At 38.8% G+C, this 57,671-nt stretch carries 59 protein-coding genes, 2 pseudogenes, 1 riboswitch and 1 other annotated feature (2 of these 63 only partly in view); of the genes and pseudogenes, 21 read left to right on the top strand and 40 right to left on the bottom strand.

What is annotated here, in order from left to right; genetic code table 11:
* From thpR to pepV, 3 genes are all read right to left on the bottom strand, one after another.
* Nucleotides 1-62: the 5' portion of an RNA 2',3'-cyclic phosphodiesterase gene (thpR, locus tag HOO54_RS16445; RefSeq protein WP_172297142.1), read on the bottom strand. The gene continues 544 nt to the left of window position 1, outside the view; 62 of the gene's 606 nt are visible here — the first part of the coding sequence; its start codon is at nucleotides 60-62; its stop codon lies off the left edge, out of view.
* A 344-nt stretch (nucleotides 63-406) separates the two neighbouring features.
* The gene (locus tag HOO54_RS16450; protein WP_253907699.1) at nucleotides 407-1,579 is read right to left on the bottom strand and encodes an MFS transporter; all 1,173 of its coding nucleotides are present in this window, start codon (nucleotides 1,577-1,579) and stop codon (nucleotides 407-409) included.
* Between the two features lie 114 nt (nucleotides 1,580-1,693).
* The gene (gene pepV, locus HOO54_RS16455) at nucleotides 1,694-3,085 is read right to left on the bottom strand and encodes a dipeptidase PepV (protein WP_172297144.1); all 1,392 of its coding nucleotides are present in this window, start codon (nucleotides 3,083-3,085) and stop codon (nucleotides 1,694-1,696) included.
* 108 nt (nucleotides 3,086-3,193) lie between these two features.
* On the opposite strand from pepV, the gene HOO54_RS16460 reads away from it, so the two are divergent.
* A complete protein-coding gene (locus tag HOO54_RS16460; RefSeq protein WP_172297146.1) occupies nucleotides 3,194-4,501 on the top strand; it encodes an NCS2 family permease in 1,308 nt (435 codons plus the stop codon).
* 328 nt (nucleotides 4,502-4,829) lie between these two features.
* Here the strand turns inward: HOO54_RS16460 and HOO54_RS16465 are convergent, their stop codons facing one another.
* The 3 genes from HOO54_RS16465 to HOO54_RS16475 form a co-directional block, all read right to left on the bottom strand.
* Nucleotides 4,830-6,164 carry a hemolysin family protein gene (locus HOO54_RS16465; protein ID WP_172297148.1) on the bottom strand — a complete coding sequence of 445 codons (1,335 nt, stop codon included), beginning with the start codon at nucleotides 6,162-6,164 and terminating at the stop codon, nucleotides 4,830-4,832.
* A gap of 467 nt (nucleotides 6,165-6,631) precedes the next feature.
* Nucleotides 6,632-7,771, bottom strand: a complete 1,140-nt coding sequence (locus HOO54_RS16470) for an ABC transporter permease (protein WP_172297150.1) — start codon at nucleotides 7,769-7,771, stop codon at nucleotides 6,632-6,634.
* 11 nt (nucleotides 7,772-7,782) lie between these two features.
* Nucleotides 7,783-8,490 carry an ABC transporter ATP-binding protein gene (locus HOO54_RS16475; protein WP_172297152.1) on the bottom strand — a complete coding sequence of 236 codons (708 nt, stop codon included), beginning with the start codon at nucleotides 8,488-8,490 and terminating at the stop codon, nucleotides 7,783-7,785.
* Between the two features lie 250 nt (nucleotides 8,491-8,740).
* On the opposite strand from HOO54_RS16475, the gene HOO54_RS16480 reads away from it, so the two are divergent.
* Nucleotides 8,741-8,962: a DeoR family transcriptional regulator gene (locus tag HOO54_RS16480; RefSeq protein ID WP_172297154.1), complete on the top strand. Its 222-nt coding sequence runs from the start codon at nucleotides 8,741-8,743 to the stop codon at nucleotides 8,960-8,962.
* 346 nt (nucleotides 8,963-9,308) lie between these two features.
* Here HOO54_RS16480 and HOO54_RS16485 read toward each other — a convergent pair whose 3' ends face one another.
* Nucleotides 9,309-10,937, bottom strand: coding sequence for a putative polysaccharide biosynthesis protein (locus HOO54_RS16485; RefSeq protein WP_172297156.1), 1,629 nt, complete (start codon nucleotides 10,935-10,937; stop codon nucleotides 9,309-9,311).
* A gap of 206 nt (nucleotides 10,938-11,143) precedes the next feature.
* Here HOO54_RS16485 and HOO54_RS16490 point away from each other — a divergent pair, with 206 nt between their 5' ends.
* Both HOO54_RS16490 and HOO54_RS16495 read left to right on the top strand, forming a co-directional pair.
* The gene (locus HOO54_RS16490) at nucleotides 11,144-12,427 is read left to right on the top strand and encodes a BaiN/RdsA family NAD(P)/FAD-dependent oxidoreductase (RefSeq protein WP_172297158.1); all 1,284 of its coding nucleotides are present in this window, start codon (nucleotides 11,144-11,146) and stop codon (nucleotides 12,425-12,427) included.
* A gap of 369 nt (nucleotides 12,428-12,796) precedes the next feature.
* The gene (locus tag HOO54_RS16495) at nucleotides 12,797-13,636 is read left to right on the top strand and encodes a hypothetical protein (RefSeq protein WP_172297160.1); all 840 of its coding nucleotides are present in this window, start codon (nucleotides 12,797-12,799) and stop codon (nucleotides 13,634-13,636) included.
* Nucleotides 13,637-13,727: 91 nt separating this feature from the next.
* Here the strand turns inward: HOO54_RS16495 and HOO54_RS16500 are convergent, their stop codons facing one another.
* The 14 genes and pseudogenes from HOO54_RS16500 to HOO54_RS16565 form a co-directional block, all read right to left on the bottom strand.
* A complete protein-coding gene (locus tag HOO54_RS16500; protein ID WP_172297162.1) occupies nucleotides 13,728-13,910 on the bottom strand; it encodes a sporulation protein Cse60 in 183 nt (60 codons plus the stop codon).
* Nucleotides 13,911-14,003: 93 nt separating this feature from the next.
* Nucleotides 14,004-14,318 carry a rhodanese-like domain-containing protein gene (locus HOO54_RS16505; RefSeq protein WP_172297164.1) on the bottom strand — a complete coding sequence of 105 codons (315 nt, stop codon included), beginning with the start codon at nucleotides 14,316-14,318 and terminating at the stop codon, nucleotides 14,004-14,006.
* A 541-nt stretch (nucleotides 14,319-14,859) separates the two neighbouring features.
* Nucleotides 14,860-17,274 carry a leucine--tRNA ligase gene (gene leuS, locus HOO54_RS16510; RefSeq protein WP_172297166.1) on the bottom strand — a complete coding sequence of 805 codons (2,415 nt, stop codon included), beginning with the start codon at nucleotides 17,272-17,274 and terminating at the stop codon, nucleotides 14,860-14,862.
* Nucleotides 17,275-17,384: 110 nt separating this feature from the next.
* Nucleotides 17,385-17,595: a binding site (T-box leader), on the bottom strand.
* 103 nt (nucleotides 17,596-17,698) lie between these two features.
* The gene (locus HOO54_RS16515; RefSeq protein ID WP_172297168.1) at nucleotides 17,699-18,028 is read right to left on the bottom strand and encodes a DUF4257 domain-containing protein; all 330 of its coding nucleotides are present in this window, start codon (nucleotides 18,026-18,028) and stop codon (nucleotides 17,699-17,701) included.
* Nucleotides 18,029-18,236: 208 nt separating this feature from the next.
* Nucleotides 18,237-19,429 (bottom strand): annotated as a pseudogene (locus HOO54_RS16520) (MDR family MFS transporter).
* A gap of 141 nt (nucleotides 19,430-19,570) precedes the next feature.
* The gene (locus tag HOO54_RS16525; RefSeq protein ID WP_172297170.1) at nucleotides 19,571-20,869 is read right to left on the bottom strand and encodes an ABC transporter permease; all 1,299 of its coding nucleotides are present in this window, start codon (nucleotides 20,867-20,869) and stop codon (nucleotides 19,571-19,573) included.
* An 88-nt stretch (nucleotides 20,870-20,957) separates the two neighbouring features.
* Complete coding sequence (locus tag HOO54_RS16530) at nucleotides 20,958-22,292, bottom strand: ABC transporter permease (RefSeq protein WP_172297172.1); 1,335 nt, start codon at nucleotides 22,290-22,292, stop codon at nucleotides 20,958-20,960.
* Entirely contained in the window at nucleotides 22,282-22,980 is a 699-nt protein-coding gene (locus tag HOO54_RS16535) for an ABC transporter ATP-binding protein (RefSeq protein ID WP_172297174.1), read from the bottom strand. Before HOO54_RS16535 ends, HOO54_RS16530 begins: the two co-directional genes overlap by 11 nt.
* 15 nt (nucleotides 22,981-22,995) lie before the next feature.
* Nucleotides 22,996-23,976: an ABC transporter permease subunit gene (locus HOO54_RS16540; protein ID WP_172297176.1), complete on the bottom strand. Its 981-nt coding sequence runs from the start codon at nucleotides 23,974-23,976 to the stop codon at nucleotides 22,996-22,998.
* Nucleotides 23,977-24,031: 55 nt separating this feature from the next.
* Nucleotides 24,032-25,003, bottom strand: coding sequence for an ABC transporter permease subunit (locus HOO54_RS16545; protein WP_172297179.1), 972 nt, complete (start codon nucleotides 25,001-25,003; stop codon nucleotides 24,032-24,034).
* The gene (locus tag HOO54_RS16550; protein WP_172297181.1) at nucleotides 24,997-25,875 is read right to left on the bottom strand and encodes an ATP-binding cassette domain-containing protein; all 879 of its coding nucleotides are present in this window, start codon (nucleotides 25,873-25,875) and stop codon (nucleotides 24,997-24,999) included. The genes HOO54_RS16545 and HOO54_RS16550 overlap by 7 nt, the downstream gene beginning before the upstream one ends.
* Entirely contained in the window at nucleotides 25,872-26,261 is a 390-nt protein-coding gene (locus tag HOO54_RS16555; RefSeq protein ID WP_172297184.1) for a GntR family transcriptional regulator, read from the bottom strand. The genes HOO54_RS16550 and HOO54_RS16555 overlap by 4 nt, the downstream gene beginning before the upstream one ends.
* A gap of 64 nt (nucleotides 26,262-26,325) precedes the next feature.
* Nucleotides 26,326-26,505: a hypothetical protein gene (locus HOO54_RS16560; protein ID WP_172297186.1), complete on the bottom strand. Its 180-nt coding sequence runs from the start codon at nucleotides 26,503-26,505 to the stop codon at nucleotides 26,326-26,328.
* 166 nt (nucleotides 26,506-26,671) lie between these two features.
* Nucleotides 26,672-26,950, bottom strand: a complete 279-nt coding sequence (locus HOO54_RS16565; RefSeq protein ID WP_172297188.1) for a YtzC family protein — start codon at nucleotides 26,948-26,950, stop codon at nucleotides 26,672-26,674.
* A 161-nt stretch (nucleotides 26,951-27,111) separates the two neighbouring features.
* On the opposite strand from HOO54_RS16565, the gene mnmL reads away from it, so the two are divergent.
* The gene (gene mnmL, locus HOO54_RS16570) at nucleotides 27,112-28,086 is read left to right on the top strand and encodes a tRNA modification radical SAM protein MnmL/YtqA (protein ID WP_172299645.1); all 975 of its coding nucleotides are present in this window, start codon (nucleotides 27,112-27,114) and stop codon (nucleotides 28,084-28,086) included.
* Nucleotides 28,076-28,663, top strand: a complete 588-nt coding sequence (gene mnmM, locus HOO54_RS16575; protein ID WP_172297190.1) for a tRNA 5-(aminomethyl)-2-thiouridylate-methyltransferase MnmM — start codon at nucleotides 28,076-28,078, stop codon at nucleotides 28,661-28,663. Before mnmL ends, mnmM begins: the two co-directional genes overlap by 11 nt.
* A gap of 143 nt (nucleotides 28,664-28,806) precedes the next feature.
* Here the strand turns inward: mnmM and HOO54_RS16580 are convergent, their stop codons facing one another.
* Both HOO54_RS16580 and HOO54_RS16585 read right to left on the bottom strand, forming a co-directional pair.
* On the bottom strand, nucleotides 28,807-29,886 hold the full coding sequence (locus tag HOO54_RS16580) for a tetraprenyl-beta-curcumene synthase family protein (protein ID WP_172297193.1): 1,080 nt from the start codon (nucleotides 29,884-29,886) through the stop codon (nucleotides 28,807-28,809).
* 14 nt (nucleotides 29,887-29,900) lie between these two features.
* Nucleotides 29,901-30,680, bottom strand: coding sequence for an alpha/beta hydrolase (locus tag HOO54_RS16585; RefSeq protein ID WP_172297196.1), 780 nt, complete (start codon nucleotides 30,678-30,680; stop codon nucleotides 29,901-29,903).
* 56 nt (nucleotides 30,681-30,736) lie between these two features.
* On the opposite strand from HOO54_RS16585, the gene HOO54_RS16590 reads away from it, so the two are divergent.
* Nucleotides 30,737-31,264 carry a gamma carbonic anhydrase gene (locus HOO54_RS16590; protein WP_172297198.1) on the top strand — a complete coding sequence of 176 codons (528 nt, stop codon included), beginning with the start codon at nucleotides 30,737-30,739 and terminating at the stop codon, nucleotides 31,262-31,264.
* 329 nt (nucleotides 31,265-31,593) lie between these two features.
* Nucleotides 31,594-32,124, top strand: a complete 531-nt coding sequence (locus HOO54_RS16595; protein WP_216664794.1) for a phosphatase PAP2 family protein — start codon at nucleotides 31,594-31,596, stop codon at nucleotides 32,122-32,124.
* A gap of 189 nt (nucleotides 32,125-32,313) precedes the next feature.
* Here HOO54_RS16595 and asnB read toward each other — a convergent pair whose 3' ends face one another.
* Both asnB and metK read right to left on the bottom strand, forming a co-directional pair.
* Nucleotides 32,314-34,212: an asparagine synthase (glutamine-hydrolyzing) gene (asnB, locus tag HOO54_RS16600; RefSeq protein ID WP_172297201.1), complete on the bottom strand. Its 1,899-nt coding sequence runs from the start codon at nucleotides 34,210-34,212 to the stop codon at nucleotides 32,314-32,316.
* Between the two features lie 211 nt (nucleotides 34,213-34,423).
* Complete coding sequence (gene metK / locus HOO54_RS16605) at nucleotides 34,424-35,626, bottom strand: methionine adenosyltransferase (protein WP_172297204.1); 1,203 nt, start codon at nucleotides 35,624-35,626, stop codon at nucleotides 34,424-34,426.
* A 383-nt stretch (nucleotides 35,627-36,009) separates the two neighbouring features.
* A riboswitch (SAM riboswitch) is annotated at nucleotides 36,010-36,139 on the bottom strand.
* Nucleotides 36,140-36,333: 194 nt separating this feature from the next.
* Here metK and pckA point away from each other — a divergent pair.
* Both pckA and HOO54_RS16615 read left to right on the top strand, forming a co-directional pair.
* Nucleotides 36,334-37,917, top strand: a complete 1,584-nt coding sequence (gene pckA / locus HOO54_RS16610; protein ID WP_172297207.1) for a phosphoenolpyruvate carboxykinase (ATP) — start codon at nucleotides 36,334-36,336, stop codon at nucleotides 37,915-37,917.
* A 358-nt stretch (nucleotides 37,918-38,275) separates the two neighbouring features.
* On the top strand, nucleotides 38,276-39,448 hold the full coding sequence (locus HOO54_RS16615) for a dicarboxylate/amino acid:cation symporter (protein ID WP_172297210.1): 1,173 nt from the start codon (nucleotides 38,276-38,278) through the stop codon (nucleotides 39,446-39,448).
* Nucleotides 39,449-39,493: 45 nt separating this feature from the next.
* Here HOO54_RS16615 and HOO54_RS16620 read toward each other — a convergent pair whose 3' ends face one another.
* Nucleotides 39,494-39,736, bottom strand: coding sequence for a DUF2584 domain-containing protein (locus HOO54_RS16620; RefSeq protein WP_172297212.1), 243 nt, complete (start codon nucleotides 39,734-39,736; stop codon nucleotides 39,494-39,496).
* Between the two features lie 53 nt (nucleotides 39,737-39,789).
* The gene (locus tag HOO54_RS16625; RefSeq protein ID WP_172297214.1) at nucleotides 39,790-40,563 is read right to left on the bottom strand and encodes an alpha/beta hydrolase family protein; all 774 of its coding nucleotides are present in this window, start codon (nucleotides 40,561-40,563) and stop codon (nucleotides 39,790-39,792) included.
* A 147-nt stretch (nucleotides 40,564-40,710) separates the two neighbouring features.
* Here HOO54_RS16625 and HOO54_RS16630 point away from each other — a divergent pair, with 147 nt between their 5' ends.
* The 3 genes from HOO54_RS16630 to HOO54_RS16640 are packed head-to-tail and all read left to right on the top strand — an operon-like array spanning nucleotide 40,711 to nucleotide 43,237.
* Entirely contained in the window at nucleotides 40,711-41,664 is a 954-nt protein-coding gene (locus HOO54_RS16630) for an ABC transporter substrate-binding protein (RefSeq protein WP_172299649.1), read from the top strand.
* A gap of 12 nt (nucleotides 41,665-41,676) precedes the next feature.
* Nucleotides 41,677-42,447, top strand: a complete 771-nt coding sequence (locus HOO54_RS16635; protein WP_172297216.1) for an ABC transporter ATP-binding protein — start codon at nucleotides 41,677-41,679, stop codon at nucleotides 42,445-42,447.
* The gene (locus HOO54_RS16640; RefSeq protein WP_172297218.1) at nucleotides 42,425-43,237 is read left to right on the top strand and encodes an ABC transporter permease; all 813 of its coding nucleotides are present in this window, start codon (nucleotides 42,425-42,427) and stop codon (nucleotides 43,235-43,237) included. Before HOO54_RS16635 ends, HOO54_RS16640 begins: the two co-directional genes overlap by 23 nt.
* Before the next feature lie 30 nt (nucleotides 43,238-43,267).
* On the opposite strand, the gene ytkD is transcribed toward HOO54_RS16640, so the two are convergent.
* Both ytkD and HOO54_RS16650 read right to left on the bottom strand, forming a co-directional pair.
* Nucleotides 43,268-43,744, bottom strand: a complete 477-nt coding sequence (ytkD, locus tag HOO54_RS16645; protein WP_172297220.1) for an RNA deprotection pyrophosphohydrolase — start codon at nucleotides 43,742-43,744, stop codon at nucleotides 43,268-43,270.
* Between the two features lie 275 nt (nucleotides 43,745-44,019).
* Nucleotides 44,020-44,376, bottom strand: coding sequence for a hypothetical protein (locus HOO54_RS16650; RefSeq protein WP_172297222.1), 357 nt, complete (start codon nucleotides 44,374-44,376; stop codon nucleotides 44,020-44,022).
* On the opposite strand from HOO54_RS16650, the gene HOO54_RS16655 reads away from it, so the two are divergent.
* Nucleotides 44,352-44,954 (top strand): TerD family protein, encoded by a 603-nt coding sequence (locus tag HOO54_RS16655; RefSeq protein WP_172297224.1) that lies wholly within the window; start codon nucleotides 44,352-44,354, stop codon nucleotides 44,952-44,954. The genes HOO54_RS16650 and HOO54_RS16655 overlap by 25 nt on opposite strands.
* A gap of 27 nt (nucleotides 44,955-44,981) precedes the next feature.
* A complete protein-coding gene (locus tag HOO54_RS16660; RefSeq protein WP_172297226.1) occupies nucleotides 44,982-45,821 on the top strand; it encodes an AIM24 family protein in 840 nt (279 codons plus the stop codon).
* A gap of 283 nt (nucleotides 45,822-46,104) precedes the next feature.
* Here the strand turns inward: HOO54_RS16660 and HOO54_RS16665 are convergent, their stop codons facing one another.
* The gene (locus HOO54_RS16665) at nucleotides 46,105-46,428 is read right to left on the bottom strand and encodes a hydrolase (RefSeq protein ID WP_172297228.1); all 324 of its coding nucleotides are present in this window, start codon (nucleotides 46,426-46,428) and stop codon (nucleotides 46,105-46,107) included.
* 195 nt (nucleotides 46,429-46,623) lie between these two features.
* Here HOO54_RS16665 and HOO54_RS24425 point away from each other — a divergent pair.
* Nucleotides 46,624-46,845, top strand: a pseudogene (locus tag HOO54_RS24425) (hypothetical protein); the annotation flags it as partial.
* A 213-nt stretch (nucleotides 46,846-47,058) separates the two neighbouring features.
* Here the strand turns inward: HOO54_RS24425 and HOO54_RS16670 are convergent.
* Complete coding sequence (locus HOO54_RS16670) at nucleotides 47,059-47,496, bottom strand: Dps family protein (RefSeq protein ID WP_172297230.1); 438 nt, start codon at nucleotides 47,494-47,496, stop codon at nucleotides 47,059-47,061.
* Nucleotides 47,497-47,606: 110 nt separating this feature from the next.
* Between HOO54_RS16670 and ytzI the strand changes: the two genes are divergently transcribed.
* Entirely contained in the window at nucleotides 47,607-47,756 is a 150-nt protein-coding gene (gene ytzI, locus HOO54_RS16675) for a YtzI protein (RefSeq protein ID WP_172297232.1), read from the top strand.
* Here the strand turns inward: ytzI and HOO54_RS16680 are convergent.
* Both HOO54_RS16680 and HOO54_RS16685 read right to left on the bottom strand, forming a co-directional pair.
* Nucleotides 47,750-48,196 (bottom strand): FixH family protein, encoded by a 447-nt coding sequence (locus HOO54_RS16680; protein ID WP_172297234.1) that lies wholly within the window; start codon nucleotides 48,194-48,196, stop codon nucleotides 47,750-47,752. The two genes, ytzI and HOO54_RS16680, sit on opposite strands and share 7 nt — an antisense overlap.
* Nucleotides 48,197-48,323: 127 nt before the next feature.
* Nucleotides 48,324-48,797, bottom strand: a complete 474-nt coding sequence (locus HOO54_RS16685; protein ID WP_172297236.1) for an S-ribosylhomocysteine lyase — start codon at nucleotides 48,795-48,797, stop codon at nucleotides 48,324-48,326.
* 313 nt (nucleotides 48,798-49,110) lie between these two features.
* Here HOO54_RS16685 and yidD point away from each other — a divergent pair, with 313 nt between their 5' ends.
* Nucleotides 49,111-49,338 (top strand): membrane protein insertion efficiency factor YidD, encoded by a 228-nt coding sequence (yidD, locus tag HOO54_RS16690; RefSeq protein ID WP_172297238.1) that lies wholly within the window; start codon nucleotides 49,111-49,113, stop codon nucleotides 49,336-49,338.
* Here the strand turns inward: yidD and HOO54_RS16695 are convergent.
* Nucleotides 49,335-49,892, bottom strand: coding sequence for a beta-class carbonic anhydrase (locus HOO54_RS16695; RefSeq protein ID WP_172297240.1), 558 nt, complete (start codon nucleotides 49,890-49,892; stop codon nucleotides 49,335-49,337). The two genes, yidD and HOO54_RS16695, sit on opposite strands and share 4 nt — an antisense overlap.
* Nucleotides 49,893-50,068: 176 nt before the next feature.
* Here HOO54_RS16695 and HOO54_RS16700 point away from each other — a divergent pair, with 176 nt between their 5' ends.
* Complete coding sequence (locus HOO54_RS16700; RefSeq protein WP_172297242.1) at nucleotides 50,069-51,043, top strand: metal ABC transporter solute-binding protein, Zn/Mn family; 975 nt, start codon at nucleotides 50,069-50,071, stop codon at nucleotides 51,041-51,043.
* A 159-nt stretch (nucleotides 51,044-51,202) separates the two neighbouring features.
* Here HOO54_RS16700 and HOO54_RS16705 read toward each other — a convergent pair whose 3' ends face one another.
* The gene (locus HOO54_RS16705) at nucleotides 51,203-51,448 is read right to left on the bottom strand and encodes a type B 50S ribosomal protein L31 (RefSeq protein WP_172297244.1); all 246 of its coding nucleotides are present in this window, start codon (nucleotides 51,446-51,448) and stop codon (nucleotides 51,203-51,205) included.
* Between the two features lie 136 nt (nucleotides 51,449-51,584).
* On the opposite strand from HOO54_RS16705, the gene HOO54_RS16710 reads away from it, so the two are divergent.
* A complete protein-coding gene (locus HOO54_RS16710; RefSeq protein ID WP_172297246.1) occupies nucleotides 51,585-51,755 on the top strand; it encodes a DUF1540 domain-containing protein in 171 nt (56 codons plus the stop codon).
* 28 nt (nucleotides 51,756-51,783) lie between these two features.
* Entirely contained in the window at nucleotides 51,784-51,975 is a 192-nt protein-coding gene (locus tag HOO54_RS16715) for a hypothetical protein (protein ID WP_172297248.1), read from the top strand.
* A gap of 160 nt (nucleotides 51,976-52,135) precedes the next feature.
* Here HOO54_RS16715 and menC read toward each other — a convergent pair whose 3' ends face one another.
* From menC to menD, 5 genes are all read right to left on the bottom strand, one after another.
* Nucleotides 52,136-53,245, bottom strand: a complete 1,110-nt coding sequence (gene menC / locus HOO54_RS16720) for an o-succinylbenzoate synthase (protein WP_172297250.1) — start codon at nucleotides 53,243-53,245, stop codon at nucleotides 52,136-52,138.
* A gap of 12 nt (nucleotides 53,246-53,257) precedes the next feature.
* Nucleotides 53,258-54,679 (bottom strand): o-succinylbenzoate--CoA ligase, encoded by a 1,422-nt coding sequence (locus HOO54_RS16725; protein WP_172297252.1) that lies wholly within the window; start codon nucleotides 54,677-54,679, stop codon nucleotides 53,258-53,260.
* A gap of 66 nt (nucleotides 54,680-54,745) precedes the next feature.
* Nucleotides 54,746-55,564, bottom strand: a complete 819-nt coding sequence (gene menB, locus HOO54_RS16730) for a 1,4-dihydroxy-2-naphthoyl-CoA synthase (protein WP_172297254.1) — start codon at nucleotides 55,562-55,564, stop codon at nucleotides 54,746-54,748.
* Nucleotides 55,565-55,576: 12 nt separating this feature from the next.
* Nucleotides 55,577-56,398 carry a 2-succinyl-6-hydroxy-2,4-cyclohexadiene-1-carboxylate synthase gene (menH, locus tag HOO54_RS16735; RefSeq protein WP_172297256.1) on the bottom strand — a complete coding sequence of 274 codons (822 nt, stop codon included), beginning with the start codon at nucleotides 56,396-56,398 and terminating at the stop codon, nucleotides 55,577-55,579.
* Nucleotides 56,386-57,671, bottom strand: the 3' portion of a protein-coding gene (gene menD / locus HOO54_RS16740; protein ID WP_172297258.1) for a 2-succinyl-5-enolpyruvyl-6-hydroxy-3-cyclohexene-1-carboxylic-acid synthase. It continues 454 nt past the right edge of the window; only the last 1,286 of its 1,740 coding nucleotides appear in the window; its start codon lies beyond the right edge, outside the window; its stop codon occupies nucleotides 56,386-56,388. Before menD ends, menH begins: the two co-directional genes overlap by 13 nt.

Consider the following 57,671-nt stretch of genomic DNA (forward strand, 5'->3'; position numbering starts at 1 on the left):
AGATGCTCTGAAAGCTCTGCCGGAAATGGAATTCCAATAAAATAATGCGGTTGTACAGACATATGTATAACTTCCTTCCATTCATCTTCTTTACATTTTAACAAATATTTATGGTACTTATAACCTTTCTTTTTTACTTTTCCATGCTTTATGGTGATATTAGGTAAACCATTTTGTAAAATTGAACCAATTCCTAGTGTAGAGCAAAACAAGAATGAAAATGAAAAAGGAGCTGTCTAAAAAGTCCTTTTTCAACATAAATCAGGGGGAATTACGAGACTCCTGCGGAGCCAGGCGAGACCCAAGAGGAGCAAGGAACGAGCTCCGAGGAGGCTCGCGGATCGCCCGCGGAAAGCAAGCAAATTCCCCAATTTTTATTCATCCACACGACTTTCAGGACAGCCCATTATGAAATTGAAGATTCCATTGCACACGCTTTTTTCGCAAAGATATTTATTCCCAAAATGATCAGAAAAGAGAGCGTAGATAAAATACCAAAGAAAAGGTAAACATAGAGTGCTGAATACCTTTCAAAAATTAAGCCCCCCATATATGTACTAAACCAATTTCCCAAACCGTTACCAACTGCTGAATATAAACTAATCGCTGTTGCACCTAAATGTGCTGGTGCCAACTTTCTAACATATTGAAGAGCGGCAGGAATGAACAGTCCGACTGAAAAGCCTTGAACAACACATGTTGCATAAACAAATGGGAGTGATGGCATAAAAAAATAAAAAATCCAGCGCACTGAAGAAATAAAAACAGCAAATAACAACACTCTCTCAATTCCAAACCGCTGAATGAAACCGTTCGCTGCCTTCATAAATGGAGCCTCACTACCGGCTGCAAACAAAAACGCGATGCCTACCCCGGCAAGTGTACCGCCAATTTCATTAATATAAATTCCGAAATAAATATTGTGAGCTAAAGTCGGGCCCATCATAAAAAAAGCCGCTACTAAAAAAAGAAAGTATTTTTTAATTTTAAGAAGTTCTTTAATCCCTGATTTTAAATTAACCTTCATTGTTTTATTTTCTTTCGGAAGCCTTGAAGCAAATACCGCTGCCAAAATTAAAAAAATCATAAACGTATAAAAAATCACGGAAAGATGAAATGTTTCTGCAAGCCTGCCTATTATAAACACAGCTGCTGCAAACCCAAGGGCTCCCCAGAGCCTGATCGAGCCATAAGGGATCTTAGATTTCTCAGCAAAGTCAATCGCAATACTATCTGAAAGCGGAACAACTGCACTTTGAAACATCGAAAGTAAGACCATCATCACCATCAGGATTACAAACGAATGTGCAAACGAGAATAAAAATGCAAATATAGCGGTAAATAGTAAAGCCAGCGTTAGCAATACCGTTGGTTTTCGTGTTAAGTCACTTGCCATCCCCCAAATAGGCTGAATGAATATCATAACAACTGGACTGATCGACATGATCAACCCAATCTGTCCTCCAGATAAGTGGACAGCGTCCTTTAAGTAGACAGACAAGAGCGGAAAAAACGCGCCATAGCCAAAAAAGAATAAAAAATAGAATGAATAAAACCGCTTACTCATATGTAAGTTCAAAATAGCTCCCTCTCCCCTCAACGGTTCCTACACCTATAACTATATGATTTAATTTTGGGTCCGGCAATAGCTCACACTAAATAAGCCGGCTTTTTCAGCCGGCTTTCCATATCATCACTTTGCCAATTCATACATTGCTTGAGCATACAATGATACTGAACGCAAAAGATCATCAATTTCCATATATTCATCTTTTTGGTGAGCCACATCAGGACGACCAGGGAACAGTGGTCCAAAGGCAACGCCTGCTTTTAATGATCGAGCATATGTCGCTCCGCCGATGGAAATTAAGTCTGCTTTTTCACCGGTTTGCTCATGATATACTTTCTGGAGCGTTTTAATCAGCTGATGATCTTTAGATACATAATGAGGGTGGCTGTCTTGAAAACTGCTAAGCTCCATTCCTGTTAGTCCTTGCAGTGAGTCTTGAATCGGACCGCTCTTCTTTGTGACCGGATAGCGGATATTAATCCCGATCTCGCCACCTTGTTCAGCCTGATAATTCATACGACCAACATTCAAGGTTAGTTCTCCGCTCATTTCATCATCACAGGCAATTCCGATTTTTCTGCCTCGGGTATCATCGTAAAAAGCTTCATACACTGTTTTCACAAAATGATGACCTGCTGTATCAAGTGTTTGAGTATGTAAAAATGCAGCCAAAATAAGTCCTGCATTAACACCGTTATTTGGCTCCATAGCGTGAGCAGATTTTCCGAACACTTTTACGATCACAGTATTGTCTTTTTTCGTCATCTGTCCTTCTCCATGTTTTTCCTTGACAAATGTGGCAAAAGCCTGTTTAAAGTCATCTGTAACCGTTCCCGAAAGTGTAGCCTCAGCCTCATCTGGAACCATGTTCAGGCGCTTACCAGCTTGAAATTCTTCCAAAACAAGATTGGCTTTTTTTTCATGTGGGGGACATTTAATTTGTAAAGTTGCATCAATCAGGCCTTTTTCTGCGTAAATAATCGGAAAATCAGCATCTGGAGCAAAACCAGCCGAAGGCATCTCTTCATGTTGAAAATAATGTTCGACACAGCGCCAATCACTTTCTTCATCAGTTCCAATGATCAATCTAATTCGTTTTGACAAAGGCAGGTTCAGTTCTTTTAAAATGTTAAGCGCATGAAATGCTGCCATTGTTGGTCCTTTATCATCAAGGGCACCTCTGGCATAAATGCGTCCATCCCTGATTTCTGCAGCAAACGGAGCGCTTGTCCACCCATCTCCAGGTGGAACGACATCAATATGACAGAGGACACCAATCAGTTCTTCTCCTTTTCCCCATTCAATATGTCCTGCATACCCATCGAGATTTTTCACACTAAACCCGTGAACTGCTCCCTTGTCCAAAAGAGTTGTCAAACATTTGTTAATCCCTTCTCCAAAAGGCTTACCAGGTCCTGCAGTTTCTTCATCAAGAACACTGTTCATTTTTAAAAAGTCTTGAATATCGCGAATAATTTCAGCTTTCCTATTCAATACCTCATTTTCCCAATTCATTTTTTCACCCTTCCTTTCATGTAAAAAGCAAAAAAACACTTGCAAAATCCAATTATAACGAATATTATAGATCTTGTTTTGATATAACGTTCGATATTGGAGGAAATAATGTTTAATATAAAAGAAAACCAAACCACAGTTAAAAAAGAAATTTTAGCGGGTATCACAACCTTCTTTACAATGGTTTATATCGTTGTTGTGAATCCTAGCATTCTATCTGGGACTGGTATACCTTTTGATCAAGTATTCACCGCAACGATTATTGCCGCTGTCGTAGGTACGCTTTGGATGGCGCTGTCAGCCAATTTTCCGATTGCAATTGCACCAGGGATGGGACTTAATGCATATTTTGCCGTTTCTGTTGTTGGCGCTTCACATGGTGAAATTACGTACCACACAGCATTTAGTGCTGTATTTACAGCAGGTATTCTCTTTATTATCTTATCGTTAACACCTCTAAGAAAACAACTGATCGAATCAATTCCTGCTAATTTAAAACATGGGATCACAGCCGGAATTGGATTGTTTATTGCATTTGTTGGTTTGAAAGGGGCGGGCATCATCACAGCAAATAAAGCCAATTTAATTGGTCTTGGTGATCTCCATTCACCTGCAGTCATTTTAACATTGGTCGGTCTAGCTTTTTCCGTCGTTCTGATGGTGATGAATGTCAATGGTGCTCTTTTTTATGGAATGATCTTGACTGGGCTGATTGCCTTTTTCACTGGTCAACTTCACTTTGACCAAGGAATTCTCTCAATGCCTCATTTACCTGAAAAACTCATTGTCACAAATCCTTTTGCTGCTTTTGGCGATGTGATTCATTATGGGCTTTACTCAGTTGTTTTTTCATTCTTACTCGTTACGATCTTTGATACAACAGGAACAATGATCGGAGTTGCTGAACAAGCAGGACTGATGAAAAACAATAAGCTCCCAAATGCAAAAAAAGCCCTACTGGCTGACTCTACAGCAACGACAATCGGTGCTATGTTCGGGACAAGTCCGACAACTGCCTATATCGAGTCATCAGCAGGGGTTGCTGCGGGCGGAAGAACGGGACTGACTTCATTAACAGTAGCAGTTCTCTTTGGAGCCGCATTATTTTTCAGCCCGCTTGTCAGCGCTGTTTCTGGAATTGCTGCCATTACTTCACCTGCTTTAATTATTGTAGGCAGCATGATGATCGGTGCTGTTACAAATATCCGTTGGAAAGAGCTTGATGAAGCATTCCCAGCCTTTCTTGTCATCCTGACAATGCCACTCACATCCAGCATTGCTACAGGTATTTCACTAGGCTTTATTTCATATCCTTTAGTAAAAGTGGCAAAAGGCAAATGGCGTGAGATTCATCCGCTTATTCTTGTGTTTGCCGTCCTATTTTTCATTCACCTGTTCTTTTTGGAAGGTCATTAAATCACAAAACTCTAAGTGAACAATCCATTGTTTCATGAAAAAAAGGTGTTTGCCTACTATTTGTAGTGCATCACCTTTTTTAAATATCGATATCTTATTGAAGGTGGTCCTGAAAGTAGTGTGAATTGCTCGCTTTCCGCAGGAGTCTCACCATTCCCCTGATTTATGTTGAAAAAGGCAACTCCATTTTGCGGATATTTTCACCGAAAGTCTGATTTATTTTATGGTAAAAATGCCCCATCCCTTGAAAGGTTGTCAGCCAAATTTATACTGTAAGTATCGATCATTTCTCGTTTAGGTCGTTAAAAATAAAAAATGCACCTTGCACTTAGCTAGATGCACCATTGTTGTCTTCATCTTCAGGCTTTTTCGTCATTTCAATTTTCACTTTACTAATTTTTCGTTCGTCAACTTCTTCTACTCTAAATACTGCGCCTCCATATTCAATTACCGGATTCTCGCCTTTCAATGGTATTCTGCCAAGCTGTCCAATCAAAAAACCACTGAGCGTATCATATTCCTCGTATGGAAATTTGAAATTGACTTGTTCGCGAAGATCTCTTAGATTGACAATACCATTCACAATATAAGTGCTTGGATCAATTTTTTCGATTTCCTTATCTTCCTCATCATGTTCGTCAAAAATGTTACCTACAATTTCTTCAAGTAAATCCTCGATGGTTACAATACCAGCGGTTCCGCCATACTCGTCAATTGCGATAGCAATATGAACCTTGTACTTTTGCAATTCTTTAAATAATAAATCAATTTTTTTAGAAGTCGGAACAAAATAAGGTGTACGTGAAATTTTGCTTACCTCTAATTCTGATTCCCCACCATGTTCAATGAAGTCTAATAAGTCTTTAACGTGAAGAATTCCCACAATGTTATCAATATTTCCTTCAAATACGGGAATCCTCGTATATTTTTCAATGTTGATTAGTTTTATGACTTCATTTAAAGGCATATCGAGAGAAACACCCACAACATGGCTTCGGTGGGTCATGATATCGCTAACTGTTTTGTTGTCAAATTCAAAAATGTTGTTTATCATCAACCGTTCAGTTTCTTGAATCGTTCCGTTCTCATTACCTACATCCACCATCATTCTGATTTCTTCTTCAGTTACTTCCTCTTTATTATCGTTTGGATCAACTCCTGCAAGCCGAACAAGAGAATTCGTAGAAACTGTTAAAAGTTTTACGAAAGGAAAAGAAATCTTCGACAATAGCGTTAACGGCATAATTGTAAACATTGCAATTGGTTCAGCTTTTTGCAATGCAAGTCGTTTTGGGACAAGCTCACCTAATACAAGAGTAAAATAAGACAACAGAAGCGTTATAAGGATAACGGAAATAAGTTCTAACGTTTCAATCCGTAATGGGACATTAGCGGATTGTAATAAATTTGCCATCCTGCCTGCAAAACTTTCTGCTGCAAACGCACTTGCCAAAAATCCAGCCAAGGTAATTCCAATTTGAATTGTAGCTAGGAAACGACTCGGTTCACTCAGAAGATTTTGCAATAATTTTGCCTTTTTATGTCCTTCTTCAGCCATCGCCTTCATTTTATTATCATTCAATGAAATAAGTGCGATTTCTGAAGCAGCAAAAAAGGCGTTAAGTACAATGAGTACTAGTAAAATCATGATTTCAGTTAGCAATTGTTTCATCTCCCACCAAAATAAATTCATCAATCAGCTCGTGAATCTTTACTATTTTTAGTCGTTCTTAACGATGAAAGTAAACATTTTTTATGTTGCAACCTCAAATATTCCTTAACTCGCCACCAATTAGCTTGTGCAAAAATGGAGCAAATTATATTGTAATCATTTAGACATGAACGATGGCTGGACCCGTAGGTACAAGCAATTAGTGTGGGATCAGCAGAGGGTCAAACAGCTTATTGTTCCACCTATTCATACATCAACAAGCTAAAAGTAAGATGAAGAGAGAGTGCAGAATTGTAAAATCATGAAGGATGATCTAGTTAAAGGAAAAAGAGGATTCTTGTGAAGGGGCAATTATGATTGTCTCACAAAAATGAAAAGGCCTCAGCCCGATCACATACAGACTAAAGCCGTATAAAAAATTTTGATACCTTCCAATGATCTATTTAGGAAGACCTCTTTCAAAAAAGTGAAACACCGCCAAATGTACTAATAATTGAAACAAGACAGCACCAGGTTAAACCTGGATAATATATCCAATTTATACAATTGCGCCTAGCTTCATAAAATGCTTCACTATCATGATCAGCACCTAATAAATAAGAATGTTCCATCACCTTATCAAACTGGATTGATATTAGATGATGATAAACATAAGCAAAAAGTAATATAGCCATTAGTTTCATCCAGATCGGTCCTAAGATGATAAGCGCGGTAAAGCCGCCGATTATTCGAAAAAGCTGTCCTTTATAATCATCATGTCGAAGAAACACTTTGAAAAACACTTCTCGATATCCATTTTTAATCGTTCGTATCTTAAAGAGTTTTTGTGATTTTGAAAAAAATAATCTCGGCTTTTTTGATCTTGCTTTTTTATCTATCTTCGGAACAGTTCCATTTTGGTCTAACGATAAAAAAAGGTTAACAAATCTAAGTTTATGATCTATCTCTTTTTCAACCTCTTGATAAAATACAAATAAGTGTGAGAGTGAATCAATACAGATTTTCACCGCTGTTGTAGCAAGCACCAATCCAACAATCAGGATGAAATAAACAGAAGTTGATAACACGACTGCACAGCCTCCAAGAAAAACAGCTAAAACCTGTTCAATAAGGGCTTTTTTTGTATTTCTCACTAAACACTTTCGCTTTACAGCGATAATAAACAAATTAACACTAAAATAGAAAAAGAAAATCGTCATACAATCAAACAAGTTAAAAGGAAACAGCTTGACTAATATAGGTGTAAATAGTGCAAACAATATCAGCCATTTGCATATCTGAATCAATAAACAATAGATCGCTCCACACCTTTTCATCTCAACAATGAGTGTCTTTTTTTGTAAAAGATAAAGCTGATCTGCTTCCATGAGAAGCGTCCTGATAGATCCAAACAGCGTGAAAATAGAAGGCATTAATAAAATAAGCTTGCTAAACCAAACACCAGTCGATAAGACAGAACCATTCAGCAAGCTGATATACTGGTATCCTCCGATTGCAATCACAGGTAAAATGAGATATAAAGCAATCGTCCAATCAATAACCAAACCTAATACCCGAAGCTGATATCGGCAGTCAGCCTTCAGCCTGGTTAAAAACAATCTCCTCCCATTCATAGAGATCTACCCTTTATAGCAAAATAAAAACAATCGAGCAACGAACCTTGTGAAATACCGGTTTTCTCACGGAGTTCTCCAAGTGTGCCTTCCATAAGTAAACAGCCATTTGAAAGAAGTAAAAAGCGATCACAGATTTTTTCTGCAGTGTCAAGCACATGTGTACAGAGCAAAATCCCCTTCCCTCTCCTTTGCTCTTCTTTCAGCATGTCCAAAAACAAGCGATTTGCGATTGGATCAAGTCCAATAAATGGCTCATCAATAATATACATATCAGGTTTCATTAAAAAGGCATGAATTAACATCAGTTTTTGCTGCATTCCCTTTGAAAAGGTTCCAGGATATTCGTGAATCACCTGTTCGAGTGAAAATTGTTCGATGAGCTGATTTGCTCTACTATAAAAAGCAGACTCCTCTTCTTGTAAAAATGTCCCTAAAGCTATGATGTGCTCCCATAGTGTCAATTCGTCGTAAAAACTCGGTTGTTCCGGTATATATGCATATTTTGATGTTCCATTCCAGTAAATATTTCCTTTTACATGTTTTGTTAAACCGAGAATCGTCTTAATTGTCGTGCTTTTTCCAGCTCCATTTGGACCGATTAATCCGACTAATTCACCTTCCCCAACAGAAAATTGAATATTTTCAATTGTTGGTTGTTCTTCATCATAACCTGCCTTTTCAATATGTACACAAAGTTTCATCAAATATCACCCCAGTTATGATGTACGTATTTATGCGAAAGAAGTTCGGTCTCATTCGTCAGCTTTTTTTGATTTTCATTATTTCATACATTTGGTTACGTCTTTTTTCTGGATATTTATCTAGTAGATCGTGTATAATATTTATTGATCGTTTTATAGAAATACTTGTTTGTCGTCCATGCTGTATTTTGAAGTCGTAAGTAAGTTGTGGTAGTCAAGTCCATTCGATCATATGATAGGGAGTGGTTGTTTGAAACCTTCAACAAACCGTATGCTTACCAGAATCAAATCAGTTTACATGTTCATTCAAGAAAAGGGACTCGTTACAACCCAAGAACTGGTTGATGAATTTGGCATTACACCAAGAACCATCCAGCGTGATCTGAATGTGTTAGCTTACAATGATTTAGTTCACAGCCCTTGCAGAGGCAAATGGGAAACTACAAGAAAGAAAGTAAAGATCTCTTCATAAAAATATTCAGAAAAATAGAACATTAATTGAACATATGCTATTAAGAACTTCGAAAACTGACTTTCACAAACGATTCTGTCTTTCAGACACTCATCCCTCTGAGTGTCTTTTATTTTTAGTTCTGATGTGATGATAATACATATCGATCTTAGCAAGTTGTCAAGTCCTGAACGGTATGATATCACACTTGCGGATGAAGATTTTCATTCTTCAGAATTTCTTCAAAATGATTAAACTTCAGATTTTTCATAACATACACGAATGCATAATAAATAAAAAGTCCCCTAGAAGTGAAAGCCAATACTCATGAAGCGATTGAACGATCTACTTAAAGAGGACTAAATCACTAATTAGCCTTTCTCTTGAAAAAGCGATTTAACCGCTGACCAAATATTTTCCCTAACAATTTCAAACGATAGGCGAGATATAGGTAAACACTACCGCCGATCACAGATGTCACCAATATGATGATAGCTGAACGAAGGCGTCCTCCCTCATATGAAATAAAGAAACTAAGAAGCCATTGAACACTCAAGACGACGGCACCCATGATGAAAGTCAGGATGACCATTAACAAAAACCTTTTAAATAGCATTCGATAAGAATATCCCGCGTGTCGCTTGATCATAATGAATCCATATAATAAAGACACTGAATAGCCGATAGCAGTCGCCAGAATTGAGCCGCTTCCCTGAAATAGCTTGATCAGGGGAATATTTAAAGAAAGTTTGAGGATGATCCCCAGCATCAAACTGACAACTGCAAACTTCTGCTTATTAATGCCCTGCAAGATCGCCGCATTCACTGTAAAAAGAGAAAATAACAGCGCGACCGGCGCATACCAGAATAAAATATCTTCTCCCAATTGTGGATGCAGACTCTCTGATCCATAGAAGAATGTGTATGCCGGACCTGAAAGAAACGACATTCCGAAAGAAGCTGGGAGGACAATAAAGAGAATGATCAGCATCGCTTGGTCAATCTGTCTCTTTAAACCATCAAAATTTTTACTCGTGAAATTTTCGGTAATCGCCGGAATCAAAGTTAACCCGAAAGCTGTCGCAAGAGATACCGGAATCATGACAAGCTTTGGTACGTAAAGTGTGACAATCGCCAATAAATCTTGGCTAATATCTCGATAACCTGCTCCAATCATGGCTTTATTAAATGTGTTTGTATCAATGTACTGATAGAGCGGAATGGCTAGTCCAACGAACACATAAGGTGCAGCATAGCTAAACAGTTCTTTAAACATTTCCTTATATGTAATATTTGCCGATGGAACTAGGTTAGGCTGCATCGAAAGTAATTGATCTTTTCTTTTTTGCCAATAGAAATAAAGGATAAACAAACCGGCAAAAGCGCCGATTAAAGCAGCGAAAGTTGCATAACCGATCGCTATAACAAGACCACCGTTAAAAACTTTGAGGGTTAAATATGTCGCAGTTAGGAGAAAGATAATTCTCGCAATCTGTTCAATAACTTGTGAAACAGCTGTCGGCTCCATCATTTGATGGCCTTGAAAAAACCCTCTCACTAGACTTAAAATCGGTACAACCAATAAAGCAAGACTAACCATGCGAATGACATAGACAACATGCTCGATTGTCACCCCATTGTTTTCTGTTGCACCGAGTGCCGCTTCCGCAAAGAACGGTGCAGACATATAAAGAAGTGAAAAAGCAATAATTCCTGTGACAAGCATGACTGACATTCCCGCACGCAGCATCTTTCTTGTCGTTTCATAATCCCCTATCGAATTATATTTTGAAACAAACTTTGACACGGCTGCTGGAAAGCCCATCGTTGCAATGCTTAAAAAAATTGTATATTGGTTATAACCGTACTGGAACAGGGCACCGCCTGTCGCACCAACCATAGCTCCGAATGGAATTAAGTAAATCATTCCGAGGACCCTTGAAATGTAGGTACCAAGCGTTAATATAAATGTGCCTCTTAACAGTTTGCTTGACATGTTCCTAATCACCATTTTTCTTCTGTAGATTCAACTTTTCTATTTTAACATACAGATGTCTTACCTAGGTAATAATAACATGGCTAAATTTTAACAGAATTTTCTTCAGAAGGTGTCATTCTTTCGTTATAATATAAAAATAAACATAGAATTTAGTTGCCTGTCTTTTTTTGCAGGCCTGAAACTCAGGAAAGTTGAGGATATATATGAAACATTATGATGTAATCGTCATCGGCGGAGGTCCAGCTGGTCTTATGGCTGCGATTGCAGCCGGTGAACGCAAAGCAAGCGTTTTGCTCATTGACAAAGGAAACAAACTCGGACGCAAACTTGCGATCTCAGGTGGCGGACGCTGCAATGTCACCAATCGGCTTCCGATTGATGAACTGGTTCGCCATATCCCTGGGAATGGCCGATTTTTATATAGCGCATTTTCTGAATTTAATAATGAAGACATTATTACATTTTTTGAACGTCTCGGTGTCAAACTTAAAGAAGAAGACCATGGAAGGATGTTTCCTGTTTCAGATAAAGCCCAAAATGTAGTAGATGCACTGTTGAAACGTCTTGAACAGCTGGATGTGGAAATTCGCACAAATGAAAAGGTGAAATCCGTTTTATATGACGAAGATCAGGTGTGCGGTATTGTGACAAACAATGAGGAAAAGCTCCATACTCACGCTGTTGTGGTGGCGGTTGGCGGAAAAAGTGTACCACACACCGGATCAACGGGGGATGGTTATCAATGGGCAGAGGAAGCTGGACATAGGATTACAGAACTCTTTCCAACAGAGGTTCCTATTACATCAGATGAACCTTTTATTAAACAAAAAACACTGCAAGGTCTATCTTTAAGAGATGTCGCCTTAAGTGTGTTAAATAAAAAAGGCAAACCGATCATCACACATCAGATGGACATGATTTTTACGCATTTTGGCTTATCAGGTCCTGCTGTATTACGATGCAGTCAATTTGTCGTAAAAGAATTAAAAAAACAAGACAAAGTAAAGCTAAAGCTTGATTTATTTCCTAACATGAATCATGAACAACTTTTCCAACAGATGCAAAAACAAATGAAAGATGCTCCGAAAAAATCCCTGAAAAATGTGCTTAAATCTTGGATGCAGGAAAGATATTTATTGTTTCTTTTCGAACGAAACCAAATCGATCCTTCGGAAACGTATTCCACTCTTTCAAAAGAACGATTCCGCTCGTTCGTTAATGACTGTAAAGAATTGACCATTAGTGTAAATGGCACGCTTTCACTTGAAAAGGCATTTATAACAGGCGGGGGTGTGTCGGTTAAAGAAATCGATCCGAAAAAAATGGCATCGAAAAAGAAACAAGGACTTTATTTTTGCGGAGAAATTCTTGATATTCACGGATATACAGGTGGGTACAATATCACATCTGCTCTTGTCACCGGACGTCTTGCCGGCTTAAATGCGGGAGAATTTTCACTTTTAGAAAGAAATAAAGAAATTCTTTAGAATGAGTGAGTGAATGTGGTGCAGAAGGGAAACCCTTTCAGCGGGCCTTTTAGGCCGAAGCCGGTAACAGAGGCTTTCAGTCGCAGAGCAAGGAGCTGTCTAAAAAGTCCTTTTTCAACATAAATCAAGGGGAATTGCGAGACTCCTGCGGAAACAGCGAACCAGGCGAGACCCAAGAGGAGCAAGGAACGAGCTCCGAGGAGGCTCGCGGATCGCCCGCAGAAAGCGAGCAAATTCCCCAATTTTTATTCATCCACACGTCTTTCAGGAAAGACGATCATCGGATAACTCAAATAACATTTTATTTACAAAAATATAAATAAAATGGTAATAATAGAGTGTGATAAAAATGTATGGGAGTGATATTGCTTGAGAAAACGATTTCCTTGTATTGCGATTTTACTAGTCTTTGTTTTAGGGATGTTGACTGTAGCCCCCTCTGAATCATCAGCGATTTCTAAAAATATGAATACCACACCAAAGTTATTTCTGGAAGATTATCTTGATGCTGTTAAACATCAAGATCTTGAGAAAATGATGAACAATATTGTCGATGAAAGACATTTAACAGTTGACGACTATTTGGAGATCATGAGTCATGACAAACTAAATAGCTATGAGGTTGTCAAGGCAAAAAAAGTAGATGAAGAGCACCATTATTTCGTTGTAAGAGGATCTTATGACAGTGGATTAGTTTGCGAAACTCCTGTCGAAGTGAAGAAATTAAATGCTGAATGGAAAGTAGTAGTCAACTCCAATACTTTAACAAGTGATGATAACAAGATCATCAAACAAGGAAATGATCAATATGTCAACAAGCACAAGCCAAATGTGAGCAAAGCTCTAAACCGGAAAAAAATGAAGCCTGCTGATGTGATCACATGGTGGAATTATTCGCGTAAATTTGGTGGAATTACTTTTTATTCTGATTCAACATTTAGTGTTCCACATCAAAAATATTTAATTTTAGCTATCGATCGTCAAGGGGCTACTGGTATTGCAAAAAGTATTGGTATCACTTACGCTGTCGTGCAAAAAGGTTTTTTTGGAGATAAGGTTTGGGGCAAAAAATATGTACGCGGCAGTATTGTCACGGGCAAAAGATTTAGAATAAATGGAAAGAGTAAAACATTTAAAGGGGCTCATTTGAGATTCACTCCAAACTTAAAAGGGGGGATATATCACACTATTGGTGCAGTAGATTGGTAGGTTAATCCGAAAAGAGCACAATTAAATGTGAAAAGGGCATCCAAAAGTCAAAAAACGACTTATTGGACAGCCCTGTCGTTTCAGATCAAGTTTATGTTCTGTACAAAATCAGTGCCGAAAAACAATAAAGCTGTTCACCTTGAGGGTCGCATGCGGCGGATACATCATATTTTATCTCAACCAGTTGGTCTTCAGACAGCTTTTTTAAAAATTCGTTTATCTCATGCTGTAAATCTTTTTCATGTTCTTCATCAAATACGGCAACTTTCAGCATACGCTCTCTCCTTTCTATATAAAAGGTATGCCAAGACCGTCAACATTATGATTTTATGCCATATTTGATGTTTCTTGTATAGGAACTTTGTTCTTATTTTGTTTTAGGCTTTGTATCACCGCTCCATTCAAGCATACCACCGATCATATTTACAACATCAAATCCTTTGTCTTGTAAATAAATACAAACATTTTCACTGCGTCTTCCGGAGCGGCAGACAAAAATATAGGACTGATCCTTTTGAAAAAGGTCGAGTTTTTCTGGAATATCTCCCATTTTGATATGGATCGCTTCCGGTATCATCCCTTCCACAACTTCTTCATCTTCTCTAACATCGATAATGTTCAGCGTTTCTCCTTTTGAAAGCTGTTCTTTCAATTGATCAGGTGTCATTTCTTTTACAGTCATGTTTCCATCTCCCATGCAATAGTTTAGTGAAGCTCATACTTGAAGCCAAAAATGAGTTACAACGACTAGGATAATTAAATAAACAACATACATACAGAAAAAAGAGACGAAATATAGAAAACTGGAATAAACGATATACCTATCTTTTCATTTGATTTTCCTTCAAGTTCTTCTTCAATATGTTCAAGTAGCTGATCTATTTCTTGAAGCTGTCTAAAAAGTCCTTTTTCAACATAAATCAGGGGGAATTGCGAGACTCCTGCGGAAGCAGCGAGCTAGGCGAGACCCCACAGGAGCAAGGAACGAGCTCCGAGGAGGCTCGCGGATCGCCCGCGGAAAGCGAGCAAATTCCCCATTTTTTATTCATCCACACGACTTTCCAGGACAGCCCCAAATCCCCCTAATGATATAAAGGATAGATCACATATTGCGGCGACACTACGCTAAAACATAAGCTTAATAAAAAGCAACTCACATATCAGCGTTTATTTAAAAAGGCGTCCTATCGTCAAAAAACCGACGATTGGACAGCCCTATTCTGTTAATTCGCGACAATATTCACCAGTTTACCTGGAACAGCAATCACTTTTCTGATTGTCTTTCCTTCCAATTGTTCTTTGACTTTATCATTGTTTTTCGCCAGTTCTTCAAGCTGTTCTTTACTTGAATCTGCCGGCACATTTAATTTCGCTTTCACTTTACCGTTTAATTGAACGACAATTTCAATTTCATCATCAACAAGTTTTTCTTCATCATAGACAGGCCATGCTTCATATGTGATCGTGTCCTCATGCCCGAGACGGTTCCACAGCTCTTCAGCTAAATGAGGGGCAATAGGAGAGAGCAATTTTACAAAGCCTTCCATGTATTCTTTTGGAAGTTCCGCAGCTTTATAAGCTTCATTAATAAACACCATCAGTTGGGAAATCGCTGTATTAAACCGCAAGCCTTCGAAATCATCTGTCACTTTCATGACTGTTTCATGGTAAACACGTTCAAGTGTTTTTCCTGCTCCTTTTACCATCTTCGCGTTTAATTGATCATTGTCATCAATAAACAAGCGCCAGACACGATCAAGGAAGCGGCGGGCTCCATCAAGTCCTGTCGTTGACCAGGCAATTGATGCATCAAGCGGTCCCATGAACATTTCATAAAGACGAAGTGTATCTGCTCCATGTGTTTCAACGATTTCATCTGGATTGACGACATTGCCTTTGGATTTACTCATTTTTTCATTGTTTTCCCCAAGAATCATACCTTGGTTAAAAAGCTGTTGAAACGGTTCTTTTGTTGGCACAACACCGATATCATACAGGAATTTATGCCAGAAGCGCGCATATAATAAATGAAGAACGGCATGTTCAGCACCACCGATATACATATCAACAGGAAGCCATTCCTTTAATTTTTCAGGTGATGCTAGCTCTTGCTGATTGTTCGGATCGATATAACGCAAGAAGTACCAGCAGCTACCAGCCCACTGTGGCATTGTGTTTGTTTCCCGGCGACCTTTTTTGCCTGTGTTAGGGTCTGTCACTTCCACCCATTCTTTTATATTGGCAAGTGGAGACTCTCCGGTACCGCTTGGTTTAATTTCAGTCGTTTTTGGCAGAACGAGTGGCAACTCTTGCTCAGGAACTGCAGTTGATGTACCGTCTTCCCAATGAATGATCGGAATTGGCTCACCCCAATAACGTTGACGACTGAAGAGCCAATCGCGAAGGCGATACGTTACTTTTTTCTCACCTTTTCCGTTCTCATCAAGCCACTGACACATTTTCTCAATCGCAGATGCTTGCTGAAGTCCATTTAAAAAATCGGAATGGATATGCTCGCCATCTCCTGTATACGCTTCTTTTTCAACATCTCCGCCTTTAACGACTTCTTGAATCGGCAAATTGAACGTTGTTGCAAATTCATAATCGCGTTCATCATGGGCTGGAACTGCCATCACCGCTCCAGTTCCATATGAAGCTAAAACATAATCGGCAATCCAAACCGGAATTTTTTCTTCAGTTACCGGATGGATCGCATAAGCTCCTGTGAATACACCTGTTTTTGTTTTCGCAAGATCCGTTCGTTCCAGATCACTTTTTGACTGAACCTCAGCAATATATGCATTGACTGCCTCTTTTTGTTCAACCGTCGTTATTTTTTGAACCAAATCATGTTCAGGGGCAAGAACAGTGTATGTTGCACCAAACAACGTATCAGGTCGTGTCGTAAAAACTGTAAATATTTCATCTTGACCATCAATTTTAAAGTGAACATGTGCACCTTCTGAACGCCCGATCCAATTTCGCTGCATTTCTTTAATACTTTCAGGCCAATCAAGTTCTTCAAGATCTTCGAGAAGCCGATCAGCATACACAGTAATTTTCAACATCCACTGTTTCATCGGACGTCTTTCTACAGGATGGCCACCACGTTCACTTTTTCCATCGATAACTTCTTCATTTGCAAGAACTGTACCAAGTGCAGGACACCAGTTCACAGGTACTTCATCCACATATGCAAGCCCTTTTTCATAAAGCTTTAAGAAAATCCACTGTGTCCATTTATAATAATCAGGATCTGTTGTATTTACTTCTCTGTCCCAGTCATATGAGAAACCGAGCGCTCTAATCTGGCGGCGGAAATTATCGATATTCTGTTTCGTAAACACAGCAGGATCATTCCCCGTATCAAGCGCGTATTGTTCAGCTGGAAGACCGAATGCATCCCAACCCATCGGGTGTAAAACATCATATCCTTGCATCCGTCTCATCCGTGAAAGGATGTCCGTCGCTGTATAGCCTTCAGGATGACCGACATGCAGACCTGCTCCTGATGGATATGGAAACATGTCTAATGCATAAAACTTCGGTTTAGATGGATCTTCAAGCACTGCAAATGTTTTGTGATTTAGCCAATAGTCTTGCCACTTTTTTTCAATTTTTTGATGATCAAAGCTCAATTGTAAAAACCTCCTTTAAAATGCGTACGGCTTTTTGTGTTCAAGTTTTGACAAGACTGGCACCTCTGTATTCAGATTATTCTAAAAACAAAAAAATTCTCTCATCCCTGGAAAGGGACGAGAGAATTTTTTCCCGCGGTACCACCCTTGTTAGTGTGTCATTTACACACTCACTTGATATCATTAACGCAGATATGCGGCAGTGGCTCTTCACCGCTGCAACTCAGAGGCGAGTTCAGAAGCTCATTTGATTGACTTTCACCAGCCGTCAACTCTCTTTGACAAAATAGGCTTCTTACTACTCCTCTTCACTGTTCTTGCCGTAACTGTAATCTTATTTGTATTTTATAGAATTCTGTTCATAAGTGCAAGCAGGTTTGTATACAATGGGAATATGCTGAATAAGGGTAAGTGTGAGAGGATCTTAGTCGTGTGGAGAATCATTTTGCCGTCCGGAGTTCTGTCCATTTCCCTGCTGTTCCCTGACAAAATCAAAGCTTCTTAAAACAGCTTCACCGCCATAGCCAGCAATGATGGATAAAATCACAAGCTGAATTCCGGAGTCAGGTTCTGCAGATAATACGAGTAAAATTGAAGCTACCATACCGACAAGAATATCTTCAAAAAACCCCAAGTAAATAAATCGTTTCGTTGTTCTCGGTTTCTCGAGGCGGCCTCTTTTTTTAATATGCCCGAGAACCCCCATAATTCCTCCAATCAAACAAGCAACCAAAACTTGATGCAGCATCTTCATCACCTTCCTAAAGCCCTTAGATTAGTCAAGCGACTTCAGGCCATCGAGCAGCCCCCCTAGAACCCTTTGCGATGATATTCGATACTACCTAACCAACAGAAAATGTGTTCTGTCTTTGATGAAAAAAAAGCTTGTTTCTTCCATTATATGAAAACAATTGGATATTAATCTTGATGCATTCGATTCATTTTCACATGATGACAATTACCTATTTTTTCAATATCAAGTCCTGATGAACAGACGTTTCCTTTTCTCTTCGATCATATAAAAACACTGTTCCAATACTGAACACCAATAAAACAAGAAGTACCGCCAGTAACATCTGCATACCATAGATATCAACAAGAATTCCGCCCAAAAGCGGCCCGACCATTCTGCCACCGGTTGCCATACTATTGACAAATCCTTGATAAAATCCTTCTTTTCCCTGGGGAGAAAGCTGATTTGCAATTGTTGGAACAGCAGGCCAAACAAGCATTTCACCAATTGTTAATATGATCATAGCCGCAAGAAATGCCGTAAAGTCCTCGGCTACAAACAAAATTCCGTATGCAAGCATAAAAATAACAAAGCCTAATAACATCTGTTTTTTCAACGACTTAGCAAACCGCTTCACAAACATGCCGATGAATGGCTGCCCTAGTACGATGAGTGCACCATTTACAGTCCATAACAAACTGTACTGCTTAAGGGGCATGCCCAATTCCTGTGTATGTGAGGCAATTGTTGAAGACCATTGTGAATAAGCAACCCAAGCCAGCAAGTACCCTGTACAGATAAAAACGAGCGCCGTAAATCGCGACTTTCCATTGATTGAATCGGCATGATCTAAAACAGATGACTGAACAGCTTGATCAGATTGAATCTTCTTAAATCCCAAACATGCAATCATAAAAAAACAGCGTAGAGCATTGCATTCGCAAAGAAAACAAAAGTGAAGGAAAAAGATGCCACAAATCCCCCAAGTGCCGAACCAACAGCAACTCCGGCATTTTGCGCGACATACACAGCATTAAATGCTTTTCTTCCACCCTCTGGCCATGCTGAGCCAGCCATCGCATAACATGCCGGAAAAACAACACCAGAACCAAAACCAGCAATTGTTAATAATACAATATATGCGAACCAATCATGAAAAAACACAAGACCTGAAAGGCTTGAAAACGTAATGATAATCCCAAGAATAATCGATTTAAAGCCCCCGATTTTATCAAACAAAAAACCGCCGCACAAATTTCCAATCACATTTGCTCCTGAATTCAGCATCAAGACAAACCCGGCAGCAGTCAATGACTTACCTAAATGCTGATGAATATAAATGGTGTTTAGCGGCCATAAAAAAGAGGCCCCCGTGACGTTAATAAACATACCGATGACCAAAAGCCATAATGTACGTGGCATTGTGTTACCTTCTTTCTAAATAGAACTTCTTTTAAATTCTATTCGCTTCGGCCGCTTTTTTCAACAAACAAGTTTTTGATTTTGGGTATAAAAAAATCCCTTTTCTAAAGGGGAAAAGCCGGACTTACCGGCTTTAAAAATCTACAACTCTTTTCTTAATGCCGTCAATACATTTGTTTTTGTCGCCTTAACAGCCGGGTTTAAACCAGAAAGAATGGCCACTCCTGCACTGATCGCTGTTGCAATTAGCACCAGGCTGAGCGGAATATATGAGAAAGTAATATGAAACTCCTCGCCTCCCCCATGGGAAACAGATGAGAAAATAACGGGTAGAAACGCGTTCATTAAAAAGCTGACAACATATGAAATCATAATTCCGAACACAGACCCGATGACACCGATATATGCACTTTCCAACAAAAACATTTTGCGAATAATGTTCGGACTGGCACCAATCGCTTTCATAATTCCGATCTCCTGTGTTCTTTCTGTGACAGCCATTGTCATCGTATTAAAGATACCGATCGCAGAGATCAATACCGCTATCACGCCAACAAAAATCAGACCAATTTTAAATGCGGTAAAAAACATATTGATACTCTCAAGCCTTTTCGTAATGGAATCAACATAGAAACCCTTATCTTCTAAAGCATTTGTAATTTCACCAACATGTTCAGCACTGTCAGCATATACAAACATTTTATTTACAATCTGGGATTTTTCCGGTTTTAAATAGTCAATAGCATTTTTATTTAAATAAACTATGGTATCCGTTTTCCAAGCATATGAAGACTGTTTTTTCACCCCGACAACCTTAAATTGATGTTTCTTTTTCTTAGTGTTTTTCTCTCCTATTTTCGTAACTGTTATCTCAATTGTTTTCCCTAAGATATCCCCTTGATATCCTGCTGGGTTTTTCACACTTTTTTCTTTTCTACGTTTCTGTTTTTTATATTTCTCTGTTTCGTTTTTCGTCCAAAGTAGTTTACCGAAATCATAGCCGACTACAATTTCATTGGGTGATTTCGCCATTCGGCCTCGGTCTAGTTTAAAGTTCGTTTTTTGTTCAGCAGCCATGTCTGTGAACGTGAGATAGTTGATTTTAGTATTGGTTCGACCAGCAAATGTAGCCTCGATCTGCTCCATTAAGTCTACCTCATCAATAATAGCTGCCACATGTTCACGATTCTCAAACTCTTGCAAATCTTTTTTTTGAACTGGTTTACCAACCTTTCCTTCTTTGCCGGCTACTTTGATTTCTGTCACGATCTGCTTTTTCATGATTTGTTCAGTCATCGATTTTTGCAGTCCAAATCCCACAGAAGCAAGTACAATTAAAAACGAACAGGCAACTGTTGTCGCAAGAATGGTCATAAACACCCGCAGGCGGTTTTTCTTCATATTTCTTCTAATTAATGTAAGTTGATCTTTAAACTTCAACAATAACGTCCCCTTTTCGGATAGTTGAATTTCCTGCTGGGAATCATAATTCCTAGTTTTAAAAACCGGCATGATGCCGGTTTTTAATCTATAATTCTCTTCTTAGGGCTGTTAGTACGTTCGTTTTCGTTGCTTTAACTGCTGGATTCAAGCCTGAAAGTATCGCAACACCCGCACTAATTGCGGTCGCTATCAGGACAAGACTAAGCGGAATGTGTGAGAAAGTGATATTAAACACCTCGCCGTTTCCTCCCTCAGAAACCGATGATAAAATAACGGGTACAAGCTTATTTACCAAAAAGCTGACACCATATGAAATGATAATTCCAAAAACAGACCCGATGACACCAATATAGGTACTTTCCAGTAAAAACATTTTGCGAATGATATTCGGACTGGCACCGATTGCTTTCATGATACCAATTTCCTGTGTTCTTTCTGTGACTGCCATTGTCATCGTATTAAAGATTCCAATCGCAGAAATCAACACCGCTATCACCCCGACAAAAATCAGACCGATTTTAAAAGCGGTGAAAAACATATTGATACCCTCGAGCTTTTTGGTGATCGAATCAACATGGAAGCCTTTATCTTCTAAGGCATCTGTGATATCACCGACATGATCAGCGCTATCAGCATAAACCACTAATTTTTTGTCTGCAATACTGCTATCTTTAGCTGGCTTTAAAAAACCAAGAATATCTTTTTCCATTTCATCGCTAACAAAAACGTTGGAGTCAGTTGCCCACTCATATGAAGGTTTTTTCGCCACACCGACAACTTTTAGGTCATATGTTTTGAGTTTATCTTTTTGTCCTTTTTTTTCTGCTGTTTTTGTGACCGTTAATTCAATTGTCTTCCCAAGCACGTTGCCTTGATACCCTTTAGGTTCTTTAATTTTCTCTCCATTTGTTTCATCTGTACTCATTATTTTTTCAAAATTTTTAGCTTCTTGTTTCGTCCAAAGCTGTTTTCCAAAATGATAGCCGACAACAATTTCATTTGGGGATTTCGCAACTCTACCTCGGTCTAGTTCTAAGTTGGCTTTTTGTTCTCCAGCCATATCGGTAATCGTTAATTTTAATTGATCATTAGTCCGATTTCCGTACTTTGCTTTCATTGGTCCTGGTGGATACAGTTCTGTACGCTCAAAAATAGCTGTAACATGTTCATGGTTTTCAAACTCTTTTAAGTCTTTCTTTTGAACTTGCTGTTTTCCTTCTTTTCCAAAGACCTGAATTTCTGTGACAATCTGCTGTTTCATGAGTTCCTCAGTTAGCGATTTTTGTAGTCCAAACCCGACAGACGCAAGCACAATTAAAAACGCACAGGCAACAGTTGTCGCAAGGATGGTCATAAACACCCGCAGACGGTTTTTTTTCATATTTCTACGAATAAATTTAAGTTGATCTTTAAACTTCAAGGGTTTCATCCCCTTTCTTCAGGACGCCATCGGCTAAATGAAATTTCTTACTGGCGATTGATGCTACCTCATCATCATGAGTGATAATAATAAAAGTAATTCCTCTTTCTCTGTTCAGCTGCTTTATAAACTGAAGGATTTCCTGTTCTGTTTCAGAGTCCAAACTTCCCGTCGGCTCATCTGCTAAAATAATCGACGGGTTTAAAATAAGTGCCCGTGCGATACTGACGCGTTGCTGCTGTCCACCGGAAAGCTCGTTCGGATAATGGTCAGCATGATGTTCAAGACCGACCCGTTGTAACATTTCATTGACCTTTTGTTTTCTTTCTGCTGGACGAATGCCTTTTAAGGTAAGCGGTAGTTCAATATTTTCAAACGTTGTTAAGCTTGGGATGAGTTGAAAGCTTTGAAAGATAAAGCCGAAATTTTCAAGCCGGAACATTGCCCATTCTTTCTCACTGAATGCTGTCACATCAGTTCCATCGATTACAATCCTTCCTTTTGTCGGAGCTATATAGCCAGATATTAAGTTTAATAGTGTTGATTTACCTGAACCGCTTCGCCCAACAACACAGGCGATCTCACCTTTTTCGACAGTCAGTGAAACATCTTTTAAGACTTTAATTTCATTTTCTCGTCCTTTTTTTCCAATTGTGAAAGAATGATGGATATGCTGAATATGAATCATAATTTCTCTCCTTTATCAATACTTTGTTTTTTTATAAATTAAAAAGTAGCTAACCAAAAAACCAACAACTGCACCTATGATCATTCCAACTCCATATCCGATAAGAGAATCATCGGCATCATAACCCATATATCCAAATCCAAGAATCCCAAAAATAATCACCAAAATTTGAACTGGACGGTCAAGCTGTTTCCATAAGAAAAAGCTTCCTGTTCGTTCGCTAGGATGTTTGATAAAACAACAGTAACCGATTAGATAAAACAAAATGCTCATAGTAGCTGGGATTAACAGGATATACATTGACTCACTAAGCCAAGCACCTGCATTTATATAAATGATCGGAATGCAAAACTGCAACAATGTGTTATCTATTAAAGAGAGGTGATGCCAAAAACTATCCCTCTCAAAGAGAATTCTTAAATTTAAAAAAGGTAGAACAATCAATAAAAAAGGCATAATTGTGACACTAAACGCTGTTAACAACTGGGCAAAAATATGGCCTGTCATGGCTCCTGCAGCCATGACTAAAGCATAAGCCATAAAGCTAACCACCAGAGAACCAATCATATAATGCTGAAAAAAAAGCACACTTTCAGGTTTGAGAATGATGAGCAATACCTCTGATAGCAAATAGCTCAGCAACTGGGAGGTTATTAGCACCATTCCACCTAGCAAAAATTTTGTATTAAATACTTGACTTCTTGTATAGGGGAGACTTAACGTAAAATCCAGCCAGCCTCTGCTTCGCTCCACTCCTAACTGAAAGATCGCCAATATAATAGCGATCCCGATTCGCCAGGTGGATAAAATTGAGCCTGTTGGTGTGTAATCAATCACAAAACGAGCTCTATCAGAGAAGTTATGAAGTATATTTTGATAGTCATTATATTGATCTATAATCGAAGCAGGAGTGATGAGAAACAGTACACAAAAAATCGTCATGAATAGAGATTGATGGTGTTTCCACTCTTTATAAAGTAATCCGCGGTCTATCATCTGTGTTTCCCTCCAAACTTTACGATGAATACCTCCCTTTTGTCAGAGAAAGTGATCAATACTTTATTTTTTTATAAATTGAAAAGTAACTAATCAAAAAACCAACGACTGCACCTATGATCATTCCGACTACATATCCGGTAAGAGAATCGCCGGATTCATAACCGAAGGACCCAAAACCAAGAATCCCAAAAATGATGACCGCAATTTGAACAGGACGATCGAGTTGTTTGAATAAGAAAAAACTTCCGTTACGTTCATTTTGATGTTTCAGAAAACTAAAGTAACCAAACAAATAAAACAAAATACTCAGAACAGCTGGGATTAACAAAATAAATGGTGATTCAGACACCCAATGCCCTTCTATATAAACGATTGGAATGAGATACTTTAATGAACTATCAAATATAGGAAATGATTGTTCAAAAGCAGGCCTTTCCATCCAAACTGACAGATTTAATACAGGTAGACCAATAATTAAAAACGGCATGATTGCAACACTAAACGCAGTTAATAACTGAGCAATGATATGACCTGTCATGGCTCCTGCAGCCATGACTAAAGCATAAGCCATAAAACTAATCACCATTGAGCCAATCATATAATGATGGAAAAAAAGCACACTTTCAGGTTTAAGAATCACGATCAATAACTCTGATAACAAATACCCAAGTAGCTGAGATACAATTAACACGATGACACCTAGTAAAAATTTTGTATTAAATACTTGGCTTCTTGAATAGGGCAAGCTTAAAGTAAAGTCGAGCAAGCCTTTGCTTCGCTCCACTCCTATCTGAACCACAGTTAATAGAATGCATAGCCCTATTTGCCAAGTTATTGCATATTGAGACGGGGCATAATCAATAATAAAACGTCCCTCATGAGGGTAGTGATTCAAGTCATTTAAGTAGACTCGGTAATCATTTAAAATTGAAAAAGGATGAATGAATAACAAAAAACAAAAAATGATCAGATACAAAATTTGATGCTGTTTCCATTCCTTATAAAGTAATCCCCGGTCTACCATCTGCGTTTTCCTCCAAACTTTGCAATGAATACCTCCTCAAGACTGACAGGGAGTTCATTCCACACTTTCGGAGACAAACTTTTAAGAAATTGTTTTCTGACTTCATCTTCTTTCGGAAGAAGTACTGTATAAAACACCCCTGTTTGATCTAAAACAGGAATTTCTTTTTCCCTGATTTTTAAGTTGATATCTTCCTCAAAAGCCATTTGAATTTTAATAAATTCACTTTTTAGTTCATCAAGGTCCATGACATTTGACAATGTATTGTCTTCAAGAAACCCGATTCTGTTACACATTCTCTCAATATCTTCGAGTCTGTGGGACGTAATTAGGATTGTGGTACGGTTTTCAGCCACTTCATCAACCATCAATTGAAGAACATCATGCCTTGTGACCGCATCAATTCCATCTGTCGGTTCGTCAAGCAAAATGACGGCTGGTCTAATAGCGAAAGCAAGAATGATGGAAAATTGTTTTTTTAATCCTGTTGATAGTTCACGATATTTTTTTGTTTCAGGTATTCCGTATCTATTCATCAATTCATTGGCATAAGTGACATCAAAGTCCGGATAAATGTTGCGAAGCAAGGAAACGAGCTGTTTGTAATGGTATTTGTCAAAATAAGGATTTTGAACAGGCATATACACGATATTGCGTTTCACTAGCGGATGATCCTTAACTTTGACACCATCAAATAAAATCTCTCCGAAATCAGGAAGCAAAATTTGCTGGATAAGGCGCAAAAGTGTTGTTTTCCCTGAACCGTTTCGCCCAAGCAAGCCGAAAATTTCTCCTTCTTCAAGCTTTAAACAGATATTTTTCAGTACCTCTTGTCCATTAATCGTTTTTGAAACATGCTGTAATTCGATCATATATGTTCGCCCCCCTTTACTTCTTTGCTGATTTCCGTTATCCACTCTTGTAGTTTTTTTATGTCAATTCCTGCATAGTGCGCATCGATGATCAATTGTTTTAGTTGCTCTTTAATCATCGTGATCTTCCCTTCATCAAGCGTAATTTTTGCATTTTCTGAAATATATGTGCCTCTTCCCCGCAAAGTTTCAATAATTCCTTCGCGTTCAAGTTCTTTATAGGCTTTACTAACTGTATTTGGATTTGCAATTATAACCGTTGCAAGCTCTCTAACAGAAGGAAGCTTATCTCCGGGTTTCATTATCCCTTTTAAACAAAGCTCTTTCATTTGCTGAATGATCTGTTCATAGATCGGAGTAGAGCTTCTTGGATCAATTTGAATCATCTATCTCCCTTCTTTCTTACCATTTCCGATTTTGTTTAGCATAGGATAACGACGATATCTGTAATTAAGGCTTAATTTGCGTGTGAATATATTGAATGGAATCACTTGGAAGGAGCTTTTGTTCAACCTTTTGCTTCACAACAGAACTAACTGCTGTAAACATAAAAAGAAATGTACAAGCAATTGCCCCAGAAATTACTAAAGTGAAGTATTTTCTTGTGTTTATTCGTTTTTTTCGTTTCATTTTAAACTCTCCTTTAAAAAGAGATCCTTTTTATAATGTATTAAGTGTATTACTTTTTGTAGTACACCTAATACATTAATGATTGATAAGCAAATTGTCAACACTTTTTTGATTTACTGAACATCCGGCGGTGGAACAAAGCCAAATATAAATAAAAGACCCCTTATTAAAGAGGCCTTTCAAATGATCTTTGCAAAATCATATTGTTTTGAAGGGTTTGCAGCTGAAGCCGTTTACGGTAAATTTCTTCTCGTTGCTGCTCATTAGCAAACAATGAGAGCTTATTCAAATCATTGACCGCATTTTCAAGCCTAAGCTGCGCATCACTGTACTCTGTCTCATTATAATGTTCCTGCTTACTTGCAGTTTCAAACTGAGATAAAGCGAATTCGTATACATCTTCGCTTCTTTGGATGTGCTCACCAACAGATTGTCTTGTCGCCAAGAAAACCCCTCCTTAATGGAATCATTCCATCACTTTTAGTTTGACCAGACCATCCTTAGATCAGTAAAGAAAATAATGGTCCAATCCAACTTCGATTTGTTCAAATCGTTTATTTTTGCTACAATTTTATAATGCCATCTATTAGAGGAGGTTCTTTTGTGGTGCATCAATATCATTCTTTTCCATATTCAAACAGTGACAAACGTTATCATACATGGAATTACCATTTAAAAAAACATTTTGGTCATAAAGTTTTTAAAGTGGCCCTAGACGGTGGGTTTGACTGTCCAAATCGCGATGGGACGGTGGCTCATGGGGGATGTACATTTTGCAGTGCTGCCGGAAGCGGCGATTTTGCCGGAAACCGTGTCGATGATCTTGTAACTCAATTTCATGATATACGCGATCGGATGCATGAGAAGTGGAAGGATGGAAAATATATGGCCTATTTCCAAGCTTTCACAAATACACATGCCCCTGTCAGCGTTCTTCGCGAAAAGTATGAAACCGTTTTGAGTCTTGACGGTGTTGTTGGACTTTCAATTGCAACACGTCCTGACTGTCTTCCTGATGATGTTGTCGAATATCTGGCTGAACTGAATAAACGGACATACCTTTGGGTTGAACTCGGTCTGCAGACCGTCCACGAACAGACGGCTTCTTTGATCAATCGCGCCCATGATTATGAGTGCTATGTTGAAGGTGTCAATAAACTAAGAAAACATGGAATCCGTGTTTGTTCTCATATCATTAACGGCCTTCCTCTAGAAGACCGGGAGATGATGATGGAAACAGCAAGAGCTGTCGCCCATTTAGATGTACAAGGGATCAAAATCCATTTACTCCACCTTTTAAAAGGAACACCGATGGTCAAGCAATATGAAAAAGGAAAGCTTACATTCCTATCTCAAGATGAGTATGTCCAACTTGTCTGTGATCAACTAGAAATTTTGCCACCGGAAATGATCATACACAGAATTACGGGAGATGGTCCAATCGAATTAATGGTCGGACCAATGTGGAGCGTTAATAAATGGGAAGTACTAAATGCGATAAACGATGAACTACAAACGCGAGATAGTTACCAAGGGAAATATTTCAAAACGATGAAAGAAGCAACTCATCATGAAGCTTAAAAAAATCCTGCCTTACGCAAAAGATCTCTTAAAATTAGCTGCGGGTCAAGGAGATATTGTCATTGACGCAACAATGGGGAATGGGCATGACACTTATTTTTTGGCAGAGCTCGTTGGTGAAAGCGGGCATGTTTATGCCTTTGATATTCAACAATCTGCTCTCTCCCATACTGCGGAAAGACTTGGAGATGAATATCTAAAACGGGTGACTCTGTTTCAAAAAAGTCATGATCAACTCATCTCCACTCTTCCAACACATATTTCCGGAAAGGTAGCAGCAGCCGTTTTTAACTTAGGATATTTGCCGGGTGGTGATAAATCGTTAACAACGAAAAGTCCATCAACGATCTCAAGCATTAAACAGTTATTAACCATTTTGCGACCTGAAGGTTTGATCGTTTTGGTCGTTTATCATGGTCATCCTGAAGGCAAACGGGAAAAAGACGACCTTCTAGAATTTTGCTGTTCACTTGATCAAGATACAGCTCGGGTCCTCTCTTATCAATATGTAAATCAGCGCAATGATCCTCCATTTATCATTGCCATAGAAAAAAAAGGGGGGCTGTCCAGAACGTAGTGTGCATGAATGAAATCGGGGAATTCGCTCGCTTTCCCCAAGCGATTCGCGAGCCTCCTCGGGAGCTCTTTCCTTGCTCCTCTTGGGTCTCGCTATTCCCTCTGATTCATGTTGATAAAGGACTTTTTAGACAGCCCCTTTACCTAGGAACTTTTATTCCAAGGCATTTTTTGCAACTTACGATACGCTCTACCATTAATATAGAAAAAGAAAGACGTTTTCCCGCTTGCTTTAATCAACTTTTTAGCCAGACGCCCCATTTCTTTTTGGCTCGCTACCTTATCATCGGATAAATAGACACCTAATAGACCTCTGTTAATTAAACGATGGAAATTTTCATGTGGAATTCCCCGTAAATGTTCATCCGCCATTTCGATAAAATATTTAAGTCTTTCCATCATCTCTGTATGGGATGAATAGTATGTACAAAAGTTTAAATCCCCGCCGAGCAAATCTTCTTCTTGATCAATCAAATAATCAAGCAGAATATGCAATCCTTGTACGTACGGAAAATAGCTATCACGAATTTTTTTTGCCATACCTTCCGTAAAATCAGAACGAACGGAATAGGATACTAAACAAAAAATGCCGAGTGTCGAACCTGCACACGCTGAAAACTCATACCATTCCATCTTTGGTAAAGCGGATTTATAGTTGTTAAACCAAGCTTCAAGCCGTGGGACACGTTCATGTTCAATGACATGTTTATGAACTTGAAGATCACAATAATAACTGCAAAGTTCGTGCAAATAATCCTTCATGACATGATAGTTTTCGGTCTTAGCTAAGACGGCTTGGCATGTTTTGACTAATTCATGCAAATAACCCTGATCATTTTGATCTTCCCTGAATTGATAGTAGTTTTTTAATTCCGCCCCGACAGTCAAAGCATCTTTCATTGACTGATGAAGCATTGAGAAATCTTCCGGGTCAAGGGATGTACTCCGATCACATAAATTATCAAGATAGTCGCTAATCGTTTGATAGGCGATAATAAAGCGAATCGATTGCTCAATTTGCTGACCTGAAAGGAGTGCCATAATGCCGCCTCCTTCACAATGAAAAGCTTTATTTTTTAAGCTCGCCAGTGCCTGTGATTTCAGTTCAGGATTTTCAATGCTTTCCGCCTTGGTTCGCCATTTATCTAATTCTTGATGAACAAGCGGAAAAACATCTTTATATACTCTTGCCATTAATCCAAAAGGATGTTCCGGTACTGACAAAGATTGCACCTCCATTATATGATATGGTGTTCTGTGAATGCTTTTGCCGTTTTAAATACATCTTCCCGTTCAGGTTCATTAAAAATTTCATGATATAAACCTTCCCATTCCCTGTATGTCTTATGGTGTGAAGGAAGTTGGTCAAACCACTTGATGACCATTTTCTTATCAACAAGAAAATCAGTTCCCGCCTGCATCACAAGCAATGGTGTTTTGAGGAAAGCATCGGTTGGCTCCTTCGCATTTTTCATCGTTTTTAATACTTCTTGATACCATCTAACAGAAACTTTTGTGAAATATAATGGATCATTGCTATCCTTTTCAATGATTTCTTTATTTCTCGTTGCTTTATCAGGAGTTATCCCTGATTCAAATCTAAGGGTCGGAGCAACAACATTAAGACCTTTTGCGATCACATCCATTAATTTATTCGGCTTTAATTGCAGCCCAAGACACGGTGATGATAAAATGAGACCGGTAATACCTTCTCGGTGTTGCTTGAACCATTCAATGACAACAAGCCCACCCATACTGTGTCCAAGAATGAACACAGGCAACTGAAAAGCTTTTGCCTTGTCAACCCATTTGTCTACTTCATCAAGATATTCTTGAAATGTACGGATATGTCCTCTACGCCTTGTTGATGTACCATGGCCCGGCAAATCACCCATGATCACATGGTACCCGGATGAACACCACATTTCTGATAACCATTTGTACCGTCTATGATGTTCACAGGCACCATGGACAACGACGATGACAGCCACTGGTCGTTCTGCTTCCATGAACAGCATAATGATGACCACCTCACACACTTTTTTTAATCACGCAAATTGAAAGGATGAAGCTCATGATCTACCCTTATCAAGGTACTTTACCTGTTATACATGAAACCGCCTTTATTGCCGATAATGCGACAATTACCGGTGATGTCGAAATTGGAGAACTAGCAAGCGTTTGGTTCTCTGTTGTGATCCGCGGTGATGTTGCACCAGTTAGGATTGGAATGGGCGTTAATATTCAAGATCTTTCTTGTTTGCACCAAAGTCCAGACCTGCCGCTTCTCATTGAGGATGGTGTAACGGTTGGACATCAAGTGACATTACATAGTGCTGTGATTCGCCGGAATGCACTGATCGGTATGGGATCAATTATTTTGGATGGGGCCGAAATCGGTGAAGGCGCCTTTATTGGAGCTGGCAGTCTTGTTCCACCTGGTAAAAAGATCCCGCCCTTTCATCTCGCTTTTGGCAGACCAGCAAAAGTCATTCGTCCATTGACAGACCATGACAAACAAGAAATGGAAAGAATTCACAAAGAGTATATTGAAAAAGCACTGCATTACAAGTCCCTGCAAAAGAAGGATGAGCCATGTTAATTTTACCATTTTTTCCGTTGTAAATTAAACAAAAACAATTCCAAGGGGCTGTCCTGAAAGTCGTGTGGATGAATAAAAATTGGGAATTTTGCTCGCTTTCCGTGGGCGATCCGCGAGCCTCCTCGGAGCTCGTTCCTTGCTCCTCTTAGGTCTCGCCTGGCTCGCTGTTTCCGCAGGAGTCTCACAATTCCCTCCTGATTTATGTTGAAAAAGGACTTTTTAGACAGCTCCTTTTAAAAATTTCCGAAATCTTTACAAATACTTATTACTTATTAAACATTTATTGATCACAATGAAAGTGAAGCGATTCATCTAAGGAGGGTGATCTATTGAATAAGCTGATGAATGGCCTATATCACTTTGAATGTCAGATCCTATTTATTCTCAACGGCCGTTTTCATCAAAAATCTTTAAATCGCTACTTTCGCACATTGACCCATTTAGGAGGCGCTTTATGCACAGTTTTAACATCACTAGCACTGATTGTTTTTGGCTCGGGAAACCTGCGAATGGCGGGTGCTGCATGTGCCATCGCTCTTTTTATCAGTCATCTTCAAGTCATGCTGATGAAAAAACTTTGTCCTAGAAAAAGACCTTATATGACATTGAAACAAACACATGTCCTGCCAAACCCACTAACAGATCATTCTTTTCCATCAGGACATACAACAGCTATATTTTCCATGATCACACCACTTATCATATTCTATCCGAGCAGCACGTTTTTATTAATCCCGATTGGAGTAAGTGTTGGTCTTTCAAGGGTTTATCTCGGACTCCATTATCCTTCAGATGTCCTTTCAGGACTAGCACTCGGCGTGTTGTCCGGAGTTTTGACGTATATGATCATATGTTTTTGAATCACAAGGGGTGTTCTTGCTCGCTCTCCGCAGGCGCTCCGCGATCCTCCTCAGAGCTTGTTCCTTGCTCCTGCGGAGTCTCGCTGTTCCACCTGATTCATGTTGATAAAGGACTTTTAGACAGCTCCTTTTCCAAATCATTTAAGAAAAAAGGTTTTCGACTGATGAATCGAAAACCTTTTTGTATTGTTAAACAATAATAACCTCTTTTGGTTGATGATTTAATTCTTCAGGTACATACCGTTTCTCAACGAAAATACTGTGCCAGATCATAAAGATAAGGACTGTCCAGATTTTACGGCTGTTATCCGCTTTGTTCGCACAGTGATCTTCAAGGAGCTGCAATACATATTCTTTATGAATATATGCATCTGTGTCACTCTCTTTAATAATATTTACTGCCCAATCATGCATCTCGTTTTTCAGCCAGTGACGGATTGGTACAGGGAAACCTAGTTTTTTACGATTTAACACATGGTCAGGAACAATGCCTTCAGCCGCTTTTCTAAGTAAATACTTTGTTGTGCCATTTTTTGTTTTTAGCTCTTCCGGAATTTTTGAAGCTACATCAAACACAACTTTGTCCAAAAATGGCACGCGAAGCTCTAATGAATTGGCCATTGTCATTTTGTCAGCCTTCAGTAAAATATCGCCGCGAAGCCATGTGTGAATATCAACATACTGCATTTTATTAATGTCAGTATATGACTGGCTTTCTTCAAAATATGGTTTTGTTACGTCACAGTAAGAGATATTACCATTATACTGGCTGAGCAACTTTTCTTTTACATCTTCTTCAAAGATCTTTGCATTTCCAATATATCGTTTTTCAAGAGGTGTACATCCCCTCATTAAAAAGCTTTTTCCTTTCATTCCTTCAGGCATCACTGAAGCAACATAGAGAAGCATCTTTTTCAAAGGAGATGGAATCCGTTCAAACGGTTTTAATGACAATGGTTCACGATAAATATTGTATCCGCCGAATAGTTCATCTGCTCCCTCTCCGGACAACACAACTGTCACTTGCTTTTTTGCTTCCTTGGCGACAAAATACAACGGAATCGCTGCTGGATCTGCAAGAGGATCGTCTAAATGCCAAACGATCTTTGGAAGTTCATTCATATACTCTTCAGGAGAAATGATAGCACTGAAGTTTTCCACACCGACTCTTTCGGCAGTTTCCTTCGCTATATCAACTTCACTGAAGCCTTCATGCTCAAAACCGACAGAGAACGTTTTTAAATTAGGATGAAACTGTTTCGCAACAGAAACGATAAAAGAAGAATCGATACCGCCGGAAAGGAATGAACCGACAGGCACATCACTTCTCATATGGATTTTTACAGAGTCAAAAATAGCATCTCTAACTTCTTGAACAAGTTTTTCTTCTTCTGTCATCACAGGTTTAAATTGAACTTTCCAGTATGTTTTAAATTGGATATCTTCATTAGGACGAATCGTAAACTGCTGACCAGGTTGGACTTTTTGCACTTTTTTATCAAGAGTTTGAGGTTCAGGAACAAATTGGAATGATGTGTATTGTTGAAGCGCCTGCTCATTAAACTCCAAATCCGCTCCAGTTGGCATCAAACTCTTTCTTTCAGAAGCAAAATAAACAGATCCTTCAGTTTTGGTAAAGTAAAGCGGTTTAATTCCAAACGGGTCGCGTGCCCCATATAAAAGTTGTTCTTTTTTATCCCAAATTAAAAATGCAAACATTCCACGAAGTTTAGAAGCGGCTTCTTGTTTATAATGGCGGTAAGTTGCGAGAAGCACTTCTGTATCTGAATCCGTATGAAACTGATACCCTTTTGCTAGTAGCTCTTCTTTTAATTCTATATAATTATAAATTTCCCCATTAAAAATGATCCAGTATGAATCGTCTTCATAAGACAGAGGCTGTCCCCCATTTTCAACATCAATGATGCTCAGTCTTCTGAATCCGAAGCCTACATGTTCATCATGATAATAACCATCATCATCTGGGCCACGATGAACGATCATTTCATTCATTTGTTTTATTAATTCTTCTTGGCTTGTTGTCTCGGATAATGGGCAATGATTGAATACCCCTACAAATCCACACATAGTATTGCCTCCGATTTTTTTAAAAATTTCATGCAGATAACGTTCTGCTGTTTGATTAGACATGTATTAAAAGAAAAACGTTTCATAAACTTTAAAAAATGTTTCATAAAAATCATTATCTCACAAAAAAACAACTTATTCATCTTATATATTCTTAGGTTTTAACGTTTATCGTCCAAAATGAAAGCCGCTTATGTAAGCGGCTATTCAGTTATTCTGCTAACGCCTCTTTACGAAGCTGTTCTGCTTTATCAGTCCGTTCCCAAGGCAGATCAAGATCAAGACGTCCAAAATGTCCGTATGCTGCTGTCTGCTTGTAAATTGGACGGCGCAAATCAAGCATTTTAATAATGCCGGCAGGTCTTAAATCAAAGTTATTTCGAACCACTCTGATCAATGTGTCTTCAGCCGCTTTTCCTGTACCAAATGTATCGATGGAGATCGATACTGGTTGTGCAACACCAATAGCATAAGCAAGTTGAACTTCACAGGAATCAGCAAGCCCTGCAGCTACGATATTTTTTGCAACATATCTCGCTGCATATGCGGCGGATCTGTCAACTTTTGTCGCATCTTTTCCGGAAAATGCACCACCGCCGTGACGTGCATATCCACCATATGTGTCAACAATAATTTTCCGTCCGGTTAAACCGGCATCACCTTGTGGACCACCAATAACAAACCGACCAGTTGGATTAATAAAATATTTTGTCTCCTCATCAATCAGTTCTTCCGGAACAACCGGCTGAATCACATATTCTTTCAAGTTGCGCTGAATTTGTTCAAGCGATATTTCCGGATGATGTTGTGTTGAAATGACAATTGTATCGATACGAACCGGTTTATTTTGTTCATCATATTCAACTGTAACCTGTGTTTTTCCGTCCGGACGCAAGTATGGAAGAATCTCTTCCTTACGAACTTCAGTCAAACGTCGTGCCAGCTTGTGTGCGAGGGAAATCGGCAAAGGCATGAGTTCCTTTGTTTCACTACATGCGTACCCAAACATCAAACCTTGATCTCCGGCTCCAATTGCTTCAATTTCAGCTTCGCTCATCTCGCCTTCTCTTGCCTCTAATGCCTGATCAACTCCCATTGCAATATCAGGAGATTGTTCATCTATTGATGTAAGAACCGCACATGTTTCAGCATCAAAGCCATATTTAGCACGAGTATATCCAATTTCCTTTATCGTTTCACGAACTGTTTTTGGAATATCAACATAAGTAGATGTTGTAATTTCACCACTTACTAACACCAAACCGGTTGTCACAGATGTTTCACATGCAACCCGAGCATTTGGATCTTTCTTTAAAATTTCGTCTAATATACTATCCGAAATCTGATCACAAATTTTGTCCGGATGTCCCTCCGTAACTGACTCTGATGTAAATAACCGACGATTTTTGCTCATTTATGTTTTCCTCCTGTATATGTAGATCAATCAGTAGTGACCTTGAAATATGATACGGAACTCGTTCCTCTTAGTTTAACGACGATAATAGGACTTCATACTCCCTGATTTTAAAAGACTTCTTTAGAATCTTTATATGTACCGAGCCTGAATTCCAAGATACTCATGATATTGTGTGAAAATTACAGTACCTTCGTCCATTTCGGACACTCAGCTAAAACCTTTCACGTCCTGTGAAAAACGCCCAGTACCTTCGTCCATTTCGGACACTCGGCTAAAACCTTTCACGTCCTGTGAAAAACGCCCAGTACCTTCGTCCTGAAGGCATTAAAAAAACCTTTTCCTGTTCACTTTGGAAAGGGTTTAGTCATGCTTACCTTTCACTCTTATTGTTCAAGGTTTATTTAACAACCACCTTGCATCAGGTTAGCACCGTCTTCATCTCATTATAATATGAGATAACCGGTTGCTGGACTTCATCGGGCCTGTCCCTCCGTCAACTCGGAATAAGAGTATCCGTTCAATGAAATATCTTATCTTAAAATGGCTCGTTATGTCAATATAAGTTGAAGTAAATTTGAACAATCTCCATTGAAGAAAAAACCCGAACGAAATCTGATAAATAGTATAGACTGTATAAATAAATGTGTTATACTATTTCTACATTAATGTTATACACATTAAATAACGTGTAAAGGAAGGTTCTTATGAATTCTGTTGATTTAACTGCCGATTTACAAACGTTATTAACTGGGAAAAACGTTCATTTTAATTTACCTGTTGCACATTTGGTCGAAAAAATTCTTAAACGTCAAGAAGGAATATTAACATCTTCAGGAGCCATTCAAGCAACGACCGGTACATATACCGGCCGTTCACCAAAAGACAAATTCATTGTCGAAGAAGACAGCACAAAAGAAAAAATTGACTGGGGTGCTGTCAATCAACCAATCTCAAAAGATGTTTTTGAAAAATTGTATACAAAAGTAGTCAATTATTTAAAAGAACGTGATGAATTGTATGTATTTAACGGATTCGCAGGAGCAGATGTAAAATATCAGCTGCCAATAACCGTTGTCAACGAATTCGCTTGGCATAACCTGTTTGCTAGACAACTGTTCATTAGACCTGAAGGACAGCAAACAAAAATGTCTGAGCAGCCCTTTACGATCCTTTCTGCACCAAATTTCAAAGCTGATCCACTGCTCGACGGTACAAGATCTGAAACATTCATCATCATTTCATTTGAGAAGCGTACGATTTTAATCGGTGGGACTGAATATGCCGGTGAAATGAAGAAATCGATTTTTTCAATTATGAACTACCTCCTTCCTCAACAAAATGTCTTGTCAATGCACTGCTCAGCTAACATTGGCGAGGAAGGCGGAACAGCGCTTTTCTTCGGTTTATCTGGAACTGGAAAAACGACGCTCTCAGCAGACGCAAATCGGAAGCTGATCGGAGATGATGAACATGGTTGGTCCAATACAGGGATATTTAATATTGAAGGCGGTTGTTATGCAAAGTGCATTCATTTAAGTGAAGAAAAAGAACCGCAGATTTATCGGGCAATTCGCTTTGGTTCTGTATTAGAAAATGTCGTAATTGACAGAGAGACTGGAGAACCGGATTATTCTGACACATTTTATACAGAAAACACCAGGGCCGCATACCCGATAGATGCAATTGAAAACATAGTCAAACCAAGTATTGCTGCACACCCTCAAACGATCGTTTTTTTGACAGCAGACGCATTCGGAGTACTACCACCGATTAGTAAACTAACGAAAGAACAAGCAATGTATCATTTCTTAAGTGGATATACAAGCAAACTAGCAGGAACCGAACGAGGAATCACGACTCCTGAAGCAACTTTTTCGACATGTTTCGGCTCCCCCTTTCTTCCACTTCCCGCCAATGTCTACGCCGAAATGCTCGGGAAAAAAATTGACGAACACTGTGTCAGCGTGTTCCTCGTCAATACCGGATGGACTGGTGGAGGCTATGGTGCAGGAGAAAGGATCAGACTCGCTCACACAAGAGCAATGGTTCGAGCTGCAATAGAGGGCGATCTAGACAACACTGAGATGAGAACAGATCGGATTTTCGGACTGCACTCACCAATCCACGTCCCAGGTGTCCCTGATCAAGTACTTGAACCAGCTAAAACATGGGCAGATGAAAAAGCTTACCAAGAAAAAGCCATTCAGTTAGCAAATGAATTCAAAATCAATTTCAAGAAATTTTCCAACACAGAAACAATCGAAAAATTTGGAGGCCCCCTTGTATAAGTCATAAAGGGGGTGTCCTGAAAAAATCGGGGAATTTGCTTGCTTTCCGCAGGCGATCCGCGAGCCTCCTCGGAGCTCGTTCCTTACTCCTGCAGAAGTCTCGCAATTCCCTTCTGATTCAAAAAGGACTTTTTAAACAGCCCAGTTTCTTTTCTAAGATATTCTATTTTTTATAGTCAAACAATAACCCTCGCTATACTTCAATAAACAGGTAATTTTACCCATATTTCATTTGATTGTAGACCTTAAAATGCCATTTATATTTTTTGAAAATACAGACTTTTTTCTTTTTTAACAATTTAAAGCTTTCTTATGGTATTATTTAAAAAACATTTGTTTATTTCAGGAGGACGAATCAATGAAATTTGGCTTATTACCTAGGATTATCACTGCAATTGTTCTCGGTGTTATCATTGGAAGTTTTGCTCCGCTTTGGCTTGTTAAAACCGCCGCTACTTTTAACGGCATTTTTGGTAGCTTCATTAAATTTGTCATTCCTTTTATTATTATCGCATTTATTGTTCCTGGTATCGGACAGATCGGTCGCGGGGCAGGGAAAATTCTCGGTATTACCGCGGGCATTGCTTATTTATCAACAATTATTGCCGGGCTTTTGGCATTTCTAGTCGGAACAAACCTGCTTCCTTCCCTTATTGCCGGACATCAACTGCTCGATTTTAAAAATCCGGAAGAAGTTTTGCAAAAAGGCTTCTTTTCAATTGAAATGACCCCTTTTATGGATGTCATGAGCGCGCTGATCTTCTCCTTTATCATGGGAATTGGGATCGCATATCTGTCAGGAAAAACATTAAAAAATGGGTTTGATGAATTTCAAACGATCGTGGAAAAACTGATCTCATATATTATTATTCCATTACTTCCTATTCATATTTTCGGTATTTTTGCCAATATGACCTACGGCGGTCAAGTTCAAACAATTTTATCCGTATTTGCAAAAGTATTTGTCATGATTATTGTACTGCATATTGTGATCCTCTTGCTTCAATATACTGTTGCAGGTCTTGCCAATAAGAGAAATCCGTTCGCATTATTAAAAATCGTGGCACCCGCTTATTTTACTGCACTTGGTACACAGTCATCAGCAGCAACCATTCCTGTTACACTCAGGCAAGTACGAAAAACAGGAGCTAGCCAAAAAGTCGCTGATTTTGCCATCCCACTACTTGCCAACATCCATTTGTCAGGCAGTACGATTACACTGACAAGCTGTGCAATGGGAGTCATGATTTTAAACGGTCAGACACCAACTTTTACAACAATGATGCCATTTATTTTAATGCTGGGAATCACAATGGTTGCCGCCCCTGGTGCCCCAGGAGGAGCAGTTATGGCAGCAGCCGGTCTTTTACAATCAATGCTCGGCTTTAACGAGACAAGCATTTCCTTAATGATTGCCCTTTATCTTGCTCAAGACAGTTTAGGTACAGCTACAAACGTTACCGGAGACGGTGCACTCACCATGTTAATTCACAGACTGACTGCAGGAAAAGAAAAAGATGTACCCGCATAAAGACAATAAAGCCAAGATGTCACATCAGACACCTTGGCTTTTTGCTTAATTCGTCGAATTTAAGGAAACGAGTCGATATGTTAAAAAAGTGTAACCATCTGACCATTCAAGCCGCTCAGCATACGCAGTACCGGTCATGTCTCCTTCCTTTGTTTTTCTTACTTCTATTGGTACATGAAGAGGATAAACACGGTAGCCCTCTTTTTTTAGGATAAATACGTTTTCTTCTATCCGCGTTTCTTTTCCTTTTGTGACAATCATCGTATTAAATTCAACTGGCATTCCCACCGCATATCCCCATCCTTTATCTCTATTCTCTTTAGTTTATCATAACTTGTCCGCTATCTGTTTTTCATCCATTGTGAAAGTTTTCTAACAACCCGCCTGTTTTCTAGCGGAGGAAAGTAATGAGTGAACTGCTGGAAATACCAGGTCTCAACCGATTTGTTTCGCTGGACTAATTCTTGTTCTAAATGATTGGCATGAGTGAACGAAACATTTTGATCCTGTACGCCATGAATCAGTAAAATTGGAGTTTCAATGTTGTCGAGTTTGGCTAATGGCGTCCTTCTTTGATACTCTTCAGGAACTTTTTCCGGTGAGCCTCCGATCACCCGCTTCATCATCCGCCGCAAATCTTTACGTTCCCGATAAACCATGACCATATCACTCACACCTCCCCACGATACTAACGATGTCACAGCAGATTTCATTTGTATCGCTGTTAAAATCCCCATGATCCCGCCACGTGAAAAACCAAAGATATGAACGCGCTGATCTTTCACCAATCTATGCTTTTTTAATAGACGAAAAGCCGCATATGCGTCTTCCCTGTCATCCCCCGCAAAATCTTCATTCCCTTCCCCACCTTGATTTCCTCTATAAAAGGGCGCAAGGACGACAAAACCTTGTAAGGCAAATTGAACAATCCGTCCAGGTCTGACCATCCCAATGTTCTTGATTCCACCCCGCAAATATAAAAAACCGTCATAATGACCAGCAGCAGCCGGTTCAGCCAACAAACCTTTAACTTTTAACCCTTGTGAAAGGTATGTGACGACAAACAAGTGAACTTGTTTGCTTGGTGACGGAAATCTTCGTTTTTCAATCCACATGATTCAAATACACCTCTTTTACTCCGCAGCTATCCCTCACACCTATTTTGTCATTAACATAGACTATTTTATGCCGAAAGCAACCGAAATGAAAGGAGTGGGATCGGTTTGAAGCGTTTCTTTTTTACTTTATTATCCTTCACCTTTATGCTGTTTATCCTCACTTCCTGTAGCGAACAAAAAACTGAAAAGATTCATCTTGCTGAAGTGACCCGTTCTCTTTTTTATACACCCTTATATGTCGCTATATCTGAAGGTTTTTTTAAAGAAGAAGGATTGGATGTTGAACTGAAAACAACTTGGGGTGGAGATAAAACAATGACAACTCTCCTATCAAACAGTACTGATATCGCGTTAATCGGTTCAGAAACATCCATTTATGTAAATGCTCAAGGGGCAAGTGATCCAGTCATCAATTTCGCCCAGCTTACACAGACGGACGGCACGTTTCTAGTGTCTAGAGAAAAAATTAATCATTTTAACTGGAAATCATTGCAAGGTAAAACCTTCCTCGGTCAACGTAAAGGAGGAATGCCCCAAATGGCTGGTGAGTTTGTCTTGAAAAAGAAAGGAATTGATCCACAAAAAGATATCAACTTGATCCAGTCAATTGATTTTGCAAACATTCCAAATAGTTTTGCTTCTGGAACTGGCGATTTCGTTCAGCTCTTCGAACCACAAGCTTCTATTTTTGAAAAAGAGGGAATTGGTCATATTGTTGCCTCTTTCGGTAAAGAATCAGGAAAAATTCCTTATACCACATTTATGGCTAAAAAAAGCTATCTAGAGAAAAACACTGATAAGGTAGAAAAGTTCACCCGTGCCATTTATAAAGCACAGCAGTGGGTCTTGTCACACTCTGCAAAAGATGCGGCCACAAGTATACGACAACATTTTCAAGATACAGACCTTTCCATCATTGAATCATCAATTAATCGGTATAAACAGCAAAAAACGTTTGCGGAAAATCCGATCTTGAATGAAAAAGAATGGAAACTGCTTCAAACCATTATAGATGAAGCCGGGGAGCTCCCGAAATACACACCTTACGAAGAAATGGTCAATTCAAAAATTGCCGAAAAGGTCACAAAAAAACACTAGGAGGTGGCCGGATTGTCTTTTTTAAAAGTACAGGATATCACCCATACTTACTTTACTATGCAAGAAAAAACAACAGCGCTCACCAATATTCAATTCGATGTCGAAAAAGGGGAGTTTGTCTCCTTGATTGGTCCTAGCGGATGTGGAAAAACAACATTACTATCCATTATAGCTGGCATTATTTCACCCACAGCAGGCCGTGTCCTTATTGAAAATAGCCAAAAAAATCGGCAAATTGGTTATATGCTACAACAGGATTATTTATTTCCTTGGAAAACAATCGAGGAAAATCTTCTACTTGGTCTACGGATTACTAAACAACTGAATAACAAAACAAAACAGTCAGCTTTTGATTTATTGGCGAAGCTTGGATTACAGCAAATTGAAAACAAATACCCCCATGAATTGTCCGGCGGTATGAGACAAAGAGCCGCATTAGCCCGCACACTGGCCGTTGATCCAGATATATTGCTACTTGATGAACCTTTTTCAGCTCTTGACTACCAGACAAAACTTAACCTTGAAGACTTGGTTTTTAACACATTAAATACCTTTCAAAAAACAGCCATCCTTGTCACTCACGATATTGAAGAAGCAATTGCGATGAGCAGTCGAATTTACCTGTTTTCAAAACAGCCGGGAACAATCTATAAAACCTTTATCGTTCCAAAGACATTACAATCTCTAACACCCTTTAAAGCAAGGCAACAACCCGAATTTCAGACCTTTTTTCAAAATATATGGAAGGAGCTCAATCACCTTGAACAACATCAAACAGAGTGACTCTCATCACGAACAATTTCTAAAAAAGCATCAGTATGAACAAAGACAAATTCGTTTTTATCAAATAGCCATTTTTATTTTATTTTTCACACTATGGGAAATCGCGAGCCGGCTAAATTGGATTGACCCGCTTATTTTTAGTTCACCTTCAGCTGTTTGGACACTTTTTCTTGAAAAAATCGGGGACGGTTCACTACTAGGGCATATTGGGGTAACAGTATTTGAAACGATTCTCGGATTTCTAATCGGAACTTTACTTGGAACATCTTTGGCTGCTTTTTTATGGTGGTTCCCAATAATATCCAAAGTGTTAGATCCCTATCTTGTCGTCTTAAATGCAATGCCAAAAGTAGCACTTGGACCTATCCTTATCGTTGCTATCGGTCCTAGTCTCACAAGTATTATTGCCATGGGTGCTATCATTAGTGTGATCATTACCACTATCGTTGTCTATACGTCATTTGAAGAAACTGACGGGAACTATATTAAAGTCATGAAAACATTTGGAGCTAAAAAAAGCGAAATATTTAAAGAAGTCATCTTCCCAGCTTCAATTCCTGCCATCATTTCTACACTGAAAGTCAATGTTGGATTGAGCTGGGTTGGTGTGATTGTAGGAGAATTTTTAGTATCAGCTCAGGGGCTAGGCTATATGATCATTTACGGATTTCAAGTCTTTCAATTTACCCTTGTCATGTTAAGTCTTCTCATCATCGCTATCTTCGCTGCCATGATGTATAAGGGTATTGAATGTTTAGAAAGAAGATGGATGAAAGGAAGAATGAATTGATCAAAAGGCTCCGGTTTAATGCCGGACCTTTCATTCAATTAAACCATCTTGTTTAAGTTTCTCAAGGGTCATTTTAAGAACTGAATCTTTCATAATAAAACTGTACTGTCTATTTTTTGCAATATCTTTAGGTAGACGCTTAAGCAAAATAGGGCCTTTCGTTTCATAGTATGTGTCTTGCTCTTCAATTTTTGCAATCTCAGCAAAATATATATTCTTTACAATTACTTTTTCTCTCCCAAGCACTTTATATTGTCCAACATATGTAAGTCTTTTGATCGAAGCCCCTGTTTCTTCTTTAACCTCCCGCGATGCCGCCTCTTCTGGATTTTCTAAAGGCTCCACTTTACCACCTGGAAATTCAAATCCTCTATCTTGATGATTTGTTAAAAGCCACTGATTTTGATATCTGCAAATCACCCATACATGTTTCGGAGTCAATGAAAAAGGATGCTTTTCAAAAGAAAGCTGAACTGTATTGCGGTAGAAATCTTTAAATACATACATGATAATCCCTCTTATCCGTTTCCTTTCTTCTTCCACTCATCATATCACATATCCGTTTTTTCGCTAGTGATTTTATCAATTTACCCTAATGAATTAACTTTTTATAAGAAAAATGACGGATGTAGTCGAAATAAATGAAACCTTAGTTAATAGAAACCCGTAATATAGATGCAATTATATAGTTCAATTGTTTTTTAATATTTAAGTTTCATATGATATATGATGATCGAAACGAAAAGGAGGAATCAAGGTGGGAATTCAATCTTCATCAAAATCTAAAAGCGGGATTCAGCTAGGTGGTAGCCATCCAAATCCCAACCAACCGCAACAACAGACAAACCAAAATCAGCAGCCAGCACAAAATCAACAAATACCGAATCAAAGTCAACAAGCTTGGCAGCAGCCAGCACAAAATCAGCAAATACCGAATCAAAGTCAACAAGCTTGGCAGCAACCAGCACAAAATCAGCAAATACCGAATCAAAGCCAACAAGCTTGGCAGCAACCAGCACAAAATCAGCAAATACCGAATCAAAGTCAACAAGCTTGGCAGCAACCAGCACAAAATCAGCAAATACCGAATCAAAGCCAACAGTATGGACAGGCGATGTCACCACAAGGAAATCAGTCATTTGCCAACAGTATCACCCTAGTCAAAGGGCAAAAATTTGATTTAACAAAAGGAAACCCTTCATTGGATCAAATCCAGATCGGATTGGGCTGGGATCTCAGGTTTGATGGAGTAAGCTATGATTTGGATGCCGAACTATTTTTACTGGATCAGACCGGAAGAGTCCAATCACCGCATCATTTTATTTTTTATAATAACCCGCTAAGTCCAGATGGAGCTGTCCAACATTCTGGGGACAACACTAGTGGTCAAGGAGAAGGTGATGATGAAAGCATCACTGTCCAATTAAGCAAAATTTCTCCTGATATTCAGCGAATTGCAATTACTGTCACCATTCATGATGCCAATAGCAAACGCCAAAATTTCGGACAAGTTGCTAATGCCTACATAAGAGTGATAAACCGGCAAAACAACACAGAAATTTGCAAATTTAATTTGACAGACGATTACTCAACAAGTATCTCGATTATTTTTGCTGAACTTTATCGCTACAATGGAGAATGGAAATTTAATGCTCTTGGAGAAGGAAGCAGCCTTGATCTGAGCGGAATTTGCAATCGTTTTGGACTATCACTTTAACATTCTATATTAAGGGAGAGATCTTCTTTGGGTTTTTATCTAGATACAGTACAAGAATTAACACTAAAAGCAGAAGGAAACGGCAGTTTTTTTGCCAAAAAAGGGGCAATGATTGCTGATCAAGGGCAATTCAAATACAGCAAGCGATTACTTGGTACAAACCAAGGAAATGTTGTCAAACAGGTTTTCAACCATATAAGCAGAAAATTCACTGGTGAAAATCTTGAAATGATGGAAGTAACCGGTCAAGGTGTCTGCTATTTAGCTGATCAAAGTGAACATGTTACAGTTATCAATTTAGAACCTAATGGTCCTTGGCAAAGTGTTTGTGTTGAAAGTGAAGATTTATTAGCATTTACTGAGACTTGTCATTATGGAGTTACACCTGTTGGTGTCGGTGTCTTATCGCAAAAAGGACTGTTCACTTCAAAGCTTACATATAATGGACCAGGGGCACAAGTTGCCATTAAAACAGCCGGTAATCCGTTAATACTTGAAGGTCCTTGTCGGGTGGATCCTGATGCGATTGTCTCTTGGACAGGACCTTCACCGAAAGTAAAATTAGATGTAAACTGGAAAACAATTATTGGACAGACGTCTGGAGAATCTTATATGTTTGAATTTAAGGAACCTGGACAAATCGTTGTTGTTCAACCGTTTGAGAGACAAGCAGGACTTAAGGTCGGACTTGATGACAATCGCTATCAAGCAGAAACGCAAAACAGCGCTTGGCAGAACACTCGCCAAGGAATTACGAATCAACCGACACATCAAAATCATTATCATTCTCAACAACCCCATTCCCATCAAGAACAGAGTGGTGGCGGACTGGGAGATATGGTCAATAATTTTTTAAATAGACGATAATCGGTTAAACGGTAAGTGATAATGAAAAAAGAAAAATCTTTTATGAACTCCGAATGGTTCTTTATGATCATTTGTATGATGGGCGGTCTACTATTTCTTTTAACAAAATGAATTTAATCTATGGCTGTTCAGAAAGTCAGTGAGTGTAGCTGACTTTCTGATAGCCTTTTTTTGTGTCATGACTTAGTCTAAAACACTCCCTGCATTAAAACTATAAAATAGTCGTCTCAAAATAGCCCCTCGTAAAAGTACTATAAAATAGTCGTCTTCCTCTGTACATGTTTTAATCTACCGAATTCATTTCATGTAACCCATTCTCACTGATAAAGGATTTTGTTTGTGCATTTCCGAGTTGGTAAATCATTGAATAAATGTTTTTGCGCAGTTCATCCATTTTATCATTGGAACTATCATTATGATACTCAACAATCGGTACATGCGCGCGGAAAAAATTAATCCAATCCTCTGAGTACAGTTGGTCAAAATACTCTCGCAAAACAGAAACTTCTTCATCTGTTGCCGCAATTTCAAATTCCCAAGGAGATACGTTGGAATGCTGTGAAATCATCCCATCTTGTACAGAAACATAATATGTCTTCTTGTTCAATGCCATGCCCCCTTTTCATGTTAGTATAGCCAGTTAGGATAAATTATACGAGGCACAAAAAATAAACATACTAACATTAGTAGCAAAGACCACGGCCATGGTTTGTACTACTATGAAGTGAAGAAAGGTCGAACAGCCCCTGGGACCATTTAGAGTCCGCACCATAAACGACCAACTTCACACCCTTATATGATTGGGTCCTTCAAATTACGGAAAATTTTATTCTTTATGATTACACTACGAAAAAAAACAAAGAATCATCTAGTGGAGTATGATGACAAATTAAAAACGCAACCTCAGAGAAAACCTCGTAAAGTTGCGTCCATTGCGTGTATAAATAAGTTTTTGAAAGTGGTTTTACACCTTATTACACACGGAATACACATAATTACGAAACAGCATCCATCCAATTCGTAATCAATTTACCCAATTGACCTAGCCAAAAAAATCTTTTCATTAATTTGAAAAAATCTTACAAAATACTTGACTGGAGGTAAAATGTGGCTATCTAAAAAGTCCTTTATCAAGAAGAATCATGGGGAATTGCATGACCCCGCAGGAGCAAGGAACGAGCTCCAAGGAGGCTCCCGGAAAGCGAGCAAATCCCCCAATTTTTATTCATCTATGCAGCTAACCTAAATAAGCTTTTAACATCCAGTTATGCTTCTCGATCACTTGATGAATGGCAAGAAACATGTCACCTGTTGTTTCATCATTTACCTCTTCAGCCAACTCAATTCCTGTTTTGAGCTCTTCAGCAACAGTAGAAAAGTCATGATAAATATTTTGAACCATCTGTTCTGCAGTTTCGCTTCCATCTGCTTCTTTTACTGTGGATACTTCAAGACATTCCTTCATCGTCGCCACTGGAGAGCCTTGCATCGCCAACAGACGTTCAGCTAAATCATCAATATAAACAGCTGCTTCATTATAAAACTCTTCAAATTTTTCATGCAGTGTAAAAAAATCTTTTCCCTTTACATACCAATGGTAATTATGTAGCTTCACATAAAGAACTGTCCAGTTTGCAACTTGCTTATTTACTGTTGTTTTTAATTTTTCAGACATTAAGATCAACCTCCTCTTGGTTTACTATTGATATACCCACTTAGTTTGTACGGGAAACATGTCTTTTATGATAAGCTATAGTAAAACAACATAGAGAATGGAGGCTTTTTATGATCTTTTGGATTGTTTTAGCCATATTGATTTTCGGTGCTGTTTTGACAATATCACTAATTACAACATCTAAAGCATACAGTTACAAACATCAAATTGATCCACTTCCAAGAAGACGCCATATGAAGAAAGAACAGTCTCATCAATGATGATGAGCTTCTTCTTTGTGATCCTCTTTTTCCGGCTTTTGATCAACTTTCCCGACTTTTATTTCAGTTACTGGCATGGTGTGTTGTTTTTTGGCTGTAACATGAACTTGAACTTTATAAAGGCCATCCTTTGGAAAAGCCTTTTCAATACTGTAAACCCCTTTTCCTTCATGCTTTGCTTTTTGGAGCTGGCTTTCATCCTTGCTTCCCGACTTCCAACATTCAAATTCTACTTCATCTGCATCTGTCACCGGCTCGTCCCCATATAAAACAGAAGCCTTAATATGAACCTGCTCTTTTTTCGCCACATGCTTTGGTGCGTCAAGCTTTGCATTCAGCATTTTGGGCTTTTGATCAGATGATGCCGTCTTTTCTGTTTGACCACATGCAGTCAGACTAATCAGCAAAAACAATAGAACAATCCATTTTCCCCAACGCATCCTATCACCCTTTTTCATTGATATATTACAAGTAAAGTTTAACAAAACAGCAGAGAAATGGCATTATTTTCTTTGTGAACAAATAAAAAACCGACTCCTTTTATAAGAGTCGGATCGGTCTAAAGATTTATCCAAATACTTTTAATAAATCTTCTTTATTTTGTGTCAGCCAAAAACGAATCATTCGCTTTGCGCCTTCTAAGTCATGAAGTTTTGCTTGACCACATTGCTTCTCGTTTGCAGCTGGAATTTCGTTCACTTCAACAGCCTCTTTAAATGTATCTTCAAGCAAATCGACAATCTCCTCAACTTTCGGTTCTCCACTTACGACAAGGTAATATCCTGTTTGACATCCCATTGGTGAAATATCAATAATATCAAAATGGTCGTATTTTTCCGCATGCGTCCGAATCGTAAAAGCGAGCAAATGCTCAAGTGTATGAATCGTATCAGGCTTCATCGCCTGTTTATTTGGCTGGCAAAAACGAATATCAAACTTATTGACAACCCCATCTGTTCCGACTTTGTGAACTCCACAATGTCTGACATAAGGTGCCTTAACAGCATGATGGTCAAGCTCAAAGCTTTCAACTGATGGCATATGTTATCTCTCCCCTCTAAATTCATCTTTTTGTATTATAGCATATAGATTTCAATGTATGATAATTGTATGAGCTGGTTATGGACAATTTTATCACTCACTTAGAAAACTTATCGTTTTGACAATCCGGACAGTTTCAAATGAGAAACGACCTGTTTCTTCATGAGGATGTATATTTTTTATTTATTTTAAATTTAAATATTTTGTGGTATTCTTTTGCATGTGGATTTATTCCTTTTCACTTTGACTCTACCATATATTTGTTTCTTCCTCTAAGCTATCCACAATCATTTAAAAAAGGTGTTGAACAATCATGAAAACTCTGTTCCTTCTGATCATCCGAACATACCAAAAATGGATTTCTCCTATTTTACCTCCGTCTTGCCGCTTTTACCCGACCTGCTCCAATTACGGACTTGAAGCAATCCAAAAACACGGAGCGCTTAAAGGAGGCTGGCTGACAATGAAGCGGATCCTAAAATGCCATCCATTTCATCCCGGCGGTATTGATCCTGTACCGGAAAAAAAACATAAGCATTAATAGCCTTTAATGACAACATCAAGTTTTCCTGTCCCCGGATCAATCACAAGTCCGTGTACGGGAACATCATTTGGTAAAAGCGGATGGTTTTTAATGACTTGCACACTGTCTTTGACACTATCCTCTACAGAATCAAAGCTTTTCAACCACTGCTTAAAGTCAACTCCAGAATATTCAAGAGTTTGAATCCGCTCTTTAGAAATCCCCCGTTTTACTGCTTTGTCAAGAAAACTTTCACTTTTCAGTTTGCTCATACCACAATCATGATGCCCGATTACGCATATTTCATCAGCATTCAACTCATAAACAGCAACAAGAATGCTTCTCATAATACTTCCAAAAGGATGTGAAACAAGTGCTCCTGCGCTTTTGACAATTTTCACATCACCATTTCGCAGATTCATCGCATGTGGCATCAATTCAACAAGCCTTGTATCCATGCAGGAGAGGATGACCATTTTTTTATCAGGAAATTTACTTGTCTGATATTTTTTATAATCCTCACGTTCAACGAATTGCTGATTAAATTGTAAAATATTATCCAAAAGATTCATGACTTGTTCCTTTCAAAACGAATTTTGCAGTTAAGCATACCATATAACTTATTTTTTTTCATTAACTAGACTATAAAAATATTTTTCTCTTTTCAAATCGTAATTATTACGATACAATGTAACAGGAATTAATTTAAATCGGAACAATTCGATTTTATGTTGAGAGGAGAAATAAAATGAAAAAAACAGTCGGAATAGCATCTGCAATCCTCCTTGCAATTGGTTTAACAGCAGGGTGTTCAAGTAAGGGAACATCAGCAGATCAAAATAAAAAAGCTGGAAAGTTAGATATTTATACAACGATCTATCCACTTGAGGATTTCACAAAAAAAATCGGCGGGGAATATGTAAACGTTAAAAGTGTTTATCCACCTAATGTTGAAGCACATACTTATGAGCCAAGCTCAAAAACGATTGCGGAGATATCAGATTCAGATGCCTTTATCTATTCTGGAGTCGGTGTAGAAGGATTCGCTGATAAAGCCGTCAATATGTTAAAAAACAGTGATGTCGACATAGTGAAATCTGGAGAAGGAATTGATCTTCTTGAACATGGAGAAGAGCATGGTCATGATGAGGAACATGAGCATGACAAACATGAGCATGGCGATCATGACCATGGTGATCACGATCCACATGTCTGGCTTGACCCTGTACTTGCCCAAAAGTTAGCGGAAAATATTAAAAATGAGCTCGTAAAATTACAACCAGAACATAAAAAAACGTTCACAAAAAACTATGAATCTCTCAAATCTGAATTGAAAAATCTTGATCAAGAATTTAAAAAAACAGTTGCACACGCGGATAAAAAAGAGATTCTCGTTTCTCATGCTGCATACGGATACTGGGAAAAACGTTATGGAATTGAGCAGATGAGTGTGCTTGGTCTTTCACCAACTGAGGAGCCTTCTCAGAAAGATTTAGAAAATATCGTAAAAACAGCTAAAGAACACAACATAAAATATGTGATCTTTGAAAGTAATGTTAGCAGCAAAATTTCCGAAATCATTAAAAAAGAAATCGGAGCTGAAAGCCTAACAATGAAAAACCTTGAATCCGTCTCAGATGAAGATCTTAAAGATGGCAAAGACTATACGAGCATCATGAAAGAAAACTTATCTGTCCTTAAAAAAGCATTATCAAATAAATAATAACTGACGGGGCTGTCATGAAAGTCGTGTGGATGAATAAAAATTGGGGAATTTTCTCGCTTTCCGCGGACGATCCGCGAGCCTCCTGATTTATGTTGAAAAAGGACTTTTTAGACAGCTCCGTTTTTTTATTTTAAAAAAAGACCGAATATCGGCCTTTTAATCGAGATTAAATCTTTTCTTAAACTGTTCGACCCTTCCCCCTCTTTCATTGAACTTTTGTCTACCTGTATAAAATGGATGAGTATCAGAGCTTACTTCAACTTTAATCACCGGATATGTTTTACCATCTTCCCACACTGCTGTTTCATTAGAAGTTCTTGTTGAACGGCTCAAAAATCGGTAACCACTGTTTACATCATGAAAAATAACTTTATAAGTTTTCGGGTGAATATTTGGTTTCATTGATAATCCTCCTCACAAAACGTAATTATTACGTTTTATTATAAACCTTTCAATTCAGTATGTCAAAAGATAGAAGAATAAACAAAACAATGGACGGATACGCTAATACCGTACAAAAAATTGAAGGGGGATCATAATGGAACATAAAGAGGAACAAAAAATACTTTGTGAAGTTAATAACTGTACGTATTGGGGTCAAGGAAACAAATGTACAGCTGATGCCATTTATGTAGTGAGCCATGCGGGTGAAAAAGCTTCTACAAGTGAGGAAACGGATTGTAAAACATTTAAACCAGAGCATCATTAATCAGAAGTATTGAAGGAGGAACAGGCTGATGAAGCATGAGTCCTTGATGAAGGCTTTTTTTCAGGAAATCCAGGGAGCTGATGAGATCTCTTTTCAAAAGGCCGCCCGCTCCTTCGCAAACTTATGGGATTATGAATACGGCTGTCTGGACGGTTTTAATGAACAAGCTGATCAACTAATCGGACAAGCCGTTTGCGAAGACATGCTATTAGAGGAATAGGATCAAGGGTGTCCATAAGTTGGATGCCCTTAAGAGTAAAAAAACCGGCATTTATTGCCGGTCCAAACGAGAAGGGGAATATAATACAGATTAAATATAGAAGAATACCACAAAACAAACAAACCTTAAGAAATAGAAAATCACTTAACAAAAATGCTTTTTAACGTTGAAATACATCTATTTTAACAGAGTTTTTTCTTAATACATGTTGATTGACTGCAAATCCCATTCCTGGCTTATCTGGTACTTTAATATACCCACGTTGGATCTGAATTTCCGGTTGAACAATATCCTCTTCCCAGTACCTCGAAGATGCGGAGATGTCCCCTGGTATCATAAATTGCGGGAGTGAGCTAAGCGCAATATTATGCGCCCTAGAAATACCTGTTTCCAACATTCCGCCACACCAAACAGGCAGATGATGCTTTTTGCAAAGATCATGAATTTTTAGTGCTTCCGTTAAACCTCCAACACGTGAAGGTTTAATATTAATGATTTGACAACTGCCTAGCTCAATCGCTTTTCTAGCATCATCGACCGACCGTATGCTTTCATCAAGACAAATTGAAGTTTTGATATACTTTTGTAAGTGACGGTGATCAACAATGTCTTCATCTCCCAATGGTTGTTCAATCATGATTAAATGAAATTGATCCAATTTTTTTATACGTTTAAGATCTTTCAGCTGGTATGAGGAGTTTGCATCTGCCATTAATGGTACATGAGGAAAATGCTTTCTAATTTCTTTTAATAAACCAATATCTTGTCCAGGCTTAATTTTAAGTTTTATTCTTTGATAACCTTCTTTTACATATTGATCAATTTCCTGAAGCATATCCTCTACCGGTCCAAGTCCGACGACAACGCCAGCCGGTATTTTCGATTTCACTCCTCCTAGTACCTCTGTTAAAGATTGACCATGTTTTTTAGCATACAAATCCCAAAAAGCTGCTTCAATCCCCGCCTTTGCCATTCTGTTTCCTTTAAATCTTTGCAATCGCTCTGGGACTTGAGAAGGATGAGAAAAGCTCTCAGAAAGCACGATCGGAATAAAAAAATCTTTCAACATATGATAGCATGTCTCAGTTGTTTCTTCCGTGTACCATGGAGAGGAAAAAGCAGAAACTTCCCCCCAGCCTGTTACACCGTGCTGATCTTCTACCTCTATAATAAGGAATTTGCGTTCCTGCAGCGTTTCTAAACTAGACTCAAAGGGTTTTTTTAAATGCATGCACAAATGGTACAATGTCAATCTTTTGATTTGAATCATATCCTTCTCCTTCTACAATTTGTGTCTCATCAATTTGTTTGCAGCATTACGCGGTAACTTTTCGACAATATGAAAAACTTTTGGAACTTTGTAGGGGGCAAGCCTTTTTTTACAGTATTGAATCAGTTCTTCCCTGTCGACCGCTTCATTGATTACCAGAAATGCATGTGGGACCTTTCCCCAAATATTATCGTCTACTCCTTTTACTCCAGCTTCCATAACAAAAGGATGGGTTTGAAGAACCGCTTCTATCTCAGCGGGATAAATATTTTCACCACCTGAGATGATTAAATCTGAACGTCTATCTAATACATATAAAAATCCGTCATTGTCAAGGTAGCCGAGATCACCGGTTTTAAACCAGCCATCTTTTAATGATTCGCGAGTAGCTGCTTCATTTTTCAAATACCCTTTCATGACAGTCGGTCCTTTTACAATAATTTCACCATGTTCACTAGTGTTCAATGACACCCCATTTTGTTCAATTCGAATGTTTGAAGCAAACAGCGGTTTTCCGGCTGAACCGAGTTTTGTCATACTGTACTGTGGTGCAAGTGTTGCAATTTGTGAACAAGTTTCTGTCATCCCATAAGTCTGAACGATTGGCAATTGTTTTTTTCTGCATTCTTCGAGTAGGGCAGATGGAGCCGGTCCCCCACCTAACAACAAGCATCTTAACGGCTCAGGACAGTTGGAAAGCTCTGCTGATAGACGCGCAAGTGTTGTCTGAACAACTGAAATCATCGTTACTTGGTCAGATTGAATGGAGTGAAGGACATCCATTACTTCAAATCTTTTATGTAAAACAATTGTCATTCCATAAATAACAGATTTAAACAAAGCGGACAAGCCACTGATATGAAAAAGAGGCAAAGTCACTAGCCAGCGATCATCCTCCATAAGACCAAGATTTAAAGCAGAAGAAACTGCACTAAAGTAGTGATTAGAAAATGTTTGCAGCACCCCTTTAGGACGTCCGGTTGTACCTGATGTATACATGATTGTAGCTGTATCATCCAAATGAATCTCGACTGGTTGAAAAAACGGCTCAGGCAGTATCTTTTGAAGGTCTTCAACTGTCATGGCATTCTTATGTTGCTCATCAAAAGGCTCTTCAGTAATGATAAGCTTAGCTTCTGAATGTTCGATTTGATAAAGCCTTTCCGACTTTGACAGTCTTGTATTTAAAAGAACGACACGAGCACCAAGGAAAAAACAAGCGTGGATGCAAATCACCATCTCGAGTCGGTTTGTCATCAGAATAGCAATTGTATCGCCTTTTTCTATAGCCAAACGTTTCAGCTGAGCGGCCATTTTTTCTGCCTTTGTAAACAGTTTTAAAAAGGTAAGCCGTTTGTTTCCTTGAATAATAGCCAGCCTGTCAGGTGTCAATTCTGCCCGCTGTTTAAGCCAATTCGGCTGCTCCATTAGCATCTTCAATCATCTCCAAAACTGATTTAAAAAGAAAACAGCTCAGTCCATACCAAGCTGTTTTTTATATTAAGGAAAACGAGGGAACTGTCCAAAGTCTGGGCGGCGTTTTTCTTTAAAGGCATCGCGCCCCTCTTTCGCTTCATCTGTTGTGTAGTATAGCAATGTCGCATCTCCGGCAAATTGTTGAATACCTGCAAGTCCATCTGTATCAGCATTAAAAGCAGCTTTCAAAAATCTAAGTGCTGTCGGGCTTTTTTCTAACATTTCTTCACACCATTGAATGGTTTCTTCTTCAAGTTTTTCAAGCGGAACAACCGTGTTGACAAGACCCATTTCCTTTGCCTCTTGAGCATTATATTGACGGCATAAGTACCAGATTTCACGCGCTTTTTTATGGCCAACAATTCGGGCTAAATAGCCTGATCCATAACCGGCATCAAAGCTGCCCACTTTCGGTCCTGTTTGTCCAAAAATTGCATTGTCTGCAGCAATAGTCAAGTCACAAACGATATGCAGTACATGTCCACCACCAATTGCATAGCCAGAAACCATGGCAACAACAGGTTTTGGAATGACACGAATTAAACGCTGTAAGTCGAGCACATTTAGACGCGGGATTTGATCTTCTCCCACATATCCTCCATGACCTCGTACTTTTTGATCTCCACCTGAACAAAACGCTTTATCTCCTGCACCGGCAAGGATGATAACACCAATATTTGCGTCATCTCTTGCAAAAGCAAATGCATCAATCAGTTCTGAAACTGTCTTCGGACGAAATGCGTTATGTACTTCAGGCCGATTAATCGTAATTTTTGCAATGCCATGATATGTCTCATATAAAATATCTTCATATTGACGTTCACTTTTCCACTCTACCGTCATAAATATAACCTCCTACTTTAAAATAAAGTCACTTATTATTCTACCAAAAAATTCAGGCTCTTCCACATGAACTGCATGACCTGTTTGCTCGGCGATCACAAGACGGCTTCCAGGAATATATTGCTTCATGTTTTGATTAATCGCTACAAATTTATTGTCAAGACTCCCGGCAATTAAGAGAACTGGGTAATCGATAAAAGCAAGCTTCTCCCACCAAGAAGGTTGTGCACCGGTTCCCATTGCGACCAAACTGTTTGCAAGACCAAGGGGCTGCTGATTGAGACGTTCATTGCGAATTTTTTCTTTTTTGACAGTTTCCAGTTTATGCTGGGAAGCAAACAAAGGAATTCCTTCCCAATAGTCAACAAACCACTCCATTCCCTTGCGGAGTATTCGTTCACCAAGTCTCTGATCCTGTGCTCTGCGTTCTTGCCTTTCTGCTTCTGTTTGCAACCCCGGAGAACTGCTTTCCAAAATTAAACGAGCTATTCGATCAGGATGATTCATCGCAAATGACAAAGCAAGTCTCCCCCCCATCGAATACCCGACTAAATGAACATTTCCCAATTCAAGCCGATCAAAAATGTCCAATAAATCAGCACATTGCTTTTCTGTACTGTAGCGTTTTTTTTCGCTTGGTGAATCGGTTCTCCTATGACCGAGTAAATCCAGTTTTACACAGCGAATTCCTGGGAAATACCGTTCTATTCCATCCCATGTTTTCGCACTGCCTGTAAACCCGTGTAAAAAAACCGCTGTTTGTTCTGTTGGTCCCCCATTATCTTCTATTTCATAGCTAATACCGTCTTTTAATGTCAGTTTCAAAATGTCCACTCTTTTCTGATTTCATAAAGAACGGTCTCCATTAATTGACGCTGATGCTGGACACGGTCATGTCGCTTTGTTTTCACTTCAATAATATCAAGTCCGTTTCGGTGAATGGAAGATAAATAAGCATCAGTAAAATGAGCGATAGACTCTGGACATTGATAACGCCCCCCATACAATTCTGCAGCATGCTTAAATTCAAGTCCGGTCGGTGTACCAAATAATTGCTCAAAATATGTTTGTTCAGTTGTTTGCGGAAGAAATGAAAAAATTCCGCCTCCATCATTATTCACAAGGATGACTGTCAGTGGGATACCGAGCGTCTTACAAACTAATAAACCGTTTAAATCATGATAAAAAGATAAATCACCAATCACAAGTGTAACAGGCTCTTTCGTTGCTGCATAGATGCCGAGCGCTGTCGAGACTACACCGTCAATCCCATTTGCACCTCGATTAGCAAACACTCGGAATGAGCGCTTCTGATTCTCAAAAAAAGTGTCTACATCGCGAATCGGCATACTATTACCAATAAAAAGCGAACTGTTTTCAGGAATAAAATGCTGTAAATGGCGATACAGATTTCCTTCAAATGTAAGATCCTCGACTTCAAGATTTCGCAAATGATGACGAAAACGGTTGTTGACAGACTGCCATTTTTCCAGCCAGTCACCTGATCTGTTTTGCGAAACTGAACTGACAATAACTTCAGCGAATTCCCTCTCTGTACAATGTAACATATATGAGCTCTGTTGAGTCGGATCCCGCCAACCTCCACTAGGGTCTACAATCATCTGGACGATGTGTGAATGGTGCTTTAAAAGTTGATACAACGGCTTTGAAACAGGCATCGCACCAAAACGGATGACAAGCTTTGGCATCAAAAAGCTTGTCATGTCTTCATCTTTTAATAAAGAATCATACGCATCAATGATTGTCTCTTGAGAATGAGTCCCATTTCGTAAATTTGAAAGTGGATCAGCTAAAATAGGATACCCCAAAGCTTTTGAAAGTGAGATGATGTCGTACTTAGCTGCATCATTCTGAAGTTCACCGCAAACAATAACACCTTTTTCTGTTTCTTCAATTAGTGTGCTTAAAGTGTTAAGATCTTTTGCGTGAATTGTGGCATAACTGCCAGTCACCGATATATGAGGTCCATTTCTCATTCTTTCAAACGGCTGATCATCAAGATTTGGCATCAGCGGCTCCCTTAATGGAACATTAATATGAACAGGTCCATGGGGTTCTTTTAATGATTCTCCAACAGCACGGTCTG

Source organism: Bacillus sp. WMMC1349, from assembly GCF_013155385.1.
Classification (GTDB): Bacteria; Bacillota; Bacilli; order Bacillales; family Bacillaceae; genus Bacillus.

Coding starts and splice junctions, on each gene's coding strand:
- pepV (WP_172297144.1), bottom strand. CDS start 3,085: ATGAATTGGGAAAATGAGGTATTGAATAGGAAAGCTGAAATTATTCGC.
- HOO54_RS16460 (WP_172297146.1), top strand. CDS start 3,194: ATGTTTAATATAAAAGAAAACCAAACCACAGTTAAAAAAGAAATTTTA.
- HOO54_RS16475 (WP_172297152.1), bottom strand. CDS start 8,490: ATGAAACTTTGTGTACATATTGAAAAGGCAGGTTATGATGAAGAACAA.
- HOO54_RS16485 (WP_172297156.1), bottom strand. CDS start 10,937: ATGTCAAGCAAACTGTTAAGAGGCACATTTATATTAACGCTTGGTACC.
- HOO54_RS16490 (WP_172297158.1), top strand. CDS start 11,144: ATGAAACATTATGATGTAATCGTCATCGGCGGAGGTCCAGCTGGTCTT.
- HOO54_RS16500 (WP_172297162.1), bottom strand. CDS start 13,910: ATGCTGAAAGTTGCCGTATTTGATGAAGAACATGAAAAAGATTTACAG.
- HOO54_RS16505 (WP_172297164.1), bottom strand. CDS start 14,318: ATGACTGTAAAAGAAATGACACCTGATCAATTGAAAGAACAGCTTTCA.
- HOO54_RS16515 (WP_172297168.1), bottom strand. CDS start 18,028: ATGAAGATGCTGCATCAAGTTTTGGTTGCTTGTTTGATTGGAGGAATT.
- HOO54_RS16535 (WP_172297174.1), bottom strand. CDS start 22,980: ATGATTCATATTCAGCATATCCATCATTCTTTCACAATTGGAAAAAAA.
- HOO54_RS16540 (WP_172297176.1), bottom strand. CDS start 23,976: ATGATAGACCGCGGATTACTTTATAAAGAGTGGAAACACCATCAATCT.
- HOO54_RS16545 (WP_172297179.1), bottom strand. CDS start 25,003: ATGGTAGACCGGGGATTACTTTATAAGGAATGGAAACAGCATCAAATT.
- HOO54_RS16550 (WP_172297181.1), bottom strand. CDS start 25,875: ATGATCGAATTACAGCATGTTTCAAAAACGATTAATGGACAAGAGGTA.
- HOO54_RS16555 (WP_172297184.1), bottom strand. CDS start 26,261: ATGATTCAAATTGATCCAAGAAGCTCTACTCCGATCTATGAACAGATC.
- HOO54_RS16560 (WP_172297186.1), bottom strand. CDS start 26,505: ATGAAACGAAAAAAACGAATAAACACAAGAAAATACTTCACTTTAGTA.
- mnmM (WP_172297190.1), top strand. CDS start 28,076: ATGAAGCTTAAAAAAATCCTGCCTTACGCAAAAGATCTCTTAAAATTA.
- HOO54_RS16585 (WP_172297196.1), bottom strand. CDS start 30,680: ATGCTGTTCATGGAAGCAGAACGACCAGTGGCTGTCATCGTCGTTGTC.
- HOO54_RS16590 (WP_172297198.1), top strand. CDS start 30,737: ATGATCTACCCTTATCAAGGTACTTTACCTGTTATACATGAAACCGCC.
- asnB (WP_172297201.1), bottom strand. CDS start 34,212: ATGTGTGGATTTGTAGGGGTATTCAATCATTGCCCATTATCCGAGACA.
- metK (WP_172297204.1), bottom strand. CDS start 35,626: ATGAGCAAAAATCGTCGGTTATTTACATCAGAGTCAGTTACGGAGGGA.
- pckA (WP_172297207.1), top strand. CDS start 36,334: ATGAATTCTGTTGATTTAACTGCCGATTTACAAACGTTATTAACTGGG.
- HOO54_RS16615 (WP_172297210.1), top strand. CDS start 38,276: ATGAAATTTGGCTTATTACCTAGGATTATCACTGCAATTGTTCTCGGT.
- HOO54_RS16625 (WP_172297214.1), bottom strand. CDS start 40,563: ATGTGGATTGAAAAACGAAGATTTCCGTCACCAAGCAAACAAGTTCAC.
- HOO54_RS16630 (WP_172299649.1), top strand. CDS start 40,711: ATGCTGTTTATCCTCACTTCCTGTAGCGAACAAAAAACTGAAAAGATT.
- ytkD (WP_172297220.1), bottom strand. CDS start 43,744: ATGTATGTATTTAAAGATTTCTACCGCAATACAGTTCAGCTTTCTTTT.
- HOO54_RS16655 (WP_172297224.1), top strand. CDS start 44,352: ATGTCACCACAAGGAAATCAGTCATTTGCCAACAGTATCACCCTAGTC.
- HOO54_RS16650 (WP_172297222.1), bottom strand. CDS start 44,376: ATGACTGATTTCCTTGTGGTGACATCGCCTGTCCATACTGTTGGCTTT.
- HOO54_RS16670 (WP_172297230.1), bottom strand. CDS start 47,496: ATGTCTGAAAAATTAAAAACAACAGTAAATAAGCAAGTTGCAAACTGG.
- ytzI (WP_172297232.1), top strand. CDS start 47,607: ATGATCTTTTGGATTGTTTTAGCCATATTGATTTTCGGTGCTGTTTTG.
- HOO54_RS16680 (WP_172297234.1), bottom strand. CDS start 48,196: ATGCGTTGGGGAAAATGGATTGTTCTATTGTTTTTGCTGATTAGTCTG.
- HOO54_RS16685 (WP_172297236.1), bottom strand. CDS start 48,797: ATGCCATCAGTTGAAAGCTTTGAGCTTGACCATCATGCTGTTAAGGCA.
- yidD (WP_172297238.1), top strand. CDS start 49,111: ATGAAAACTCTGTTCCTTCTGATCATCCGAACATACCAAAAATGGATT.
- HOO54_RS16695 (WP_172297240.1), bottom strand. CDS start 49,892: ATGAATCTTTTGGATAATATTTTACAATTTAATCAGCAATTCGTTGAA.
- HOO54_RS16700 (WP_172297242.1), top strand. CDS start 50,069: ATGAAAAAAACAGTCGGAATAGCATCTGCAATCCTCCTTGCAATTGGT.
- HOO54_RS16705 (WP_172297244.1), bottom strand. CDS start 51,448: ATGAAACCAAATATTCACCCGAAAACTTATAAAGTTATTTTTCATGAT.
- HOO54_RS16710 (WP_172297246.1), top strand. CDS start 51,585: ATGGAACATAAAGAGGAACAAAAAATACTTTGTGAAGTTAATAACTGT.
- HOO54_RS16715 (WP_172297248.1), top strand. CDS start 51,784: ATGAAGCATGAGTCCTTGATGAAGGCTTTTTTTCAGGAAATCCAGGGA.
- menC (WP_172297250.1), bottom strand. CDS start 53,245: ATGATTCAAATCAAAAGATTGACATTGTACCATTTGTGCATGCATTTA.
- HOO54_RS16725 (WP_172297252.1), bottom strand. CDS start 54,679: ATGCTAATGGAGCAGCCGAATTGGCTTAAACAGCGGGCAGAATTGACA.
- menB (WP_172297254.1), bottom strand. CDS start 55,564: ATGACGGTAGAGTGGAAAAGTGAACGTCAATATGAAGATATTTTATAT.